This window comes from Massilimicrobiota sp. An80, from assembly GCF_002159255.1.
In the GTDB taxonomy this organism is placed as follows: Bacteria; Bacillota_I; Bacilli_A; order Erysipelotrichales; family Coprobacillaceae; genus Allocoprobacillus; species Allocoprobacillus merdigallinarum.
In genome coordinates this window covers 57,672-115,342 of sequence record NZ_NFHI01000001.1, presented here as the reverse complement: position 1 = coordinate 115,342, position 57,671 = coordinate 57,672, and the positions used below count along the sequence as shown (strand labels likewise).

General features: G+C 31.9%; 56 protein-coding genes, 1 pseudogene and 1 other annotated feature (2 of these 58 cut by a window edge). Of the genes and pseudogenes, 9 read left to right on the top strand and 48 right to left on the bottom strand.

The window, feature by feature from the left end:
• The 16 genes and pseudogenes from B5G32_RS00610 to gmk all read right to left on the bottom strand — a co-directional run.
• Positions 1 to 141: the beginning of a hypothetical protein gene (locus B5G32_RS00610; protein WP_087245922.1), read on the bottom strand. Its footprint begins 630 nt before the window's first position; 141 of the gene's 771 nt are visible here — the first part of the coding sequence; the start codon lies at positions 139 to 141; the stop codon falls past the left edge of the window.
• Positions 129 to 875, bottom strand: coding sequence for an RsmE family RNA methyltransferase (locus B5G32_RS00605; protein WP_087245920.1), 747 nt, complete (start codon positions 873 to 875; stop codon positions 129 to 131). Before B5G32_RS00605 ends, B5G32_RS00610 begins: the two co-directional genes overlap by 13 nt.
• A gap of 91 nt (positions 876 to 966) precedes the next feature.
• On the bottom strand, positions 967 to 3,537 hold the full coding sequence (locus tag B5G32_RS00600; RefSeq protein WP_087935488.1) for an ATP-dependent Clp protease ATP-binding subunit: 2,571 nt from the start codon (positions 3,535 to 3,537) through the stop codon (positions 967 to 969).
• A 141-nt stretch (positions 3,538 to 3,678) separates the two neighbouring features.
• Positions 3,679 to 3,954: pseudogene (gene tnpA, locus B5G32_RS00595) on the bottom strand (IS200/IS605 family transposase); the annotation flags it as partial.
• Between the two features lie 154 nt (positions 3,955 to 4,108).
• Complete coding sequence (locus tag B5G32_RS00590) at positions 4,109 to 5,005, bottom strand: DegV family protein (protein ID WP_087935487.1); 897 nt, start codon at positions 5,003 to 5,005, stop codon at positions 4,109 to 4,111.
• Positions 5,006 to 5,023: 18 nt separating this feature from the next.
• Complete coding sequence (locus tag B5G32_RS00585; RefSeq protein ID WP_087935486.1) at positions 5,024 to 5,617, bottom strand: thiamine diphosphokinase; 594 nt, start codon at positions 5,615 to 5,617, stop codon at positions 5,024 to 5,026.
• Positions 5,614 to 6,258, bottom strand: coding sequence for a ribulose-phosphate 3-epimerase (gene rpe, locus B5G32_RS00580; protein WP_087245214.1), 645 nt, complete (start codon positions 6,256 to 6,258; stop codon positions 5,614 to 5,616). The genes B5G32_RS00585 and rpe overlap by 4 nt, the downstream gene beginning before the upstream one ends.
• The gene (rsgA, locus tag B5G32_RS00575; RefSeq protein WP_087935485.1) at positions 6,251 to 7,126 is read right to left on the bottom strand and encodes a ribosome small subunit-dependent GTPase A; all 876 of its coding nucleotides are present in this window, start codon (positions 7,124 to 7,126) and stop codon (positions 6,251 to 6,253) included. The genes rpe and rsgA overlap by 8 nt, the downstream gene beginning before the upstream one ends.
• Before the next feature lie 14 nt (positions 7,127 to 7,140).
• Positions 7,141 to 8,949 (bottom strand): Stk1 family PASTA domain-containing Ser/Thr kinase, encoded by a 1,809-nt coding sequence (pknB, locus tag B5G32_RS00570; protein WP_087935484.1) that lies wholly within the window; start codon positions 8,947 to 8,949, stop codon positions 7,141 to 7,143.
• Positions 8,946 to 9,686 (bottom strand): Stp1/IreP family PP2C-type Ser/Thr phosphatase, encoded by a 741-nt coding sequence (locus B5G32_RS00565; protein ID WP_087245208.1) that lies wholly within the window; start codon positions 9,684 to 9,686, stop codon positions 8,946 to 8,948. Before B5G32_RS00565 ends, pknB begins: the two co-directional genes overlap by 4 nt.
• Positions 9,664 to 10,713 (bottom strand): dual-specificity RNA methyltransferase RlmN, encoded by a 1,050-nt coding sequence (rlmN, locus tag B5G32_RS00560; RefSeq protein WP_087304146.1) that lies wholly within the window; start codon positions 10,711 to 10,713, stop codon positions 9,664 to 9,666. The genes B5G32_RS00565 and rlmN overlap by 23 nt, the downstream gene beginning before the upstream one ends.
• A 4-nt stretch (positions 10,714 to 10,717) precedes the next feature.
• Positions 10,718 to 11,965, bottom strand: coding sequence for a 16S rRNA (cytosine(967)-C(5))-methyltransferase RsmB (gene rsmB, locus B5G32_RS00555; protein WP_087935483.1), 1,248 nt, complete (start codon positions 11,963 to 11,965; stop codon positions 10,718 to 10,720).
• A 2-nt stretch (positions 11,966 to 11,967) separates the two neighbouring features.
• Positions 11,968 to 14,154: a replication restart helicase PriA gene (gene priA / locus B5G32_RS00550; RefSeq protein WP_087935482.1), complete on the bottom strand. Its 2,187-nt coding sequence runs from the start codon at positions 14,152 to 14,154 to the stop codon at positions 11,968 to 11,970.
• 99 nt (positions 14,155 to 14,253) lie between these two features.
• A complete protein-coding gene (locus B5G32_RS00545) occupies positions 14,254 to 14,685 on the bottom strand; it encodes a cytidine deaminase family protein (protein WP_087935481.1) in 432 nt (143 codons plus the stop codon).
• A 3-nt stretch (positions 14,686 to 14,688) separates the two neighbouring features.
• On the bottom strand, positions 14,689 to 14,892 hold the full coding sequence (locus B5G32_RS00540; RefSeq protein ID WP_087935480.1) for a hypothetical protein: 204 nt from the start codon (positions 14,890 to 14,892) through the stop codon (positions 14,689 to 14,691).
• Positions 14,893 to 14,985: 93 nt separating this feature from the next.
• On the bottom strand, positions 14,986 to 15,546 hold the full coding sequence (gene gmk, locus B5G32_RS00535) for a guanylate kinase (RefSeq protein WP_087245196.1): 561 nt from the start codon (positions 15,544 to 15,546) through the stop codon (positions 14,986 to 14,988).
• Between the two features lie 93 nt (positions 15,547 to 15,639).
• Between gmk and B5G32_RS00530 the strand changes: the two genes are divergently transcribed.
• Complete coding sequence (locus B5G32_RS00530) at positions 15,640 to 17,280, top strand: Rqc2 family fibronectin-binding protein (RefSeq protein WP_087935479.1); 1,641 nt, start codon at positions 15,640 to 15,642, stop codon at positions 17,278 to 17,280.
• On the opposite strand, the gene B5G32_RS00525 is transcribed toward B5G32_RS00530, so the two are convergent.
• Positions 17,252 to 17,542: a hypothetical protein gene (locus B5G32_RS00525; RefSeq protein WP_087245192.1), complete on the bottom strand. Its 291-nt coding sequence runs from the start codon at positions 17,540 to 17,542 to the stop codon at positions 17,252 to 17,254. The genes B5G32_RS00530 and B5G32_RS00525 overlap by 29 nt on opposite strands.
• A 72-nt stretch (positions 17,543 to 17,614) precedes the next feature.
• Between B5G32_RS00525 and pgeF the strand changes: the two genes are divergently transcribed.
• Positions 17,615 to 18,370 (top strand): peptidoglycan editing factor PgeF, encoded by a 756-nt coding sequence (gene pgeF / locus B5G32_RS00520; protein WP_087245189.1) that lies wholly within the window; start codon positions 17,615 to 17,617, stop codon positions 18,368 to 18,370.
• Here the strand turns inward: pgeF and B5G32_RS00515 are convergent.
• Together B5G32_RS00515 and B5G32_RS00510 are read right to left on the bottom strand one after the other, a co-directional pair.
• On the bottom strand, positions 18,360 to 19,850 hold the full coding sequence (locus B5G32_RS00515; RefSeq protein WP_087935478.1) for an NAD(P)H-hydrate dehydratase: 1,491 nt from the start codon (positions 19,848 to 19,850) through the stop codon (positions 18,360 to 18,362). The two genes, pgeF and B5G32_RS00515, sit on opposite strands and share 11 nt — an antisense overlap.
• A gap of 75 nt (positions 19,851 to 19,925) precedes the next feature.
• Positions 19,926 to 21,350 (bottom strand): C40 family peptidase, encoded by a 1,425-nt coding sequence (locus B5G32_RS00510; protein WP_087935477.1) that lies wholly within the window; start codon positions 21,348 to 21,350, stop codon positions 19,926 to 19,928.
• A 246-nt stretch (positions 21,351 to 21,596) separates the two neighbouring features.
• On the opposite strand from B5G32_RS00510, the gene B5G32_RS00505 reads away from it, so the two are divergent.
• Positions 21,597 to 22,103 (top strand): putative ABC transporter permease, encoded by a 507-nt coding sequence (locus tag B5G32_RS00505; protein WP_239386163.1) that lies wholly within the window; start codon positions 21,597 to 21,599, stop codon positions 22,101 to 22,103.
• Between the two features lie 24 nt (positions 22,104 to 22,127).
• Here the strand turns inward: B5G32_RS00505 and B5G32_RS00500 are convergent, their stop codons facing one another.
• From B5G32_RS00500 to B5G32_RS00450, 12 genes are all read right to left on the bottom strand, one after another.
• Positions 22,128 to 22,826, bottom strand: coding sequence for an ABC transporter ATP-binding protein (locus B5G32_RS00500; RefSeq protein WP_087296651.1), 699 nt, complete (start codon positions 22,824 to 22,826; stop codon positions 22,128 to 22,130).
• Positions 22,827 to 22,836: 10 nt separating this feature from the next.
• On the bottom strand, positions 22,837 to 23,601 hold the full coding sequence (locus B5G32_RS00495; protein ID WP_087935476.1) for an ABC transporter ATP-binding protein: 765 nt from the start codon (positions 23,599 to 23,601) through the stop codon (positions 22,837 to 22,839).
• Positions 23,601 to 24,545: a branched-chain amino acid ABC transporter permease gene (locus B5G32_RS00490; protein ID WP_087296653.1), complete on the bottom strand. Its 945-nt coding sequence runs from the start codon at positions 24,543 to 24,545 to the stop codon at positions 23,601 to 23,603. The genes B5G32_RS00495 and B5G32_RS00490 overlap by 1 nt, the downstream gene beginning before the upstream one ends.
• A 9-nt stretch (positions 24,546 to 24,554) precedes the next feature.
• The gene (locus tag B5G32_RS00485) at positions 24,555 to 25,430 is read right to left on the bottom strand and encodes a branched-chain amino acid ABC transporter permease (protein ID WP_087245177.1); all 876 of its coding nucleotides are present in this window, start codon (positions 25,428 to 25,430) and stop codon (positions 24,555 to 24,557) included.
• Positions 25,431 to 25,485: 55 nt separating this feature from the next.
• Complete coding sequence (locus tag B5G32_RS00480; RefSeq protein WP_087296655.1) at positions 25,486 to 26,637, bottom strand: ABC transporter substrate-binding protein; 1,152 nt, start codon at positions 26,635 to 26,637, stop codon at positions 25,486 to 25,488.
• Between the two features lie 167 nt (positions 26,638 to 26,804).
• Complete coding sequence (locus B5G32_RS00475) at positions 26,805 to 29,858, bottom strand: FtsX-like permease family protein (RefSeq protein ID WP_087935475.1); 3,054 nt, start codon at positions 29,856 to 29,858, stop codon at positions 26,805 to 26,807.
• Positions 29,852 to 30,556: an ABC transporter ATP-binding protein gene (locus B5G32_RS00470; RefSeq protein WP_087304137.1), complete on the bottom strand. Its 705-nt coding sequence runs from the start codon at positions 30,554 to 30,556 to the stop codon at positions 29,852 to 29,854. The genes B5G32_RS00475 and B5G32_RS00470 overlap by 7 nt, the downstream gene beginning before the upstream one ends.
• A 115-nt stretch (positions 30,557 to 30,671) precedes the next feature.
• Positions 30,672 to 31,847 (bottom strand): TrkH family potassium uptake protein, encoded by a 1,176-nt coding sequence (locus B5G32_RS00465; RefSeq protein WP_239386162.1) that lies wholly within the window; start codon positions 31,845 to 31,847, stop codon positions 30,672 to 30,674.
• Positions 31,837 to 32,112 carry a hypothetical protein gene (locus B5G32_RS14075; protein ID WP_239386161.1) on the bottom strand — a complete coding sequence of 92 codons (276 nt, stop codon included), beginning with the start codon at positions 32,110 to 32,112 and terminating at the stop codon, positions 31,837 to 31,839. The genes B5G32_RS00465 and B5G32_RS14075 overlap by 11 nt, the downstream gene beginning before the upstream one ends.
• Positions 32,112 to 33,479 carry a Trk system potassium transporter TrkA gene (gene trkA / locus B5G32_RS00460; protein ID WP_087935474.1) on the bottom strand — a complete coding sequence of 456 codons (1,368 nt, stop codon included), beginning with the start codon at positions 33,477 to 33,479 and terminating at the stop codon, positions 32,112 to 32,114. The genes B5G32_RS14075 and trkA overlap by 1 nt, the downstream gene beginning before the upstream one ends.
• An 11-nt stretch (positions 33,480 to 33,490) precedes the next feature.
• Complete coding sequence (locus B5G32_RS00455; protein WP_087935473.1) at positions 33,491 to 35,050, bottom strand: NAD(P)/FAD-dependent oxidoreductase; 1,560 nt, start codon at positions 35,048 to 35,050, stop codon at positions 33,491 to 33,493.
• Positions 35,034 to 36,188, bottom strand: coding sequence for an aminoacetone oxidase family FAD-binding enzyme (locus B5G32_RS00450; RefSeq protein ID WP_087935472.1), 1,155 nt, complete (start codon positions 36,186 to 36,188; stop codon positions 35,034 to 35,036). Before B5G32_RS00450 ends, B5G32_RS00455 begins: the two co-directional genes overlap by 17 nt.
• A 118-nt stretch (positions 36,189 to 36,306) precedes the next feature.
• Here B5G32_RS00450 and B5G32_RS00445 point away from each other — a divergent pair, with 118 nt between their 5' ends.
• Positions 36,307 to 37,047: a YebC/PmpR family DNA-binding transcriptional regulator gene (locus B5G32_RS00445; RefSeq protein ID WP_087935471.1), complete on the top strand. Its 741-nt coding sequence runs from the start codon at positions 36,307 to 36,309 to the stop codon at positions 37,045 to 37,047.
• Positions 37,048 to 37,074: 27 nt separating this feature from the next.
• Entirely contained in the window at positions 37,075 to 37,743 is a 669-nt protein-coding gene (locus B5G32_RS00440; RefSeq protein WP_087935470.1) for an MBL fold metallo-hydrolase, read from the top strand.
• A 29-nt stretch (positions 37,744 to 37,772) separates the two neighbouring features.
• On the opposite strand, the gene B5G32_RS00435 is transcribed toward B5G32_RS00440, so the two are convergent.
• Complete coding sequence (locus tag B5G32_RS00435; protein ID WP_087245166.1) at positions 37,773 to 38,141, bottom strand: VOC family protein; 369 nt, start codon at positions 38,139 to 38,141, stop codon at positions 37,773 to 37,775.
• Positions 38,142 to 38,150: 9 nt separating this feature from the next.
• Positions 38,151 to 38,345, bottom strand: coding sequence for a DUF6440 family protein (locus B5G32_RS00430; protein ID WP_087304130.1), 195 nt, complete (start codon positions 38,343 to 38,345; stop codon positions 38,151 to 38,153).
• 190 nt (positions 38,346 to 38,535) lie between these two features.
• Here B5G32_RS00430 and B5G32_RS00425 point away from each other — a divergent pair, with 190 nt between their 5' ends.
• On the top strand, positions 38,536 to 38,796 hold the full coding sequence (locus B5G32_RS00425) for a GroES family chaperonin (protein WP_087245164.1): 261 nt from the start codon (positions 38,536 to 38,538) through the stop codon (positions 38,794 to 38,796).
• 12 nt (positions 38,797 to 38,808) lie between these two features.
• Positions 38,809 to 40,425: a chaperonin GroEL gene (groL, locus tag B5G32_RS00420; RefSeq protein WP_087935469.1), complete on the top strand. Its 1,617-nt coding sequence runs from the start codon at positions 38,809 to 38,811 to the stop codon at positions 40,423 to 40,425.
• A gap of 118 nt (positions 40,426 to 40,543) precedes the next feature.
• Here groL and B5G32_RS00415 read toward each other — a convergent pair whose 3' ends face one another.
• The 4 genes from B5G32_RS00415 to B5G32_RS00400 all read right to left on the bottom strand — a co-directional run bounded on the left by B5G32_RS00415 (position 40,544) and on the right by B5G32_RS00400 (position 43,826).
• Positions 40,544 to 41,719: an NAD(P)-dependent malic enzyme gene (locus B5G32_RS00415; RefSeq protein ID WP_087298017.1), complete on the bottom strand. Its 1,176-nt coding sequence runs from the start codon at positions 41,717 to 41,719 to the stop codon at positions 40,544 to 40,546.
• Positions 41,720 to 41,790: 71 nt separating this feature from the next.
• Positions 41,791 to 42,726 carry a type I phosphomannose isomerase catalytic subunit gene (locus B5G32_RS00410; RefSeq protein ID WP_087935468.1) on the bottom strand — a complete coding sequence of 312 codons (936 nt, stop codon included), beginning with the start codon at positions 42,724 to 42,726 and terminating at the stop codon, positions 41,791 to 41,793.
• Positions 42,692 to 43,186: a 2-thiouracil desulfurase family protein gene (locus tag B5G32_RS00405; RefSeq protein WP_087935467.1), complete on the bottom strand. Its 495-nt coding sequence runs from the start codon at positions 43,184 to 43,186 to the stop codon at positions 42,692 to 42,694. Before B5G32_RS00405 ends, B5G32_RS00410 begins: the two co-directional genes overlap by 35 nt.
• Positions 43,170 to 43,826 carry an HAD family hydrolase gene (locus B5G32_RS00400; protein ID WP_087304729.1) on the bottom strand — a complete coding sequence of 219 codons (657 nt, stop codon included), beginning with the start codon at positions 43,824 to 43,826 and terminating at the stop codon, positions 43,170 to 43,172. The genes B5G32_RS00405 and B5G32_RS00400 overlap by 17 nt, the downstream gene beginning before the upstream one ends.
• A gap of 82 nt (positions 43,827 to 43,908) precedes the next feature.
• Between B5G32_RS00400 and B5G32_RS00395 the strand changes: the two genes are divergently transcribed.
• Complete coding sequence (locus B5G32_RS00395; RefSeq protein ID WP_087935466.1) at positions 43,909 to 44,106, top strand: hypothetical protein; 198 nt, start codon at positions 43,909 to 43,911, stop codon at positions 44,104 to 44,106.
• Positions 44,107 to 44,120: 14 nt separating this feature from the next.
• Here the strand turns inward: B5G32_RS00395 and B5G32_RS00390 are convergent, their stop codons facing one another.
• From B5G32_RS00390 to nifJ, 11 genes are all read right to left on the bottom strand, one after another.
• Positions 44,121 to 45,347, bottom strand: a complete 1,227-nt coding sequence (locus tag B5G32_RS00390) for a D-alanyl-D-alanine carboxypeptidase family protein (RefSeq protein WP_087935465.1) — start codon at positions 45,345 to 45,347, stop codon at positions 44,121 to 44,123.
• Positions 45,344 to 46,225: a DMT family transporter gene (locus B5G32_RS00385; RefSeq protein WP_087304731.1), complete on the bottom strand. Its 882-nt coding sequence runs from the start codon at positions 46,223 to 46,225 to the stop codon at positions 45,344 to 45,346. The genes B5G32_RS00390 and B5G32_RS00385 overlap by 4 nt, the downstream gene beginning before the upstream one ends.
• Positions 46,226 to 46,273: 48 nt before the next feature.
• On the bottom strand, positions 46,274 to 49,006 hold the full coding sequence (gene ileS, locus B5G32_RS00380; protein WP_087935464.1) for an isoleucine--tRNA ligase: 2,733 nt from the start codon (positions 49,004 to 49,006) through the stop codon (positions 46,274 to 46,276).
• A gap of 36 nt (positions 49,007 to 49,042) precedes the next feature.
• Positions 49,043 to 49,248, bottom strand: a binding site (T-box leader).
• Complete coding sequence (locus B5G32_RS00375; protein WP_087304733.1) at positions 49,220 to 49,672, bottom strand: DivIVA domain-containing protein; 453 nt, start codon at positions 49,670 to 49,672, stop codon at positions 49,220 to 49,222. It overlaps the preceding feature by 29 nt.
• Before the next feature lie 10 nt (positions 49,673 to 49,682).
• Positions 49,683 to 50,432, bottom strand: coding sequence for a YlmH family RNA-binding protein (locus tag B5G32_RS00370; RefSeq protein WP_087935501.1), 750 nt, complete (start codon positions 50,430 to 50,432; stop codon positions 49,683 to 49,685).
• Between the two features lie 47 nt (positions 50,433 to 50,479).
• Positions 50,480 to 50,917 (bottom strand): cell division protein SepF, encoded by a 438-nt coding sequence (locus tag B5G32_RS00365; RefSeq protein WP_087245107.1) that lies wholly within the window; start codon positions 50,915 to 50,917, stop codon positions 50,480 to 50,482.
• 94 nt (positions 50,918 to 51,011) lie between these two features.
• A complete protein-coding gene (locus tag B5G32_RS00360) occupies positions 51,012 to 51,254 on the bottom strand; it encodes a YlmC/YmxH family sporulation protein (RefSeq protein WP_087245108.1) in 243 nt (80 codons plus the stop codon).
• Between the two features lie 25 nt (positions 51,255 to 51,279).
• The gene (locus B5G32_RS00355; protein WP_087935463.1) at positions 51,280 to 52,062 is read right to left on the bottom strand and encodes a sigma-70 family RNA polymerase sigma factor; all 783 of its coding nucleotides are present in this window, start codon (positions 52,060 to 52,062) and stop codon (positions 51,280 to 51,282) included.
• A 43-nt stretch (positions 52,063 to 52,105) separates the two neighbouring features.
• Complete coding sequence (sigK, locus tag B5G32_RS00350) at positions 52,106 to 52,798, bottom strand: RNA polymerase sporulation sigma factor SigK (protein WP_087245110.1); 693 nt, start codon at positions 52,796 to 52,798, stop codon at positions 52,106 to 52,108.
• Positions 52,795 to 53,190 (bottom strand): hypothetical protein, encoded by a 396-nt coding sequence (locus tag B5G32_RS14070; RefSeq protein WP_224759443.1) that lies wholly within the window; start codon positions 53,188 to 53,190, stop codon positions 52,795 to 52,797. Before B5G32_RS14070 ends, sigK begins: the two co-directional genes overlap by 4 nt.
• Positions 53,191 to 53,606: 416 nt before the next feature.
• Positions 53,607 to 57,125, bottom strand: coding sequence for a pyruvate:ferredoxin (flavodoxin) oxidoreductase (nifJ, locus tag B5G32_RS00340; protein WP_087245112.1), 3,519 nt, complete (start codon positions 57,123 to 57,125; stop codon positions 53,607 to 53,609).
• A 178-nt stretch (positions 57,126 to 57,303) separates the two neighbouring features.
• Here nifJ and B5G32_RS00335 point away from each other — a divergent pair, with 178 nt between their 5' ends.
• Positions 57,304 to 57,671: the 5' end (the start) of a 6-phosphofructokinase gene (locus B5G32_RS00335; protein ID WP_087245113.1), read on the top strand. 874 nt of this gene lie beyond the right edge of the window; 368 of the gene's 1,242 nt are visible here — the first part of the coding sequence; it begins with the start codon at positions 57,304 to 57,306; its stop codon lies off the right edge, out of view.

Sequence of the window (57,671 nt, the reverse complement as noted above, 5' to 3'; positions counted from 1 at the left end):
CAAATCAAAATCAGTCTTGATCTTTGAAGATAAGCCCATCTTTTCAAAAAAAGAACGATGACTTTCTATTTCTTGATATAATTGTGTTTTAGCAAGAGGAATTTCCACCCCTATTTTATTTAAACTTTCTATAAATCCCATGATGACATCAACTCCCTACTAAATCCAATAACACTTAACATATATAACGGGGCTGTTTCGCTACGTAAAATTCTTTTTCCTAACGAGCAGGCCTGAACACCAAGCTCTTTCATCTTTTGAATTTCACTTTCATCAAAACCACCTTCAGGTCCTACAATAATTGTTATAGTGTGATAATCTTTTTGAAGCGTTTTTGCTAAAAGTGATTTTTCACCATTTCTGCTTTCTTCTTCATAGGCAACTAAATTGACATCGCCTAAATATTTCTCTAACTGTGATATTTTTATAAGTGAAGTCAACTCAGGTATTGTCTGACGACAAGATTGTTCACTTGCCTCTTTTAAAATACGAGTATAACGTTCTCTTTTCTTTTCAAAAGATTTTTCATCCGTTTTAATAATACTTCTTTGTGATAGAAAAGGAACAATTCTATGAACACCTAATTCCGTAGCCTTTTGAAGAACCCATTCAAATTTATCATTTTTAGGTAAGCCATAGATTAAAGTCACTTCAACATCCAGTTCATTATTTTCTATGAGCTCTTCTTTTTGTTGAAGTATTCCTTTTTCAATATCTATAATTTCATATATATAAACATGATGATCTGGTAAAATACAAATCACTTGATCACCTTGATGATATCGCATGACACGTTGCATATGTTTATGATTATAAGGGTCAATATGTATGAATGATCCCTCTATATTTTGAGCATCTATAAAATATCTTTGCATAACTTCCTCCTTTGGCTATTCTATCACATTTTGTTGAATATAAAAAGAAAAAAAGATTAGTAAAGTCAATCCTCTACTAACCTTCTCACTCTTATGACTTTCTAATCATAAATTGTTGATTTTGATAATCAATCGTAATGTTATCATCTTTTTGAATAGAACCTTTAATCATTTCTTTGGCAACTAAAGTTTCAATATGTCCCTGAATGAAACGTTTAAGTGGTCTCGCTCCAAAAGTAGGATCAAAACCTTCTCTTGCAATTTCTTCTTTAGCCCCGTCACTCACTTGAACTGATATATTTTGTTGTTCTAGACGTTTAGAAAGCTGAGCAATAAATTTATCAATAATCTTATAAACAACTTGATTATCTAATGAATTGAACATGACAATTTCATCAATACGATTCAAGAATTCTGGTTTAAAATGAGCTTTTAATTCCATTTCAACTTCATGTCTTGTTTCTTCATTATTACCTTGTAATAAATATTGTGAGCCAATATTAGATGTCATAATAATGATTGTATTTTTGAAGCTAACAACATTGCCTTTAGAATCAGTAATACGACCATCATCTAAGACTTGAAGCAAAACATTAAAGACTTCAGGATGGGCTTTTTCAATTTCATCCAATAAAACAATGCTATAAGGCGCACGTCTAACAGCTTCCGTTAATTGGCCACCTTCTTCATATCCAACATAACCTGGAGGAGCTCCTAACAAACGAGAAACACTGAATTTTTCCATATATTCACTCATGTCAATACGGACAATATTCTTTTCACTATCGAATAATTGTTCTGCTAAACTCTTTGCAACTTCTGTTTTTCCTACTCCAGTTGGCCCAAGGAACATAAATGAACCAATTGGACGGTTTTCATCATTGATTCCAGCACGTGATCTTAAAATAGCATCACAGATTTTTTCAATCGCTTCATCCTGTCCAATAACTCTTTTTCTTAAAATATCATCAAGATGTAATAATTTTTCTCTTTCAGATTCCATCAATTTATGAATAGGAATACCTGTCCATCTAGCAATAACTTCACTGACTGTATCAACTGTTACTTTTTCCTGTAATAAAGCATCATCAGACTCTTGTGATTGATAATCAGCAATTTCTTTATTAATACGAGGTAATGTTTCATACTTGATTTTTGAAGCTTCTTCTAAATTACCTTCAGTTTCATATTTATCTTTAAGGGCTTCATATCTCACTTTTTGATCTTTTAATTCTTTAATATGATCTAAAGCTTTCTTTTCTTCTTTCCATTTATCTGTTAAACCTGTTACTTGTTCATCTAATGAAGCAATACGACTTTTAATTTCATCTAGACGTTTTTCATTATCTGCATTTTTATCTTCTTTTTCAATAGAAATACGTTCCATTTCCAAACGATTCTTTTCTCTTGTGATAACATCTAATTCTTCTGGTAAAGAATCAATTTCCATACGTACAGATGCACATGCTTCATCAATCAAATCAATAGCCTTATCTGGCAAGAAACGATCAGTAATATAACGTTCACTCATATTCACAGCTGCCACAATGGCACTATCTGTAATCTGAACACCATGATGAGATTCAAAGCTATCTTTTAAACCACGTAAAATTGCAATTGTATCGTCACTATCTGGTTCATCAACTTGAACTTTTTGGAAACGTCTTTCTAAAGCAGCATCTTTTTCAATGTACATACGATACTCATCTAGCGTTGTTGCTCCAATACAGTGAAGTTCACCACGTGCTAACATTGGTTTTAATAAGTTAGCTGCATCCATAGCACCATCTGTTTTTCCAGCTCCAACAAGCTGATGAATCTCATCAATGAATAAAATGATATTTCCTTCAGATTTTTTAATTTCATTTAATACAGCTTTTAATCTTTCTTCAAATTCACCACGATATTTAGCACCTGCTACCAAAGCTCCTAAATCAAGTTCATAAAGAGTCTTATTTTGTAAGCTGACAGGCACGTCATTTTTAAAAATACGCCATGCCAATCCTTCAACAATAGCAGTCTTTCCAACACCTGGTTCACCTATCAAAATAGGATTATTTTTTGTTTTACGTGATAAGATTTGAATAACACGTCTAATTTCTTCATCACGACCAATAACAGGATCTAATTTTCCATCCTTAACATCTTGAATAAGATCTCTACCATATTTTGTTAAAACTTCATATTGATTTTCTGGTTGTGGATTATTAACCATATTTCCACCTCGCATTTCCTGAATAATCTTTTCTAATTCTTTTTTATTTAAATGATATTGTCGAATCAAATCTTGAATAAATGTTGATTGCACTTCAAACATTGCCATAATCAAATGTTCAACACTTGTATATTCATCTTTATAATCACTCATCACTTTTTGAGCCTTTATTAACAATTGATTCAAATCATATGATATTCTTAATTGACTTTCATCAACACCATTGACTCTTGGTTTTTGTTGTTGTTTATTTCTTAAAAATGTTTCTAACTGTTGAATATTGACATTTGCTTTTGATAGCACACGATATAAAATACCACTTGTATCTTCCAATAATGCTAATAAAAAATCTTCAACATCAACAACCTGACAAGACATTCCTAAAGTCTGTTGCATGGCTTTTTGCATAGCTTCCTGCATAGCTGTTGTCCATTTTTCTATATTCATCTTCATCACTCCTTTAGCACTCATTATATCCAAGTGCTAATTATAGTATACCATGTTTTTTAGCACTGTCAACCCCGAAGTGCTAAAATGTTTATTAAAATTCAAATACTGTTTTTATAATGAATAACCTGACTTATTCAAATCAAATATCATCAGTGTAGACTTTGACTTCAACTGTCCCATAAATTCCGATATAGAATATTTTGGTGGAATTTCAAGCAACATATGTATATGGTCAGGACATGCTTGCCCCTCTATAAGTTCTACATCCTTGAATCTGTTAATCAACAGTATCAATATCTCTATGATATCTCTTCTTAATTTATTATATATGATGAGCCTTCTATATTTTGGTACGATAACTATATGATATTTGCATCTATATGATGTATGTGATAAACTATTTATGTCTTTCATAGACTAACCTCCTTTGATTCTTTTGTTTCTTAGCTGCCAGGCTAAATTCATTGTATCATTGGAGGCTTTTTACTTTCAACGCTCTAAGCTTAATTCTTTTACCACGCATATAACACGTGGTATTTTTAATAACAAAAAATCTTTAGGATTTCTCCTAAAGATCATATTTTTTTAAAATACCCACACCAATTGGATATGGTCCCGTATGCACACCAATTGTAGCGCCAATTTGTTGAATTAAAATAGGTTCATGGAAGTCTGGATAAGCTTGTAACATCACCTCTTGCAAGCTTTCTTTAAACTTTTCTCCTTCTTGTTGATCATAGCCATACCCAACACAAAAACGATAATCATTTGGTGAAAGCTGGTTATCTTTAAAATATTTTACAGTATGGTCAAGAACTTTCTTTTTAGATTTTTCACGTCCGCGTGTAACACCCATTGCAAATATTTCACCATCATGAAGTACAATTAAAGGTCTAATTCCTAATGTTTTCGCTGCAACTCCAGCAACTTTACCAATTCGTCCACCATGAATGAGATATTCAAAATTTCCAACTGTAAAGAAAATACGTCCTGACGATTTGATATTTTCAATTTTTTGAATCACTTCGTCATATTGATAGCCAGCTTCTTTCATTTGGGCAGCCTCAATAACCAGTAAACCTTGTAAAACAGTATTCACAGTAGCATCAATAATCTTAATTTGACGTTCAGGATATTTTTCCTCTAACATCATTTTCGCATTCATGGCACTGTTATAGGAACCAGAAAATTTAGTCGTAATACATATACATATAATATCTTCCTGATTTTCCAGGATAGGTGTAAAAGTTTTTATATAATCTTCAATAGAAGGCATAGAAGTTTTAGGAAAAACATCTTTATGATCAACCATAAATTGATAAAATTCATGCACTTCTAAATCTTCTTTTTCTTTTTGATAGTGTTCATTATCAGTTGTTATATAAAATGGAACAACATGAATATGAAACTGATTAATCAATGACTGATCTAAATCACATGAACCATCTGAAACTATCTGATACATTCTTATTCCTCTTTTCCATTATGATATTGATTGAATACAGAGTACAGGTCGTGAATTTTCCACAATCGCATATTCTTCATTCATTTGATTGGATACACACAGAGGATCATTTCTTTTTAAGATGTAATGATCCAATGGATAATGACAATCTTTTAATGTCACGACGCTCTCATCAAAAGCAAATATAGAAAAATAATGATATTGATCTTTAGCAAGATAATGTTGACCTGGTTTTAAAACAAATATCTTGTTCCATTCATCATAGATCGTGATAGAGATATCCTGATATTTTTCTAACAAACATAGTACTGCCATAAAATGATCAATACGGCGATGTGTCACACCATATAAATCAATGGCACCATAACCCTTTTGAATAGCATATTGTATTGCCAATGCTGTATCAGTGTCATCTTTAATACTCGAATAACGCTGAATATTGATATCTTGAAGAATCTGCTCATTTTCAATAGAATCCATATCTCCAATAGCTATCACAGGTGTAATTCCCTGCTGGTATAAATGATAAACACCCTGATCGACACCAATATATTCAATTGTTGAATCTTTCACAGATCCAACATTGATTCCACTATAAATGCCTATTTTCATTTTAAGGAATCAATAGCTTCCTTTCTATTTTCAGCATTAAAAACATAACTTCCAGCAACCAGCACATCCACACCTGCTTCTCGACATAATTGACCTGTCGTAGCATTAATGCCACCATCCACTTCAATCAAATAATGACGATTCTGTTTTAACTGACAAAGTTCCTGTATCTTAGAAAGCGCCTGCTCTTGAAACGTTTGTCCGCCAAATCCAGGTTCAACACTCATAACTAATACTAAATCAAGATCATCTAAATATTGTTGAATTGATGAAATAGGTGTGTTTGGCTTTACACTTAGTCCTACATGTACGCCTTGATCATGAACATACTGTATAAATGTTTTCACTTCCTGTTCGTGATGAAAAGCCTCAATATGCGCTGTTATTAATGAAGCATGTGATTTTATAAATGCATCTACATATTGCATTGGTTTTTCAATCATTAAATGAACATCAAGATATAAGTCACTCACTTTTGCAATATCATTTAAAATACTATAACCAAATGAAATATTAGGAACAAAATGTCCATCCATTACATCATAATGAATCCAGTCTGCCCCACATTCACGAATAGAATCCAAATCTTTCTTGAGCTCAGCAAAATTAGCTGATAAAACTGACGGTGCAACTTTAACCATATTTTTTCTCCTTCAATAGTTTGCTTTCTTTTAAAAACATTAAATAATGTTCATATCTTTGAGATGATATTTCCCCTTGTTCAACAGCATTTTTCACTGCACAATGTGGTTCACTTTCATGTAAACATCCTCTAAACTTGCATTGTTTAGATAATTCATGAAAGTCATGATAACTTATAGCCAGATCCACTGGTTCAATATTTAATTCCAACGATGAAAAACCTGGTGTATCTGCAACATAACCACCATACATCTCAATAAGTTCAACATGTCTGGTTGTATGTTTTCCACGTCCTAAAGCTTTTGAAATTTCATTTGTATCAATCTGCAAATGAATATCCAAAGCATTTAATAAGCTTGATTTTCCAACACCACTTTGTCCAGTAACAACTGTTACTTTATCTTTAAAAATATTCTTAACAGCCTCTATCCCCTGTTCTTGTTTAGAACTCACATATAGAACCTGATATCCTGCATCTTCATAAGGTTTCATTTGATGATATATCAAACTTGAATCCACAAGATCCATTTTTGATATACAAATAATCGGTTGAATCTGAAGATGTTCAATTAAAATCAAAAAACGATCTAACAGTAATAAATTCATATCTGGTTCTTTAGCAGAAAAAACAAGTAAAGCCTGATCAACGTTACAGATTGGAGGTCGAATAAGACTGTTCTTTCTTGGTAACAGGGATAAAATATATCCTTCATTTTGATTTTCAATAGAGAATTCACAATAATCTCCAACCAATGGTTTTAAAGAATCTTTTCTAAATTTCCCACGGGCACGACATTGATAAACTTGTCCCTGTGACTTAACATAATAGAATCCTGCCAAAGCTTTAATAATTTGTCCTTTTTGCATTGCTTTTCTCTACCTCATTGTTGTCCTGTTATCTGATTTGTTCCTGTTACTTGTGAAGAAGACGGAGTGTCAGTACTTGGTGTCGTTGTATTATTATTTTCGTTTTCTGCAGGAGTTTCAGGAATTTCTGGTTTTTTATCATAATAATACAAAACAATTTTTTCACCTTTTTTATAAACTGTTGTAAAAGCAGCAAGTGACTGTTCTTCTACAACATTGATTTTCATAGTTTTAATCTCTTCGACTGATGTTGGTGGTTCTAATACACTTAGCTCTACAGTAAATCCTGCTTCTGTCAAAATGCTTTTAGCTTTTTGAATATCTTGACCATAAACATTTGGAACTTCAGCACTGTATCCTTGTGAAACTGTCAATGTTATTGTTTTATTGTCACTATTTGGATCAATTTTCTCTCCTGCATCCAAAGATTGTTCTAAAATAGTTCCTTTTGAAGCTTCATCAATTCTATCTTCTTTATTGACTTTAAAGCCTAATTCCTCAAGTTGATCTGCAATAGTATCATAATCTTTACCGACATAATCTTCAATGACGATATATTGTCCAGAAGAAACAACCAAATGAACCTCATCACCTTTTTTAACATTTGCTTTTGCAAGAGGATCACTTTCAACCACTTTTCCTTCTTCAACATCATCACTCAATTCATAAGTGACATGACCTTTAACTTGCAAGCCTCTATCTTCTAACAAAGTGATAGCTTCAGCTTCTGTCAAATTCACTACATCAGGCATTTCAAATGATTGTGAAGGTCGTAAAAGCAGAAAATAGACTGCAATTAAAATTGCTAATGCTGCGACAACACTACCACCAATAATCATCAGCATCTTTTTATGTGAACGTTTTGTTTCTTCTTCTGTTTCTTCTTCAATTGGTAAATGTGTCTGCGACTGTGTAAAAAAGTCTTTATCTTCAGCAACAATTGTTGCTAATTCATCATCTTCCTCATAATCAAATGTTATTTTTTCATCATTGATATGGGCTGCTTCCAAACAATGATTCAAATCTTCCAACATTTCAGAAGCACTTGCATAACGATCTTTGATATTTTTAGCAGTTGCCTTAATAATAATATTTTCAACCGATTGAGGGATAGATGGATTAAAAGCACAAACAGAAGGGATTTCATCACGCATATGTTTTAAAGCAATATTAACTGGAGATTCCCCATTAAATGGAACTTCACCGCGAAGCAACTCATAAAAGACAATTCCTAAAGCATAAATATCACTTTGTGCAGTTGCTTTCTCTCCACGGGCAATTTCAGGTGCCAAATAATGTAAAGAACCCATAATTGTATCTGTTTGTGTCACCTGTGATAATGATTGAATAGATGCAATTCCAAAATCACCAATTTTGACAACCCCACTATCAGTAACCATAATATTTTGAGGTTTTAAATCACGATGTATAATACCAATAGAATGTGCTTTAGCAGTAGCACTAACAACCTGCTTCATAACATCAACAGCTTCTACATAATGTAAAGCACCACGTTTATGAATCAATTCTTTTAAAGTTTGACCTGGTACATATTCCATGACAATATAATAGTCATCTTTTTCATCACCAACATCATAAATTTCAACAATATTTTTATGTGACAAAGCCGCAGCTGCACTGGCTTCACGATGAAAACGTGTCACATAAACCGGATCCCCAGTTAATGATGAACGCATAATTTTAACAGCCACTGTTCTTTTTAAAATTAAATCTTCAGCCTCATAAACATCAGCCATTCCACCTTGTCCAATTAATCTTTTCAATTGATAACGTCCAGCAATCGTTTTATTGATTGAACTCATAAATTAACAACTCCTTTTGTCAAAATAAGTGCAAAACTGATATTGTCTTGCCCACCATATGTATTGGCAGCATCCATCAACTGACTAGCCCTCGTTTCAATATCTTCCTGAGCATGCAAAATATTCATCATCTGTTCATCACTCAGTGAATTATATAACCCATCTGAACAGACCAATAAAAATCCATCATTGATTTGTTTTTCAAGAAAAGAAGGATTCAATGAATCACTGACTCCTACAGCCTGTAATAAGATATTCTTTTGAGGATGAAATCTTGCTTCAGCTTGTGAAATTGTCCCCGAATCAACAAGAACATTCACCAAAGTATCATCTCTTGTTAATTGAATAAATTCATCAGTAACCCAATAAACTCTCGAATCACCAACATGTGAAATATAAATATTGTCATGAATACATAAAACAAGAACTATTGTTGTTCCCATACCTTCAAATTCTTGAGATTCATGGCTTTTTGATTCAACAATCATATGAGCATGTTGAATAGCTGATAAAATCCAATCATGAATTTGACTTGTATCAGTTAAAGACTCTTGTTGCTGATAATTTTCAATAATATCATCGCAAGCCATTTGTGAAGCAATTTCACCTGCGTTATGTCCACCCATTCCATCACATAAAACAACCAAACATTCATGATCACTTTTTTGATAGCAACGGACATAATCCTGATTCACTTTTCTCATGCGTCCAATATCACTTTTCATGATGACTTGCATGTTGTTCACCTACCTTCATGGCACGCAGTTGCCCACATGCCCCATCTATATCACGTCCATGTTCTTTACGTAAAGTTACATTCATTTTTAGACGCAATAACTCACTTTTAAATGCCTCAACAGTTCCTTTATCTGACTGTTGATATCCATGTTCATCAACAGCATTATAAGGAATTAAATTGACATAGGCATTAAGCCCTCTGATGTAATGAGCTAACTGTCTGGCATGTTTTAATTCATCATTAACTCCCTTTAAAAGAATATATTCAAAAGTCACACGACGATTCGTCTGTTGAATATAATTTTCAATAGATTGTCGTAACTGTTCCATTGGATAACGCTTATTGATGGGCATTAATTGATCCCTAATTTCATTATTTGGTGCATGTAAAGAAATAGCTAAATTGGTTTGAATTCCTTCACTGGCATAACGTTCAATCTGATGACATAAACCACAAGTAGAAATTGTGATATGTCTAGCACCAATAGCCAAACCTTTAGGATGATTAATAATACGAACAAAATCCATGACAGCATCATAGTTATCAAAAGGTTCTCCCGTTCCCATGACAACGACATGACTGATTCTTTCCTGTGTATCTTGCATAACTGTCAGTACTTGATTGACCATTTCTCCAGCAGTCAGGTTTCTTTGTTTTTTTAATAGACCACTAGCACAAAAACGGCATCCCATATTGCATCCCAACTGACTTGTGACACATAAACTTCTTCCATAATCATGAACCATTAATACCGTTTCAATAAAACCTCCATCTTCCAGTTGCAGAAGATATTTAATTGTTCCATCTTGAGAAACCTGTTTTGTTTCAATTTTCATTGGTCCAATCTGATAGATTTGAGATAATTTTTCTCTTAAATCTAATGATAAGTTATTCATCTGTTCAAACGATTGTACATTTTGACGATATAGCCACTCAAAGACTTGTGTTGCTCTAAATTTCTTTTCTCCAAGTTCTTTAAATTCTTCAATCATCTGTTCTTGTGTATAATCATAAATTGATTTCATATTTTCATTCCTTTTCTAATAGACACATATAAAAACCATCACTATGATACTGATATGGTAAAATTGTTAATTCTTTTCTTTTCTTCATATCAGGATACTTTGTCATGAATTTTTCTATTTGTTTTTCATTTTCTTTTTTATTGAGTGTACATGTACTATATACAATATTACCACCTTTTTTCAATAAAAAATATGCATTTTCTAATAATTTTTCTTGTATAGCTATCATTTCATCCATTGCCGAACTCTCATGATACTTAATTTCAGGTTTTCTGGCAAGAACTCCCAATCCACTACACGGTGCATCACATAGAATTTTATCAAAAGACTCAGCTGGATACACATCTTTAAGCAAAGTAGAGTCACCTACATGTGTATGCACATTTTTAACTTTAAGGCGTTGTATTTGCTGTTGAACCAAATCTATTTTATGCGCATATAAATCATAAGCTTCAATTGATCCCTGATTATTCATAAGCATCGCTAAATGCGTTGTCTTGCTGCCAGGTGCACAACACATATCTAAAACATAATCACTTGCTTGAGGATTCAATAACCTGGCTACAAGTTGACTAGATTCATCCTGGATTGTCACATACCCCTTTATGAAAGCTTCATCAGAAGCAATATGATGTCCTGAATAATAAAGACCATCAGGTGACAGTTTTGCTTCTTGCCACTTTGAATCTTTCAACAAAGCCTCTTTTGAAGTAAGCAATGTATTCACTCTCGCACAATGATGAGGCACTTCTAAAAAAGCATGACAAATACATTTTGTTTCTTCATAGCCATATTGTTTATCAAACATTTTTACCAGCCATAATGGATGACTTGTTTCAATGGATATTCTTTCTAATGGTGGCAAATCATCCAACTGATAAGATGATTGAAAAGTCTTTTGTAAAATAGCATGGATAAAACGTGCAGTTTTCATTCCTTTTTTCTTTTTGGCTAATTCTACAGCTTCATTAATAATAGCATAATCTGGAATAGAATCCATCATTTCATGCTGATAAAGACTCATCAGTAAAAGCATCTTTTCATATATTTTAACACGCATATGAAGATGTGGCTTTAATATATATTCCAATAACAACATATTTTGAACTGTTCCATAAACAACTCTTGTAATAAAATCTTTTTGTTGTCGTGTTAAATCATAACGATTAAAATAGGCATTAATAGTTAGATTTAAATAACTTTTATCTTGTTTAAATTTTAATAATATTTCTAATGCTATCTGTCTTTCCATAATTATATTTGTGAGTATGGATTAAAATCACAAACGATCCTTACCTTTCCTTTCTGTTGTTTATTATAATAATCATTCATAACGCATAAAGCCTCATAAATATCTTGTGAATGTAAAAATTTAACAAGTATACGTTCTCGATAAATATCCTGCATTTTATAGATTGCACTTCTAGCCGGACCTAAAATAACGGTTTGTTGACTATGTGCCAATAAATAATTTTTAACATCTATCGCAACACTATGTATAAGTTCCTCATGAGGCGATTGAATCAAAATGCTGACCATATGGCAATATGGCGGATATTTGGCTTTTTGACGATATTGCATTTCCTGGTGAAAGAAAGCAATATAATCATGTTTGGCAGCACAAGTAATGGCATAATGTTCTGGATTATATGTTTGAATAATAACATGTCCTTGTTTTTGTCCTCTTCCACTTCGCCCAGATACCTGACACAAAAGCTGAAAAGTTCTCTCACTGGCACGAAAATCTGGAATATTCAAACTCAAATCAGCATTTAAAACACCAACAAATGTGACATCTTCAAAATCCAATCCTTTCGCAATCATTTGTGTGCCTAATAAAATATTTCCTTCCTTATTTCTAAATCTTTCAAGTAATTTCAAATGCCCATTTTTTTGACGGGTTGTATCCACATCATACCGAATCACTTTAGCTCCACAAAAAATCTTCTCTATTTCCTCTTCAATTTTCTGCGTTCCATAACCTACACTCTTTAAATGCGTTGAACCACAGTGAGGACAAACATGGGGATAATCTATCATATATTCACAATAATGACATTTTAATTTATGCTCACTGCGATGATCAGTTAAAGTGACATCACAGTGCGGGCATTTTAATACTTCTCCACAATCCTGACATTGTACATAAGAAGCATAACCTCTTTTATTTAATAACAAAATAACCTGTTCACCTTTATCAATTGTCTGTTGAATACTTTGTTTCATTTTTCTGGAAAATAATGAATAATTACGCTGACGTGTTTCTTGAATCATATCCACTATTTCTACTTGTGGTAATGGTTTTTGATTAATACGCTCAGGTAATTCATATAAATCATAAACCCCTTTTAAAGCTCTGGCATAGCTTTCCAAAGATGGAGTTGCACTTCCCAAAACAACACTGGCATGATGCGTTTTCGCACGCATTTTAGCAATTTGTGAGGTTAAATAACGCGGCTTTGCTTCTTGTTTATAGCTGGCATCATGCTCTTCATCTAGAATAATTATGCCTATATTTTCTAATGGCGCAAAGACTGCAGATCTGGCACCCACAACTATTTTAACTTCCTGACGTTTGATGCGACGATACTCATCATATTTTTCACCTTGTGATAAACGGGAATGCAAAATCGCAACCTGATTGCCAAAACGTTGTCTAAAAACTTCTACCATCATAGGCGTTAATGAAATTTCTGGAACCAGCATCATAACAGACTTATTTTGTTGAATATAATGAGCAGCTAAAGCTAAATAAACTTCTGTTTTCCCAGATCCTGTAACACCGTGTAATAAAGCAACTCTCCCTTGATGAGCCAAAATCCCATCCACAACTTTTTGTTGTTGTGTTGTTAATTGAATATGTTTTGATTGATGTTCAATTAAAAATGGCTGACGATAAACTTCTTTTTCAACAATTTCAATACATCCCTGTTTTTTTAAATTATCAAGCAAAGCTCGACTGTATGGAATATCCTTAACAGGAATATCTGGATGTTCTTGTAAAAAAGCCATACATTCCTGTTGTTTGATTGTTTTGGCATAAGTTCCTTCAACAAGGTGAACAACCTGTTGTGTTTTGATACCTACTGTTTGGTGAGTACTCGGTTTTAATTGCGTTGGCAACATCGCCTGCAAACATGATATACGTGGGGATAATGTCATACGTGATAACTGATTAGCCAATGTCTGTAACTCTTCATTTAGTAACGGTTCTTCATCAATAACATCTAAAATATATTGATAGCGAAAACCAGCACGTTGTTCTAATTCTGACTTTGAAAAATGTGTTTCTTCAACATTTTCAACATAACCAATAATTTTTTGATAACCGAAACGAATCCATACACGTACACCTACAAGCAATGATTTTTCACTCAAATAATCAAATGTTGTATCCAGTGCATGTACAGGATGTTCAACTAACACTTTGACAATATACATATCCTCACCTGCCTATTGCACTATTCTATCATAAATTTACTTTTTTTAAAATAATTCCAAGTTCTTTTTCATTTATAAAGGACAGTCTTCATGACTGTCCTATTGATTTCCATTTTGATATCTCTCTTCTCCCCACCATAAAGGCAAAAGTTCCTTTAAAGTCACAGTTTCTCTCGTATCAAAATCGACCATAATTTCCATATCCTGATTTTTTTCATTCAATTGCATAAAAAACTCACGACAAGCTCCACAAGGCATCCCACTCCCTCCTCCATATGGAGGACGATCACGAAAAGCAATCATTCTTTTCACAATAGTCTGTTGACTTTGCATATACATATTCAATGCTGCAACTCTTTCAGCACATAAATCTAACACTCCACTACAGCTTTCTATACAAAATCCAGTATATATTTCACCATTTTCACTTTCCAAAGCACAAACGACATGATGTGCATAAATAAATGGTGAAACTTCATGAGGTTGATATTGTTCCTTAGCTTTCAAATACATCTTTTCCCAGATATCCATAATTTATAGTTCCTCCATCTCTTTTAAATCATCATCACAGACATACGCTTCCACATAACCACATTTTTTACAAATATATTGTTCAACCTTTAGCTTACGATCATCAACAACAATATCCTGATAAGCATTACGTCTGAAAACCCCTTTAGCTGGAACATAAAGAATATCCTGACTTTGACACTTAGGACAACACTGATTCTTTTTCATAAGATACCTCCTATACATTCTTAAATATATCATGTCATAAAAATGAAAACCCTGTCAATTCTTTTCTCAAATAAAAAAACACCATAAGGTGCTTTATAAATTTTCTTTAATAATTTTAGCAATTTTTTCTTTTGCAGCAACAACATCATCATTTTCAACAACATACTTATATTCGTCTTTTGTTGCAATTTCTTTTCTTGCTTTTGCAAGTCTTTCTTGAACGATACTTTCTTCTTCAGTACGACGTCCACGAATACGACGTTCCAATTCTTCAAGTGATGGGGGTACTAAGAAAATGGTTAAAGCATGAGGACATTTTGCCATCACCTGCAAAGCACCCTGAACTTCAATTTCCAATACAACGTTTTTCCCTTCACTTAATAATTGATCAACATAAAATTGAGGTGTCCCATAATAGTTTCCAACAAACTGAGCATATTCAAGCAATTCACCTTTTTCAATTTTCTCTTTGAATTCTTCTTCACTCACAAAGAAATAATCAATTCCCTCTTTTTCAGTTGGACGAGGTTTTCTTGTTGTCATAGATATAGAATAAGCTAAATTTAAACTCTCATCTTTAAAAAGTTCCTGACGAACTGTTCCTTTCCCAACACCACTTGGACCACTTAGAATGATTAAAAGCCCCTTTTTCAATCTCTCCACCACCTTTTGAAACAATGTTACATGAATGAAACATTAATGTCAATTCTTTTTGAAATATGTTATACTATTTATCGGTGATGAAATATGGCTTATGACGGAATTATGCTATCTCGTGTTGTAGAACAACTACAAAATCAATTAACACGAGGAAAAATTAATAAAATCTATCAAATTTCTCAATATGAACTTTTATTTCATATTCGTTCACAAAGAGAAAATTTCAAATTATTGATTTCAATACATCCTGTATATGCAAGAATTCAATTAACCCAATTATCTTATCCAACTCCAGCCAGCCCTAATGCTTTAACAATGCTTTTGAGAAAGCATCTGGAAGGAGCTTATATTGAAAAGATTTCTCAGATTCAACTCGATCGTATTGTAGATATTGAACTGATTGGTGTAAATGAACTCAAAGATACTGTCAAATATCATCTCTATCTAGAAATCATGGGTAAACATTCTAATGCAATCTTGACATATGACAACAATAAAATCATTGATTGTTTAAAACGTGTTTCTCCCGCTATGAGTGCTCGTATTTTACAGCCAGGAGCAACTTATAATCAACCCCCTTTAATTGAAAAGAAAAATCCTTTTACAAGTGAATGGATGGAAACAGATAATCTGACAAAAACTTATCAAGGGTTTTCTCCTGAACTCTCAAAAGAAGTTCTTTATCGTATCCATCATGGAGAAACTTTTCAAGACATTATTCAATTATTACGACACTCACAAAATATCTATATCCACAAATATCAAGATAAGGAATATTTTCATATTATTCCTTTAACGCATCTACAGTGTAACGGAGAAATATATCCTCTATTTGATGGTTTAGATAAACACTATGATTTAATTGATGAAAAAGATCGTATCAAGCAACAGACATCTGATTTAGCAAAATTTATTCAAAATGAATATCAAAGAAACATCAATAAACTTAATAAATTAAAACAAACTCTTTTTGAATCACAAAACAGTGATGATTTACGCATTAAAGGTGATCTTTTATTTGCTAATCTCCATTTGATTTCTAAAGGACAAAAAGAAGTTACTGTTGAAAATTATTATGATGGTAGTATGATGACTATCGCTTTAGATGAAAGATATGATGGTAAAACAAATGCAAATAAGTATTATGCAAAATACCAAAAAGCCAAAAAAGCTTTAACGCATCTTCAAGAACAGATAAATATTGTCGAAAATGAAATTCTTTATTTTGATAGTCTTATCACACTGATGGAAAATGCTTCTTATTATGATGCATTAGAAATGAAAGAAGAATTAGAAAATTTAGGTTATTTGAAAAAGAAAAAAACCAAACAGGTGCATCGACCAAAAAAATTGCATATTGAACAATATCTTACTAAAGACAATATACAAATCTATGTAGGTAAGAATAACCTGCAAAACGATTATCTTACCTTTAAGATGGCTTCTAAAAATGATATGTGGTTTCATGTCAAGGACATGCCTGGAAGCCATGTCATTGTGCATAGTCAGAATCTAGATGAATATACCATTCGTTTAGCAAGTCAAATAGCTGCTTATTTTTCCAAAGGTAAACACAGTTCTTCAGTTCCTGTCAATTATACCTTGGTTAAAACGCTAAAAAAGCCACAGGGTGCTAAACCGGGACAAGTGATACTTTCACATTACTCAACGATTTACATTGATCCTGATGAAACTATTTTTAACGACATGAGAAAGGTGAATTCATAGAGTTCATATTTGGAGCATTGACAAATGTTTGCTCATAAACAGGATAAAATACTGGATAATACATGCAATGGTTGACACGACGACATTCAATTGGACAAATCACAGGCTGAGCAACAGGTGTAATTTGATTTGTCACACAAACTCTTCTAGGAGCTACTAAAGGTTGTGGACGTGGACAACCATTGACACTTCCAAAATTCATTTGTTGTCCTTGACATGAACATGAATTCATATTTTGACAACCACAAGATTGTTGAAACATAATTAATCCCTCCTTCACTTTAATGTATGTTATATTTTTAAAAGAGGTAGGGCAAATGAAAGGAGTTTTATAATGAAATTCATCAAATGGGATTGTTTTCATGAAATTGAAGCTTATACAACATGCAGTTATTGTAACGGAGAGCTCATGAATATGAGTTTCAATGGTATTGATGATCAACAGGTTTTAAAGAATCGAGAAAAATTAGCTCAAACTTTGCATACTGATTTAAATCATATGGTTGCAACACATCAACGACATACCACAAACTTTCTAAAAGTTCAACTTCAAGATGGAGGTAGAGGTATGTGGAGTCAAGAGGATGCATTTGACAATTATGATGCTTTGTATACACGTGATCGCCATTTATGGCTTTGGTCTTTTCATGCTGATTGCTGTCCTGTTTTATTATATTGCAGAGATCAGAAAATTGTTGCCGCTATTCATAGTGGATGGAAAGGAACCGTAAATGAAATAGTTGGAAAAGTCACAAAACATTTAATAACTCATGAAAATTGTAATCCTCAAATGATTTATGCCTATATTGGACCATCCATTGAACAAAGAAATTTTGAAGCAAAAGATGATATTATTGATTTGGTTAAACAAATGTCTTTTGATACACATGATTTTTATATTCAAAAAGAGGATGGAGCTTATTTATTGAATAGTAAAGGTTTAATTCAACAACAATTGCTTAATCTTCAAGTGCCTCAAAAAAATATAACCATTTCTCCATACTGTACAATTGAAAATGAGGACCTCTTTTTCTCCTATCGAAGAAATAAAAGTCCTCATCGCAACATTACATTAATTTCTATGAAGTAACCTCCGGGTTACTTTTTATCATATTATTCATAGCTTTTGGAATAAATTCAATTAACTTTGAAGGAATCACAGTATAGTCTTCTTTAGCCAAAAGATCACCAGTATATCCATGTATGAAAACACCCAACATTGCAGCCTGTAAGGCAGGATAACCTTGTCCTACAAAACTTGTAATTATTCCAGCTAAAACATCGCCCATTCCTCCAGTTGCCATAGCTTTATTTCCTGCACGAATACGATATGATTCCTGTCCATTTGTCACTATGGTATAAGGTCCTTTTAATACCAAAACAACATGGTGCTCTTTTGCAAAATCTTGAGCAACCAATAACATATCATCCTGACTGTCGAATGGACATAAACGCTGAAATTCACCTAAATGTGGAGTCAAAATAATATCTCGATTTTGCTGTTTTAATAAATCAGTATGTGCTGATAAAATCGTTAAAGCATCCCCATCTATAACGAGAGGTTGTTTTGTTTTTTCTAAAACATCAATAACATAACGATAACTATCTAAGCTTTGACCTAGTCCACATCCAATTAATATAGCATCATATCGAAGGAAATCTTCTTTCTGTAAAATAGGAGGCCTTAAAACTGCAGTTGCTTCAGGGCAGAACTGAGTTAATGCATGTATAACTTCCTGATCACTCATAACTGTCGTAATTCCACTACCACTATAAACACAACCTTTTGCACTTAACAGAGCTGCTCCTTTATATTCCATGCATCCTGTAATAAGGCAAGTATGTCCATATGTGCCTTTATATCCATCAAAAATTCTTTCTTTTAAAAGTGGAAACATCATTTTATCATCTGCCATCTGATACAATCCAGCTTCTTCACTCACATCATCAACATCTAGTTTTTCAACAATAACTTTTCCCGTAAAAAAATAACTATCAGGATTAAGAAATCCATTTTTCATAGCACTCAAAGTAATTGTTGAAGTTGCATAAATGACGCTTTGATATGGTTTTCCTGAATCACATTGAAGACCTGTAGGAATATCTACAGCAATGACTTCCTGATCATAAAGTTGATTAATACTTTCAATAACACTTTGATAAATACCTCGTGGTGAGCTATTCAACCCAAAACCAAATATTGCATCAACAATTGTATCACAAGCCGTCATATAACCAATCAACTCTTCTAAATTATCCTGTTGAAATAAATAAACAGGAAGAGACAAATCATAACATTTCTGCAAATAATAAGCATTGGCTTTTGAAAGATGATTCGTGTTTTCAAATATAAAAACTTGTACATTCTTTTTCTGTTGATAAAGTTTAATAGCCAGAGAAAGCCCATCTGCCCCATTATTACCTGGCCCACAAACAATATTAAATGATTCACCATGGATATGTTTCAACAAACAATCACTTGCTTTATCAACCAATTGTTCAATTGTATAACCGTGTTTCAATAAACATTCATCATATCTTTTCATTAAAGTATGGCTTCCAATATACATATTCATCACCTGACCTTAGCCCTATTATAACAAAATAAAAACTGTAATGAAATCATTCATTACAGTTTTTCATCATTAATATCTTACACCACAAGTAAATCCACTTAAACTTGTATAACTAACAACAGATCCTGTTGTCGGTGAATGAATAACTCTTCCTCCACCAACGTAGATTCCTACATGGCCTGGTCGCCATACAATGTCACCTGGTTTCACTCGAGATAAAGAAATTGTTCTTCCTCCACTTTTTTGTGCTCCAGATGTACGTGGGATACTCTTGCCGTTCTTACGATATACCCATTGAGTAAATCCTGAACAGTCAAATGAACTTGGTCCAGTTGCACCCCATCGATATGGACAACCCAATCGTGATTGAGCAGTAGCTACCATTCCTTGATTAGGAGCAATGTCATCTGGATTTACAACAGTAACTTTCAAAGTTTTAGAACTTGAATTACCAGCTTTATCCGTAACACTATATTCAACAGTATATTTTCCTGCTTTATTTGTATTAACTGGATTGCTGATTTCGACTTTAGAAGTCACATTTCCATCTTTGTTGTCAGTTGCACTTTCTAGATAACTTTTTGCATTAAAGCTCTTACCTTTAGTAATTTGTACCGAAGACTTAGATAAACTAATCTTAGGTGCACTTAAGTCACCAACTTTAACTTTTAATGTTTCTTCAGATGCATTACCAGAAGAATCTTTAGCAGTAATTTTTAAAGTTGTTTCTCCATCTTTCTTAGTATCAACAGTTCCATCTACTTCAATAGATTTCACTTTCTTATCAAAGTTATCAGTCACTTTGATATAATCTAAATAATCAAATTGAGAACCATAGTCTACTGTAACTGTAGATCCCTTCTTGTAACTAATCGTAGGTGCAGTCGTATCTGATACATAGAATTCATATGTTTGTTGAGTTTGATTTCCAGCGTTATCTGAAACACTCAATTCAATCATTTGAGATCCTAATTTTGAAGTATCGAGTTTCTTGTCTGTTTCAATAAATGGTGTAACATCTCCATCAACATTATCAGATGCATTGACATATTGAGCGATATCTTGACTACCATTTGCTTCAACATCAATAACATAACCTTGACTATCTCCTACCGGATTCAATTCAGGAGCAGTTTTATCAACAACTTCTACTTGAACAACCTTTGTACTTAAATTTGAGAACATATCGGTTGCAGTTACTTCGACGTTATATATACCTAATTGATATGCATCATATGATGTATCATCAATTTTTACATCCATAGCGTCTAGGGAATCACGATTATCAGAAATAGCAAACATCGTCTTATCTAGCTTTGTCCCATAAAGAACTTCAATCTTATTAGCTTCGATTGTAGGTTTTTCTTTATCGACAGCAGCATAACCAACCAAACCAAATGTTGAAATACATAACATCGGAATGAACATAGCTTTACGTTTTAAAACATGCTCTTGCATCATTTCCAATAAATTCGTCTTAATATTACTATCCATTCGTTGCCTCCTTTCAATAATATACCCATTTAGAATTATAAAACAACGTTCACAAAAAGTCCACAATTTTCTTAAGAAATTCTTAAGAAATTAAAATTTTGTTGATTATATCAATATTTTTTGAATTAACTTTTTTTGACATTTTTTTATTTTTTATCATTTTTCTATACAAAGTATTCACTTTTTAATCAATTTTAGACATATTATTATGTTCATTTCATAGAATGAGTTGAAAAGGAGAATGCTATGATTATTGTCTATTTTTCAATTTATTGTTTTTTAGGATATTGGCTTGAATCTATTTATGTTTCGTTATTTCGTAAAAAATGGATCTCATCGGGTTTATTGAATGGTCCATTTATTCCCTTATATGGTTTTGGTGCTTGTATCCTTATATTATGCCAACCCTATCTTCATTATTTTCATCCATTTTTCGTATGTCTTATCGGTGGAATTTGTATGACTTTATTAGAATTATTAAGTAGTTATTATATTGAACGATTTTTTCACACTCAATGTTGGGATTATTCTCATCATGCTCTCAATTATCAAGGGAGAATATGTTTGGTATATTTTATTTTATGGTGTTTATTAAGTGGTTTATTCATTTATATAATTCATCCATTTATTTGCTCACTATCATTACGTCATGATGCCTGTTATCTGATAAGCCTGATTTACATTTCGTTTATTTTAAAAGCATATGGTGATCGTTTGTTAGCAACAAAACAAAATGGTCTCAATATTCATTAAAAAAAGAAGATTTTTCAATCTTCTTTAACCAAGATAAGCTTCTCTTACCTTTGGATTATTTGCAACTTCATTGGCTTTCCCTGATACAATAACATTTCCAGTTTCAAGAACATAAGCACGATCAGCAATTGAAAGTGCTTTATTTGCGTTTTGTTCAACTAATAACACCGTTACTCCATCTTTATTAATACTTTTAATAATGTCAAAAATTTCATTAACCAAAATAGGTGATAACCCCATTGATGGTTCATCTAACAATAATAGCGTTGGTTTTGACATTAATGCGCGCCCCATTGCTAACATCTGCTGTTCTCCACCTGACAGTGTTCCAGCCAATTGATTTCTACGTTCCTTTAAACGTGGAAATCTTTGATAAACCTTTTCTAAATCTTGTCCTATTTTATTATCCGTACGTAAATATGCACCCATTTCCAAATTATCTTGAACCGTTAATTGAGCGAAAATACGTCTACCCTCAGGAACTTGAGCTAAATTTTTGGCAATAATTTTATGTGCAGGAAGTTTTGTAATCTCATCCCCCATAAAAGATATCGTACCACTTTTAGGTTTTACCAATCCACTAATAGCATGCATGATAGATGTCTTTCCAGCCCCATTAGCTCCAATCAAAGCCACAATCTCACCTTGATTCACTTCAAAACTTACATTTTTAATCGCATGAATCACACCATAATAAACATTTAAATGATCAACTTTTAACATGGTCATCCCCCTATTCTTCATGTCCTAAATATGCTGCAACCACATCAGGATTATTTTTAATTTCATCTGGAGTCCCAAATGCTAAGACTGTACCAAAATTTAAAACTGCAATTTTTTCACAAATCCCCATAACAAGTTTCATATCATGTTCAATCAATAAAATCGCAATAGAAAATTTTTCTCTTACAATCTTTATCGTTTCCATTAATTCTTCTGTTTCAATAGGATTCATACCAGCTGCAGGTTCATCTAACAAAAGAAGTTTAGGTGATGTTGCAAGTGCTCTTGCTATTTCTAGTTTACGTTGTTTTCCATATGGTAAATTTCCAGCTTTGACATCAGCATATTTTTCTAGATCAAAAACACGAAGTAAGCTCATAGCCATTTCCTGCATAGCCTCTTCACCTTTAAAATAACTTGGAAGATGAAGAATAGATGATAATAATGAATAATTTTGAGAATGATGCAATCCAACCTTAACATTATCAATAACACTCATTTTTTTGAACAAACGAATATTTTGAAATGTTCTTGCAATCCCTAATTGTGTAATTTGCGTAGGTGTCATCTTTAAAAGTGACTTCCCATCAAAAAGTATTTGTCCACTCGTTGGTTTATAAACACCTGTCAACAAATTAAATACAGTTGTTTTTCCAGCTCCATTTGGTCCAATCAAGCCATATAAATGGTCTTTATCCATTTCAAAATTAAACTCATCAACAGCTTTTAAACCTCCAAATTGGATTCCTAATCCCTCTGCTTTTAACAAACTCATCAGTCATCCACCTCCACTGTCTTATTCTTAAAAAATTTAGCTTTAATACGAGGCACTAAATTTTTTTCTTTGATAATCATTGCAGCAATTAAAACAATTGCATAAAGTAACATACGATAATCCGCAAATGCTCTTAAATACTCTGGCAATATCGTCATGATAATAGCTGCTATAATAGAACCTTTTAAATTTCCTAATCCACCTAATACAACCATAACCAGAATTTCTACTGATTTATTATAATCAAATGTAGAAGGAACCAGCATTCCCATATATTGAGCATATAATCCACCTGCAATCCCAGCAAAGAAAGCAGAAATGGCAAAAGCTAGGATCTTATAATACGATGTAGGAATACCAGATAATTCACTGGCTGTTTCATCTTCACAAATAGAAATAATAGCACGCCCATGACGTGATTTAACAATACAGTAAATGACATAGATTGTAATCACAGCACTTAAAAAATAGACAGAAAAATCAATATTCATTGCTTGAAATCCCATCAATCCTTTGGCACCATTTGTAATACTTAAATTAAGCATAATAACACGTATGATTTCATTAAATGCTAAAGTAATGATACAAAGATAATCACCTTTTAATCTTAATGTTGGTATACCAATAACAACGCCAATCAGGCAGGCAGCAATAGCACCAATCAATAAGCTTAATAAAAATGGGAAATGAAGATATAAACTACATAAAGCAGATGTATAAGCTCCTACGGACATAAATCCAGCATGTCCTAAAGTTAACTGTCCTAAATAACCACTCGCTAAATTCAAGCTTGTTGCTAAAATAACATTGATACAAGCCATAATGAGAATTCCTGACCAATAATAGTCAACAATTCCAGCACTCATTAAAAACATAATGATTCCATAAATAATCAGCGCCATGATAAAGGATATAATCAAATCTTTTATTTGTTTCTTTTTCATCCCTATCACCTACACTTTCTCTCTCATATTCTGACCAAACAATCCTGCTGGTTTAACTAATAAAATAAAGATTAAAATACCAAAAACAACTGCATCTGAAAAAGCAGATGAAATATATGAAATTGTAAATGCTTCAGCAACACCAATAATCAATCCACCTACCATTGCTCCTGGAATGCTTCCAATTCCACCAAGAACAGCTGCTATAAAAGCTTTGATACCTAACATGGCACCTAAATAGGGATTAATCAAAGAATAACTCATACCATAAATAATACCAGCAATAGCTCCTAAACCAGAACCAATGGCGAATGTTAGAGAAATGGTTGTATTCACATTGATTCCCATTAATTCTGCAGCTCCTCGATCTTCACTGACAGCACGCATTGCTTTTCCCAATTTTGTTTTGTTTATAAACAAAAGCAATAATCCAGTACAAATAAAAGTTAAGATAAGCGAAAGCAAAGCGACATACGTGATATGAGCGCCAAAAAAAGATACTGTACCACTAGGCATATATTGAGGAAAAGTTCTGGCAGCAGAGCCAAATAAAATCAAAAATAAGTTCTGTAACAGATAACTGACACCAATAGCAGTAATTAAAACAGCTAAACTCCCACTATTTCTAAGGGGCTTATAAGCCACTTTTTCTGTCACAACACCTAATAAAGCACATCCAGCAATGGCTACTAAAACACTAACAATAATGGGTGCTTGCACCATAGTTGTCATCACATAAGCCAGATATGCGCCAACCATAATAATTTCACCATGAGCAAAATTGATCATTTTAGCAATCCCATATACCATTGTATAACCAATGGCAACAAGTGCATACATTCCACCTGTACTTAATCCATTGATGATTTGCGTTAAAAATTCCATTTGTAAACCTCCTGACTTAAAAAAATAAAGGAGAAAAATCTCCTTTATTTTTCTTCTAATCTAAATAACTATATTCACCATTTTTAATAGTTTTTACAACCAATTCTTTTGTTGGATTATGTTGATCATCAAATTCAAAATGACCTGTAATACCATCATAATTTGTCTTTTCTAACTGTTCACAAATTTTAGCATAATCAGTTGTTCCAGCAGCTTCAACTGCTTTCAATAATACCCAAGTTGCATCATAAGCCATTGTTCCAAACATGTTTGTATCACTGTTATATTTTTCTTTATATTTAGCTACATAATTTTGTACATCTTCTACTCGGTCATCGAATGTATTTGTATAATAAGCTCCATTGAAAATAGATTTATCAACATCTTTAACTGATAAAACGCCATCCCAACCATCAGTTCCTAAGAATGTACCATTGTAACCAGCATTTTTAAATTGACCAACCATAGTTGCAATTATTTCATAATAATCTGGAATATAAACAGCATCTGCTCCTGATTGTTTTACTTTTGTAATATAGCTTCCAAAATCTTTTGTATCCTTTGGATATTTTTCTTGTAACACAATTTGTGTGCCATCTTTATTTGCCTGAGCAACAAATGAATCTGTACATCCCTGACTATAATCACTACCACTATTTGTTAAAATAGCAACTTTCTTAACATTAATACGACCATCACCAATAGCTGTTGCAATTGTCTGACCACCCATTGAGTCATTAGAACATGTTCTAAAGTAATTGCTTCTTGTACTTCCATCATTATTTAAAGTAATACTATCCCCAGAAGTACTTGGTGAAACAATAGGTGTTCCATCAGCTTTAGAAGCCTCTCCTAAAGCTAAACCTTCAGCCGTAATAACAGGACCAACAATTCCAACAACCTTTTCACCTACTAATTTTTTATAAGCATTCACAGCATCTGTTTCCTTACCTTGAGAATCTTCAGCTAGTAATTCTACTTTATATTTTGCATCATCAGAATTATTATAATCTTCTATGGCAAGTTCAATAGTATTTTTAACTGGAATTCCATAAGTTGATGTTTCTCCAGTTAATGGACCAACAAATCCAATTTTAATTGTATCCCCTTCTTTTAATTCTGTAGCTGAAGAACCACCAGTTCCTCCACCACAAGCAACCAACATACTTGACACAGCCATTAAAGACATAACTTTTTTTATATTCATATATCTCTCCCCTTTTTTTAAATATATTCATTATTATACTTAACATTTTATACAAGTCAACAAAAAATAACTTTATTTTTTCAAATATTCTAAAAATCATAAAAATATTTATTTATTTAATAAAAAATATATTGTTTTATAAAACAAGGAGTGGATGTTTCCACTCCCTATTCAATACTCTTTAAAGATTCCACCATATCAACCTTATTTAAAACATGTCGCATTGTGAAATTAATAAAATAAGTAAAACCTAAAGTCATAATAATAGCATATATATAACTAATGATATTTAATTGTCTAACAAACATTGTCATATCCAATTCCACCGTCAAAATAATAAACTTGTGAAGGAAATAACCAAAAATCATTCCCAGTAAAGAACCAATCACTGATAAAAGAACATTTTCTCTAAAGATATAGTCATAAACTTCTTTACGTCTAAAACCTAAAACTTTAATCGTTGCAATCTCACTTTTACGTTCTTGAATATTAATATTTGTCAAGTTATAAAGGACAATGAAATTTAAAGCTCCTGCACAGACAATCAAAATAACAACAACCAGATTTACACTTTGAACCTGTTTATCAAATTCTTCACCAATTGATGATACATTGCATAAATTTCCATAACCTTTGTCCTGCATATAAGCTTCCAGTGTTTTTTGACTCGAAGCACGATCATCCTGTAAAATCAAGAACGCATTATTCACTTCCAGATCCTGTAATGTCAATGATTCATATAAAGTCTGGGACATATAAATATAATTCATAAAATAGTTTTCTGTGATACCTGAAACCTTTACACTATACTTTGTTTCATTGAGTTCAATATCAATTGTATCATTATCTTCCACACCAAGCAATTCAGCTGCTTTTGCGGTTAAAATAACACCTTCATCATCAAGAACCAAATCTTTATATGTCTGATAATTTCTAAACTGAACAAAGTTTTTCATATTATCCATTGATTGATAAACAATTAATGAACCATATAAATCTTCTTTATCTTTTAAGATATTAATACTCTTATTTAAAACATATTCCACATTTGCAACTTCGCTACGATTCAATAAATCTTTTTGATAATTCTGTGCTGTTTTGGTTGAAACACTATCTTCTAAACGAACAAGATAATCATATGTAAAAACATCTTGATATTGTTTATCAACAACCTGTGATACAGAAGATTTAACACCAAAGCCGGTAATAATTAAAGCTGTACATCCAGCAATCCCAATCACAGACATAAAGAAGCGTTTCTTATACCTAAAAATATTACGCATTGTTACTTTCTGATTGAAAGACAAACGACGCCATAACCAATGAATTCTTTCCAAAAGAATACGTTTTCCAACTTTTGGTGTTTTAGGTCGCATTAAGACCGCTGGCATCAAATTCAATTCACTCATACAAACAAAGAGTGTGACTGCCAAAATAACAAATACCGATATAAAAACTGTTTCCAGCAAAACCCATGTACTGGCATAAATCAAAATAGGTGCATCCACTTGAAATAACATTAAATTATATAAATAATAAATAATACGTGGGAAAAATTGTGTTCCTGAAACAATTCCTAAAATACAAGCAAAAAAGGTTGCAAAAATAACATATATGATATATTGCTTCATGACATCCCATTTAGAATAACCTAAAGCACGTAATGTTCCACTTTGACTTCTTTGTTCTTCCACCATTCTCGTCATTGTTGTTAATGAAACCAAAGCTGATACAAGGAAGAACATTAATGGGAAAATATCTGCAATAGAAGAAATAGAATCCTTATTAGAATCAAAATTCACAAGTCCTGAATTTTCATGACGTGTTAAAGTATAAAGCCTTCCTTTAGGAATCTGATCCACTTGATCTCTGGCTTCATCTAACTGCGATTTTGCCTGATCTAATTTGTCTTGAGCTTTTTCTAATTCATTATTTGTTTTCAGTTCTTCTAAAGTCAATTGATTTTCTTGTTGTTGAATTTCAAGCTTAGCCTTTTCAATCGCAATAGAAGCTTCATTCAATTGCGTCAATCCATCTAATGAGGAAGATGCATTTTTAAGAATATCTCCCATTTTTTCTAAACTAGCTATTGATTTTTGCACTTCTGGAGAAATATTTTCAGTATTTTCATTTTGATAATTCTCAAGTTCTTTTTGTAAACTTTCTAAATTTCCTTTTAACTCCTCACTCGTACTTTCAATTGTTTCTAACATGTCTTGAATTTGTGAAGATGCTGTTGCTTGAGCTTTTAAATATTCAGCTTCTTTTGTAGCCAATGTGATTTTCGCATTCGTTAATTGAATTTTAGCCTCTAATATCTTTTCATCAAACAAATCTTTAGAATCACTATATGTCTGATAACCTTCATCATATTCTTTTTGGGCTTCATCTAATTTTGTTTTGGCATCACTTGTCAAGTCTTCATACAAGCGACTCATTTTTAATGATAAAGTACTTTTTATTTTTGTATTCACATCTTCAATATAATCATCATATGCCTCACTGAAAACATTATATTCTTTAGCTCCCTTTACACAGACAGAAATCTGATTATATAAAATATCTTCATCACGTAATTCATAAAGATTTTCTGGCATAGCTAAAAAATCATTGTTTTCATTTAAAATTTCAATATATCCAGCATTCGTTCCATCACCCAAAGTATTCGTTCCACGATCCGTAATAGCAATATAACGAACATCATTCACAACACCAACGATTTTAAAAGTCTTTTCACCTTGATCATTATGAATAGAAATCTCGTCACCAATCTGATAATCTTCTGCCAGCATTTCTTCATCAATGACACATTCATTGTCTTTTTGAGGATAACGCCCATCAACCAGATAAGGTTGATTAAGCATATCTTGATCATATTGTTCACTGGCGTAAACAGTAACTCCTGCCAGTGAATCATTATGATGAATCAAAGCATCAAATTGATAACCATATTGAATATCTTCAATACCCGATATATTTTGAATTTCACTAATATCATCTTTGGAAAAACCTAATGATGCCATATATGTTAAATCAGCATAATGGTGTTTGTCCAAGTAATGATCCATTGATTGAGTCATTGTTCCCGGTGTATTTCTTAACCCTGCAAAAAAAGCCGCACCTAAAAATACAATCGCAAAAATGGAAAAAAATCTTGCTTTAGATGTTAAAATTGTTTTTCTGAGATTTTTCCAATAAGCTTTTTTCTTTCTTTTTACCATTCAATTTCCTCGATTGGTTGTGGGTTTTCATTGATTTCAACCCCATTGACCTTTCCATTTTTTAAATGAATCACACGATCTGCCATCGGTGCTAAAGCAGAGTTATGAGTAATCACAATGACTGTCATCTGATAAGTATCACACATTTCCCTTAATAAAGATAAAATTGCCTTCCCCGTCTGATAATCCAATGCTCCAGTTGGTTCATCACATAACAACAGTTTTGGATTTTTAGCAATCGCTCTAGCGATAGCCACACGTTGTTGTTCTCCTCCAGATAATTGCGCTGGAAAATTCATCATACGATCTGATAGCCCAACTCTTTCTAACACATTTCGTGCATCTAACGGATTTTTACAAATCTGAGAAGCCAATTCAACATTTTCTAATGCTGTTAAATTTTGAACTAAATTGTAAAATTGAAAGACAAATCCAATATCATTACGTCTGTATTCTGTCAATTTTTTTTCATCATATAAGGCAATGTTTTCACCATCGACGATAATCGAACCACTGGTTGGTGAATCCATACCCCCAAGTAAATTTAAAATTGTCGTTTTCCCGGCTCCCGAAGCACCAACAATAACGACAAACTCCCCTTTTTCAACAGTAAAATCAACACCATCACTGGCATTAATTGTAATATCCCCCATTGTATAGCTCTTAACTATATTTTTAAATTCAATTAATGCACTCATTTTTATAACCACCTTTTTTATTAGTGTATCACATTTTATGACAAAAAAAAATATGGTGTGAAGAATAACAAAAAATTCCATAATAAAAAAGAGTCGCTTTTTTTACAAACAACTCTTACTTTTTCCATAAAGAACGTGAAAAGAACATTAACAATGGGAAAATCTCCAAACGACCTGCCAGCATATCCAATGATAAAACAATTTTTGACAAATCTGTTAAACTAGAAAAATTTCCTGTTGGTCCAACAACACCAAGACCAGGCCCAACATTATTAAAACATGTCGCAACAGCACTAAATGCTGATGTAAAATCAATATTTTGTAAAGAAACAAATAAAAGTGATAAACCAAATAATAAGAAATAGAGCACCCAATAAACATGAATATTATTTAAAGTAGATAACGATAAATGTTTCCCTTCAAATACAACTGAAACAACACTATGTGGATGGAGCATATGCTTCATTTCAGCAATAGCACTTTTAACTCCAATAATAATACGTGAAACTTTCATTCCACCACCTGTTGAACCTGCACAGGCTCCAACAAACATCAACAAGACTAAAATTGTCTGCGAAAATAAAGGCCATTGTCCATAATCAGCAGTGACATAACCTGTCGTCGTGATAATAGATCCAACTTGAAAGATAGCATAACGAAAAGCTTCAAAAATAGAATGATATAAAGGTAAAATATTAAACGATATCGCAATGGCTGAAGCAAAGATAATAATAAGATACCAGCGTAATTCTTCACTTTTAAAAGCTGCTTTGAATTTTTTAATCACAACAAAATATATCAAATTAAAATTAATACCAAATAAAATCATAAAAAAGGTAATAATTCCATCACAATAAGCACTATTATAATAAGCTATTGAAGCATTTTTAATTGCAAATCCACCTGTTCCAGCAGTTCCAAAACTATTTAATAAACTATCAAAGAAAGGCATTCCACCCAACATCAACAGTATGACTTCAAGAATTGTTAAAACTGTATAAAGCTGATATAAAATCTGTGATGATACTGTTATTTTAGAAACTAGCTTCCCTACAATAGGACCTGGCATTTCTGCTTTTAAAATATGTAAAGTAGAGCCATTGGCATCTGGTAAAAATGCCACGACAAAAACCAGAATCCCCATACCACCAATCCAGTGTGAAAAGCTACGCCAGAATAGACTGGCATGAGATAAAGCCTCAACATCTGTTAAAATAGATGAACCCGTTGTTGTAAAACCTGAAACTATTTCAAAAAAGGCATCTACATAAGAAGGAATTTCACCCGTCAAGCAAAAAGGAATAGCTCCAAAAATGGATAAAAAAAATCCATGCTGCAGCAACGACTACAAAACCTTCTTTAGCATAAATGATTTTATTTTGAGGTTTATGTAAGCTCATAAGCTTTCCTATAAAGCATAATAAAATTGCAATCATAAGATATGCCAAACTTTCCTTTTCATGATAAATCATACCAATCAAGCATGGTAAAAGCATCAATAGCCCCTCAATCATGAGCATTTTACCAAGCGTATAAAAAATCATACGTCTATTCATCAGTAAGTTTCCTCAAAAATATCATTAATATCTTTAAGAGAGGTATGATAAGCAATGACTATAATACGATCGCCAACATTTAAAACATCTTGACCATTAGGAATAATTGTCTGATTTTGACGAATAATACCACCAATCAATAAATCTTTCTTTGTTTTCACTTGAGCTAATGGAATATTGCAATATTTTGTTTTTTCATCAACAATAAATTCAACTGCCTCCACTTCTTCATTGACAATCTTATATAATGTCTGAATACTAGAAGAACGATCATGATTTTCTTTGACACGTAAATAACGAATAATTTGAGAAGTTACTAAAACTTTTGGATCAACAATACTATCTATACCTAATTGATCAATAACACCATTCAGATTCATACGATTCACTTTTGCGATAGATTTCTTTACACCCAATTGTTTTGCTACTAGGGCTAAAACAATATTTTCTTCATCCAATCCCGTTAAACTGACTAAGGCATCACTTCTATTGACGCCTTCTTCCATTAAAATATTTTCATCACTACCATCTCCTTCAATAATGACAGAATATGGCAGTTGTTCAGACAATTGAATACAACGCTCATGATTTCTTTCAAAAATCTTTGTCTTAATTCCATGTACAGCTAATTGTCTTGCTAAATAATAAGTAATTTTACTTCCACCAATAATCATAACATGTTTGATTTTTTCTGATACAAAACCAGCATCTAAACAAAACTTTGTTAAATCTTTATGAGAACCAACAACATAAATATGATCTTGACCCTTTAAAATAAAATCTCCATCGGGAATCATAACCTTATCGTTACGTTTTACCGCACAAATTAACACTTGAGATTTTGTAACAGAAGACAATTGACTTAAAGCAATAGAATCTAGTTTCATTCCATTACAAATACGCAATTCAATAATTTCTACTTTTCCCTTCGCAAAAGTATCTATACGCATGGCTGATGCAAACAAAATTGTTCTTCTGATATCATTTGCAGCTTCCAACTCAGGATTAATAATCATAGAAAATCCTAATTTATTTTTTAAGATTTCACTTTGTAAAGAATAGTCAGGATTTCTAACACGCGCAATGATGTGCTTAGCTCCTAATTGCTTAGCTAATAAACAAGATAAAATATTCAATTCATCCGATGTCGTTACTGAAATAACAACATTGGCTTTATCAACACCCGCTTCTTGTAAGACTTGAAAATTGGCCCCATTTCCACTAATTCCTAAAACATCATATTGGTTAACAACATTTTCTACTTTCTGACTATTTTGATCAATAACAACAATATTATATCCTTCATTTGATAAATAATGTGTCAGCATTTGTCCCACTTTTCCTAATCCAATAATAACAATATTCATAATTCCTCCCACTATTTATATGTCTTTAGGATCTGTTCCGCACACATCATCCCATCAATTGCAGATGACATAATACCTCCAGCATAACCAGCACCCTCTCCAATTGGGTAAATTCCTTTCATTGATGATTGAAAGTTTTCATTTCTTAAAATTCTAACTGGTGCACTACTTCTTGATTCCACTCCTGTTAAAATTGTGTCCTCATCAATAAATCCAGGCATCTTTTGATTCATTAATAACAAACCTTCTTTTAAAGAATGATTAATGAAATCAGGAAATATCTGATTTAAATCACAAAGCTGATATCCTGGCTGATAAGTTGGCTTAATCTTACCTAATGGATTGACTTCATTATTTATATAATCCATAGCTTTTTGTACCGGAGCATGAAAATGCCCACCACCTAATATAAATGCTTTCTTTTCTAATTGTCTTTGAAATTCAATTCCTGCCAATGGATGTGAACTACCAAAATCATCTGTAGAAACAGTGACTAAAATAGCACTATTCGCATTTTGACCATCACGTGCATAATAACTCATCCCATTAACACATAGCGTTCCATCTTCATGTTGTGATGGAACAACATAACCACCAGGACACATACAAAATGTATAAACACCTCGTTTTCCACTTTGTACAGCAAGTTTATATGTTGCTGCCTTTAAATATGGTGAAGAAGCACTTTTCTTATATTGAATTTGATTGATTTTTTGTTGTGATTGTTCAATACGTACGCCTACTGCAAAAGCTTTTTGTTCAAGAGTCATACCTTTTTGATAAAGTAATTCATAAGTATCACGTGCACTATGACCAATAGCCAATACAAGTAAATCAGTATTCATCACTTCAGTCTGACCATGATGTAAAACAGTAACATGATAACTATCTGATTCCTGTTTAAAATCAATCATTTGTGTTTCAAATAAAAATGTGACTCCTTTTTCAATTAAAAATTGACGCATATTTTGAATAACTTGACGTAAATAATCTGTACCAATATGAGGTTTATGAAGATATAAAATATCCTCTGGCGCACCAAATTGAACAAAAGTTTCCAATACATAACGAATACGTTCATTTTTTATACCAGTTGTTAATTTCCCATCAGAAAAAGTTCCAGCTCCACCTTCACCAAATGCAATATTACTTTCACAATGCAAGCAACCATTTTCTAACAAATCAGCCACCGCTTTTTCTCTTTTTTCAATTTCCTGACCACGCTCAATGACAGTCACTTTCTGACCACTCATAGCCAAAACATAGGCACAAAATAAACCAGCAGGCCCACTTCCTACAATCATGACACTTTGATCATTTGATGGTAAATAATGATATTGATATGGTTGAACACGTTGAAGCTGTGGAAATTTTCTTAAATACTGCTCTTCATCATGAACCTGAAAATCAAAACTACATATAAAATGAACATTTTGTCTTCTTGCATCAATAGATTGTTTGACCAAAGTTACATTTCGAATTTCTTTTTCTCGAACATTCAAATATTGTGATATGACTTTTGCATAACGTTTTTCTCCTAATTTGACTTTGACATTATGAATTCTTAACATATACATTCCTTTCTATAGCCTGCGCTACACGATAAGCACTTGCCAATGCAAAATGCAAATTATATCCTCCACACATTCCTGCTACATTTAATATTTCCCCTATAGCAAACATACTAGGATATCTTTTTAATTCTAAATCATAAGTGACATCTTCTAATGATAATCCTCCTTTCATCACCTGTGCATACTGCGCTTCTCTGATACCTTGAATATCTAAACGATAATGTTTTAATAAAAAAGCCAGTTTTTGAATAGGAAGATCTTGATATTTTTGAAAATATGATGCAATTTTATGATTTAACATACCTTCTAAAAATAATGAAGATTGCTGAGATAAATATTGACATAACTGATTGTGACTTAATTCGTCAAAAAAATCAATATATAATTGATATTGATGATGTTTTTTATAAAAAGATGACAATTGCATAACAGCAATACCACTCACACCATAGTCAGTAAATAATAATTCACCTTTTTCCTGATGAATACACTTGTCATTTTCCATCAACGAAAAAGTCCCCTTCACTCTTACACCTTTTAAAACTTTTAAAACAGGTGATGTATAAAACTGAACTAAAGAAGGTAATGGTTCAATCACTTTTAATTGAAGCTGCTTTAAAATATGATAACGTGATTCATTCATGCCTGAAAGTTTCCCTGCTTCACTCCCCATGGCCAAAATAACAATATCAGCATGAAATGTTTGTTTTGATGTTACAATTCTATATTGATTTTGACATTCAATGCGGTGAACTTCCTGTTCATAAAAAAATAAAACACCCGCTTCTTGAGCACGTTGCATCAATACATTTTTTACTGATAAAGCCTGCTCGCTTTTAGGATACAAGAGATGACCCTGATATAGACAATATAGTCCTATTTCTTTCATTTGACTGACCATATCAAAATCTTGAATAATCGACTGAACAATATCTAAATTATCACTATCATAATATTGTTGATCCATATTTTGATTGGAAAGATTACATCTTCCATTTCCAGTTGCTAAAAGTTTCTTTAAGGGAGATTGATTTTGTTCTAAAACAATAACATCATCTTGAGGATATTTTTGTTTTAATAAAACAGATAAATAGACACCTGAAGCTCCAGCTCCAACAATCACTATTTTTCTCATAATTTCTCCTTTCTTCATTCAATTCTATATGAAATATAGTGATTATACCATTTTTTATTGAAAAATCACTAAAAAATGTTTATAATACTAAAGGAATTTTCAAAGGAGGAATTTTATCATGGGAAGAGCACATGAAGTGCGTAAAGTTGCAATGGCAAAAACTGCAGCTAAAAAAGCGAAATTATATTCTCGCTATGGAAAAGAAATTTATTTAACAGCAAAAGCTGGTGGACCTGAATTAGATGGAAATTTAGCATTAAGACGTTTAGTAGATAAAGCAAAAAAAGAACAAGTTCCTGCTGATGTTATTAAACGTGCTATTGATAAAGTCAAAAGTGGTGTAACAGAAAACTATGAACCTATTCAATTTGAAGGTTTTGGACCAGGAAACTCAACATTAATTGTAAAATGTTTAACTGATAATATTAATCGTACAATTTCTCAAGTCCGTCCTGCATTTACGAAAGCAAAATCTAAATTAGGAGCTGAAGGTTCTGTCGCTTATTTATATAATGTAGAAAGCACTGTTGTTTTAAGTGGTATGAGCGAAGACGAAGTTTTAGAAGCTTTAGTGATGGGTGATGTTGATGCTAAAGACATTACAACATTAGAAGATGGACGTATTAAAATAACAGGTGAACCAACAGATTTAAATAAAATCAAAACAGCTATTGAAGCTGTTAAAGAAGATATTGAATTTGATGTGGATGATATTACAACAACACCTCAAGAATATGTTGAACTTGAAGGTGATGATATGATGTTATTTGATAGATTAATGGGATTATTAAATGATTGTGATGATGTTGATGAAGTTTATCACAATGTTTCAAATTATGATGATGGAGAAGAAGAATAACATGTTTCGCATGTTATCTTTTTTTATATGAAAGTTACACATTTATATCATAGTGGTTGTTTAGTCGAGTTAGACAATCATTTGCTTTTATTTGATTATTATCAAGGTGAACTTCACCTTAATCAAGAGAGACCTCTTTATGTTTTTGTTTCTCATCGTCATTATGATCATTATAATCCCAATATTTTTAAAATTCATCATCCTCAAATCACTTATATTTTATCCAATACACTGCGTCATAAATATGATGCATATTATGTAGATATACATCAAACTTATCAAATAGATGATTTATCTATTTCCACACTGCTTTCTACTGATGAAGGATGTGCTTTTCTTGTCCATGTGGAAAATCAGACAATATATCATGCTGGTGATCTTCATTGGTGGCATTGGGAAGGTGAACCAGAACAAGACAATATATATCAAAAACAGACTTACCTCCAAGAAATCTGTTCTATCAAAGAACCAGTTGATCTTGCTTGTGTTGTTGTGGATATTCGTCAAGAAAAAGACTATTTATTAGGCTTAAATGCTTTTTTAAGACATGTTCCAACAAAATACATTTTACCAATTCACTATTTTGGACACTATGAAACAACAAAACTCCTATTACAAGAGCATTTAGACAATCCCTATCATGCTCAAATCCTGCCTGTTACCCATCAAAATCAGACATTTGAAATTCTCGTATAAAAAGAACCTTTCGCACAAAGGTTCTTTGCTTATTTTTGTGGTACAATTTCCAGCCAGTAATCATCAGGATCATGAATAAAATAAAGTCCCATTGCTTCATTTTCAAAACATATGCATCCCATGTCTTGATGCAATTGATGATATGCTTCATAATCATCAACAACAAAACAAATATGACTTTCATTTTCACCTAATTCATAAGCCTGTGGATGATCTTTTAACCATGTCAATTCTAATTGAAAAGAGGCTTCACTATCAGTCAGATAAACAAGTTTAAAACTTCCATCCGATGCTTCCTTTTCTCTGACAACAGTAAGTCCTAATGCTTTTTGATAAAATGCGATACTTTTTTCTAAGTTTGTAACATTAATATTACAATGATTAAATACAGCTTTCATATCGTCCTCCTATTCTTCATCTGGAAATACCGTTGTAATAATAGGTCTTCCTTCTCTATCAACTAATACTGTCAGTCCTGCACCAACGGAATTACTATGAAAAAGATAATTCACACCTGTTTCTTTATCAACCCATATTTCAGAAGTTTGAAGTATTTTTTCTGAACTATAAGTTTTTATAAATCTCTCATATTTTTTTGCCATAATCTTCTCCTTTTTTTAAATTATAACAAAAGAGAAGTCTAAATAAAAATATTTTTTCATATATTTTAAGGATTTTAGCACTTTTAAAATCATAGTGCTAAAAGTTCATATTCAGTTCATATATCATGCTATAATAATAGTTGTTAGCAAACAAGATATATGAGTGCTAAAACATAAGGAGGAATACAAAATGTTAAAACCATTACATGATTATGTGATATTAAAAAAAGAAAAAGCTGAAACTCAAACAGCAAGTGGAATCATTTTAACAAGTCCAAAAGAACAAGCAAGCAATCAAGCGACTGTTGTCTCTGTTGGGCCTAAATGTGATGAACACTTAAAAGAAGGTATGACTGTTATCTTTAAAGAATATTCAGGAACAAAATTTAAAGATAATGATGACGAATATATGATTTTAGAAGAAGAAGATATTTTAGCTATTATTGAATAGGAGGAATAAATAATGAGTAAAGAAATTCGTTTTTCTAAAGATGTCAGAGATGCAATGTTAAATGGAGTTAATACTCTTGCAGATGCAGTAAAAGTCACTATTGGTCCTAAAGGACGTAATGTTGTTTTAGATAAAGGGTTTGGATCACCTTTAATTACAAATGATGGTGTTTCAATTGCTAAAGAAATCGAACTAGAAGATGCATTTGAAAACATGGGTGCAAAACTTGTATATGAAGTAGCCAATAAAACAAATGATGTTGCTGGTGATGGAACAACTACAGCAACAATCTTAGCTCAAAGCATGATTCAAAATGGTTTAAAAGCTGTTGAAAAAGGTGCAAACCCTGTTTTAATGCGTGAAGGTATTGATTATGCAAGTAAGGAAGTTGCAAAATATATTTTAGATAAATCTCATAAAGTGGAAACAAGCAATGATATTGAAAGTGTTGCGACAATCTCTTCTGGAGATAAAGAAATTGGTCAATATATTGCTCAAGCCATGGAAAAAGTTGGTAGAGATGGTGTCATCAGTGTTGATGAATCTAACAGCTTTGATACAGAATTAGAAGTTGCTGAAGGTATGCAATATGATAAAGGTTATGTTTCTCCATATATGGTTTCTGATAGAGAAAAAATGACTGTTGATTTAGATAACCCATTAATCATGGTTACTGATCAAAAAATTAATACAGTTCAAGAAATCTTACCAATTCTTGAACAAGTTATGCAATCTAATAAACCTTTATTATTAATTGCTGATGATTTTGAACAAGAAGTGATTTCAACATTAGTTGTTAATAAATTAAGAGGAACATTTAATGTTGTGGCTACAAAAGCCCCTGGTTTTGGTGATAATCAAAAAGAAATCTTACAAGATATTGCCATTTTAACAAATGCTAAATTCTACAGTAAAGATTTAAATATGAATTTAAAAGACATGCAAATGACTGATTTAGGATCTGCTAAAAAGATTCATATTACAAAAGATCATACAACAATGATTGGTGGTAGTGGTGATAAGACTGCTATTGATCAACGTGTTAAAGAAATCACTGAACAAATGAATAATTCTAAGAGTGATTATGATAAAAAGAATTATGCTGAAAGATTAGGTAAATTAAGTAATGGTGTTGCTATTATCAAAGTTGGTGGAGCTACTGAATCTGAATTGAAAGAAAAGAAATTAAGAATTGAAGATGCTTTAAATGCCACAAAAGCTGCTGTTAGTGAAGGAATCGTTATGGGTGGTGGTGTTACATTAGTTAACGCTTATGTAGCTTTAAAAGACCAGTTAAAAGATTCTAACGTAGATAAACAAAAAGGTATTAAAGTTGTCTTAGATGCATTACTTGCTCCAATGGGACAAATTGCTGAAAATGCTGGTTTCAATAGTGATGAAATTGTAGAACAACAAATGAAAGTTGCTGATGGACAAGGATTTGATGCTAAAGATGGTGAATGGGTATCAATGTTTGATAAAGGTATTATTGACCCAACAAAAGTTACACGTAGTGCTTTATTAAATGCTGCAAGTATTTCTGCTTTATTTATTACAACTGAAGCAGGTGTTGCACAAATTAAAGAAGATAATCCAGCTCCTGCTCCAATGGCACCAGGAATGTATTAATAGAAAAGCAAAAAACATAGAGGTTCAATGTCCTCTATGTTTTTTCTTTTTTTGTTTAAGTTGATATTGTCCCCTTTCGTTTTCATCATATCATAACAAAAAAGGCTGTAAATAGCTTTTATCTTGCAAGTCCTTCTTCAATAGCCTTTTTTGCAACAGCCTGAGCTACAATCTGACTCACACGTGGATCTAACGCATTTGGAATAACATATGTTGGTGATAATTCTTCATCACTCACAAGTGAGGCCAAACCATGAGCCGCTGCCAATTTCATTCCTTCACTAATTTTTCTTGCCCTTACATCCAAAGCCCCTCTAAACAATCCTGGAAATGCCAAAACATTATTAATTTGATTTGGATAATCTGAGCGTCCAGTTCCCATGACGGCAACACCAGCATCAATAGCATCCTGATAAGGAATTTCTGGTTCAGGATTTGCCATCGCAAAAACAATTGGATTTTCTTTCATACTTTTGACCATTTCTGGTGTTAAAACACCTGGTGCAGAAACACCAATAAAGACATCAGCTTCTTTCATAGCTTCTGCCATTGTCATGCGTTTCGCTTGAGAATTTGTGATTTCAGTTAGTTCCTGAGTTAAAAAATCATATTGATCATAATCTTCTCTTGTGACAATACCATTGATATTAAATCCATATATTTCTTTAACACCCAATGCATGAATCATTTTGATAATAGAACTTCCTGCTGCACCAGTTCCACTTACCACAACAGTAATATCTTCAATTTTCTTATGAACAACTTTTAATGCATTCAATAAACCAGCTGTAACAACAATGGCTGTTCCATGTTGATCATCATGAAAGACTGGAATATCTAATTCGTTGATAAGTGTTCTTTCGATTTCTACGCATCGTGGTGCACTAATATCTTCAAGATTAATACCACCAAATGTTGGTGCAATAGCTTTAACTGTACGAATAATTTCTTGAGGATCTTTTGTATCTAAACAGATAGGCACAGCATCAATATTTCCAAACTTTTTAAATAGGACTGCTTTTCCTTCCATAACAGGCATAGCTGCTTCTGGTCCAATATCTCCTAATCCTAAAACTGCAGTTCCATCGCTGACAACAGCAACACTATTTTGTTTCCAAGTATATTTATAGACATCATCTTTATTTTTCGCAATCTCACGACATGGCTGAGCCACCCCTGGTGTATATGCTAATGATAAATCATGACTTTCTTCTAAAGGGACTTTTAACTGTACTTCCAGCTTCCCTTTTGTTTTTTCATGTAATTCTAATGCTTCCTGATATATATCTTTCATTTTTCTCCCTCTTTTCGTATCTATTATGCCACAGTTTTTACAAAATGAAAAGCAGATGTTTCCATCTGCTTTTATAATGTTGTCATCATAACAGTCATTTTACCATCATATGTGACTTCTTCTTGATCACTACATATAATAAAATGATCTCCCTTTTTCACTTCCATACCTTCCAATGTACCTTCACCTTCAAGAATACTTACCAATTGGAATGGTTTATCATTAATAATTGTATTTTCTCCATCCATTCTATAACAATCAACAGTGAAAAATTCACTTTCTACATATCTTGTTTTAGAACCATGATCTAAATGACTATTTGTAAAAAGTTTATTTGTTGCTAAATCAGCAGGTACATTTGTGACATCAATAGATTGTTGAACATGTAATTGTCTTTCATTACCATTTTTATCTTTACGATGATAATCATAAACACGATATGTAATATCAGATGATTGTTGAGCTTCATAGATTAATGAACCACTACAAATCGCATGTAACGTTCCAGATGGAATATAGAAGAAATCTCCTTTATTAATTTCAAAAGAATTTAATAAATGGTCATAATCATCATTTTCAATTGCTTTTACAAATTCTTCTTTTGTTTGAGCATGATGTCCCATAACCATTTTTGTTCCTTCATCAGCTTGTAAAACATACCAACATTCTGTTTTCCCTAATGAGTTTTCATGTTTGGCAGCATATTCATCATTAGGATGAACTTGAACTGATAGGTCATCTTTTGCATCTATAATTTTAACTAATAATGGGAATTGATCACCATTGACATTTCCAAAAAGTTCACGATGATTTTGCCATAACCAAGAAACAGTTTTTCCTTGATATTCTCCATCACTAATTGTACAATCACCATTTTGATGTCCAGAAATAGCCCAACACTCACCTGTGCTATCACTTGGGATATCATAACCATAAACATCTCTTAATTTATGGCCACCCCAAATCATTTCTTTAAAAACTGGTTGAATCTTTAAAATATGTCCCATAATCATCTTCCTTTCCTATATATTTTAAGAATTCTTCAATTTGATTTTCATGAAAAAGCTGAATACCACATTTTTGACACATTCTAGCAAAAACACCTTGTCCTTCGATTAATTGATGTTGAAATGATCCATCATAGATACCATCACAACCACAACTTGGACTTCTAAACTTCAACAATGCCACTTGAACATCATTTTTAATAAAGATGTCTAACGCTTTTTGAGCACCCAAAATATATTCAGTAGTCACATCCTGATGATTGATTGATTCAACTTTCAAGGGTTCCAAAGATTGAATTTCAGCAGGATCTCTTGGAATAGGTAATCCTCCTAAGACCTCTGGACAAACTGGTATAATGGAATGTCTTTTATCCATTTCTATCAAAATATCAAGAGGATGGCTCTTTCCACTATATGTACAATTGACACCTAGCAAACATTGACTAACCCCTATTTTCATTTTGAATAAGCTCCATAATTTCATAAGGATTGTCAACAATATAATCAGCTCCAGCATTTTCCAATTCCTGTCGCCCTCTAAATCCCCAAGTTACACCAATAGAATCTATATCAGCATAATATCCTGTATCAATGTCCACCTGACTATCACCTATAAAAAAACAATCTTTTTTATCAAGTCTCATTTCCATCAATGCCATATAAGTTGATTGAGGATCAGGTTTGACAGGATATAAGTCCTGTTGTCCATAGATAGCTACAAAAGTATCAGGAAATAGATGTTCTACAATCTGAATAGCTAAAGCATGTGGTTTATTTGTTACAACAGCTAATTTTATATTTTGCTTTTTTAAATAAGTAATAAGTTCTTCTATTCCATCATAAGGTATTGTATGATCTAAACAATGTTCGCGATATATTTTTTGGAAGTCTTGCAGACAAACATCCAATAAATCTAGATGTTCTGGACCTAAAGCTCTTTCCATCAATTTCTTAACACCATTACCAACAAACATATTATATTGAGAAATATCATGAGTTGGTAAATGATGTAACTTTAAGACTTCATTTGTAGATAATGCTAAATCTGTGATGGAATTAACTAAAGTTCCATCCAAATCAAAAAGACATCCTTTTTTCATATAAACCCCCTTTCACATTATAACAGTATTGAAAAAATAATGAAAGATGTTATAATGATTTTATGTCAAATGGGGTGAATTTATGCAAGATAATCAATCAAGAAAATATACAGACATTTTTACATTTATTGGTTATGTAATTGGATTTTTATGTATTCTTTGGTACTTTATATTTGGAGGAAATCCATTCTTACCAGTAATTGGTGTCATTATTATTTTTATAGGACGTTTTGTTGGATATGGTATTGATCTTATTATTGATTTAAAAGAAAATAAATAAAGTGATAGATTCCCTTATGGTCTATCACTCTTTTTATGTTTTATTTTTTTCATAACTAAAATCAAGCAAGTGATTAATGCTCCTACAATAAAAATAATAACAGCATAATAAGCTATTCTTTCCATCATTGATAGCTCAATATCTTCCGTTAAATGCATATCATATGAATAAAGCAAATAATCATCATTATAGATTGAAACTGTCCCTATCTTTTGACCACTTTTCATAGGTGCTACTAAAAAAGTCGATGTATCTACCTGATAAGATAAATCTTTCGTCGATATATTATTATCTATAATGATAGATAAAGTTTGTGAAGCTTGATATTCATAGCGAAACTGAAAAGATTGTAAAAGCCAATAATCAGCAATCGTTTCATCTTTTTTGTAAAGAACAATTTCATGATAATGACCATGAAGATATTGACAAACTGTAATTGCATCTCTTACATGATTTTGAGTATATTGCCCACTGGCATATGCTGTCACTAAAATAAATTGATGTCCATTAAAAGTCATGGTACTTGCTAAAGTTAATTGCGCTTCATCTGTAAAACCACTTTTTGCACCATCAATTTGTGATATATCCAAACCATAACTCATATAACCTCTTTGTAAAGATGAAGACCACGTATGATTTTTCATTGAACTGGTATATGTTCGTGCATTAAAAACATCTGCAAACGTTTGATTTTGCAAAGCATGATGCAAAATCATTGCCATATCATAAACGGTTGTATAATGCTCATTATGATGTAATCCTGTTACATTCATAAAATGAGAATTCTTTAGATTTAATTGTTCTACCAACTGATTCATAGCCATAACCATCCCATCAGTAGAACCATATGTTAAACGTGCTAAGGCATTACAAGCATCTGCACCAGATGGTAATAATGCACCATAAAGCAAATCCTCATATGTTACCAGTTCTCCAGCGTAAAATCCAGCTATTGTGGCTCCAGCTTCAAACAGTCCATCCAAATCTGCTTGTGTGATACGTACCTTTTCATGTATATCAGGTATTTTATCTAACGCTAAGCTCACTGTTAAAATTTTTGTCATACTTGCCGGATAGATTTTATCCTGACTTTTTTGATCTAAGTAAACCATTTGAGTTTCCTGATCATAAAGATAAGCATATTTTGAGTGTAAAGAAACTTGAAAATTTTCACTTGCATGGACTGGAACGATTCCAAGACATACAATCATTGTAATCATACAAGTTATTATCTTTTTCATTTTATTTCTCCTCTTTTTAAAAAAGATAGCTTGGTTTCTGAAATGACAATAGCAATAAATATTAAAATAAATCCTAATAAGATTTTAAATGTAAGAATTTCACCATAAAAAGCAATTGAAAATGCGACTCCAAATACAGATTCCAAAGATAAAATCAATGAAGCATTACATTCACTTGTATATTTCTGTCCCGTTGTCTGACAAAACATTGTTAATGCAGTAGCAAATACAACAAGATAAAGAATCTGCAAATAAATAGATGGCTGTATTTGCGTTATAATAGATAAATCTTCAGTTAATAAGGCAAAAACAAATGAAACCATGGCACCACCCATAAACTGTAATGATGTGAAAGCTCCTCCATCAATTCCTTTAGAAAATTTTTTGATCAGTAAAATATGACAGGCATATAAAAAACCACCACATAATGTGAGAAAATCACCTATATTCATAGTTAAATGTTCATCTAAAGATACACAGCCAATCCCTAAAACACAAATAAAAGCTGCAATGAAATTATAAATATCAGGACGTTTATGATAAAACAGCCATACCAAAAAAGGAACAATAGCACAATAAACAGCTGTTAAAAAAGCATTTTTACCAGGTGTTGTATAGTTCAATCCCCATGTCTGTACATAATAAGCTGCAAACAAACAGCTCCCCGTTAACAAACCACCTTTGATTTGCTGAAAATTGAGATTTTTTATTTTTTTGATAAATATAAGTGATAATAAAATAGCTGCCAATGAAAATCTTAAAAACAACAATACTGCTGGTGTTAAAAAATCAACAGCACTTTTCATAACAATGAAAGAACTTCCCCAAATCAAAGCAGCTATAAGCAACAATAAACTTCCTTGAATATTTTTTTCCATTTCAATCCCCTTTCAAAAATAAATGGTACGTATCGTACCATTTATTATTTATCCATGGATGACATCATGACAACGAGGACATAATTCGCCTTCCATTTCTGATTCTTCAAAATAATTCCAACATCTTGGACATTGAACACCTTTAAATTTTTCACTATGAATATAAGCTGTGTCATATTCTTCAAGATTTGTAGAATCATTGACTAACTGAACTTTAGCAACAATAAACAGCTGTTTTAAAACATCTGCTAATTTGTCCATATCTTGATATGAATCTTTTAAGCAAATAGTCACTTTTGCTTCCATATTAGATTTAATTTCTTTAGCATTTCTTAATTCTTCTAAAGATTTTAAGACATCTTTTCTTAATAATAAGAAACGATCATAATATTCTTTAATTACTTCTTCATTGTCTACTGGAAGCAATTCAGCTTTTGCTTCTAAGAAAATAGATTCAGCTTTATTTTCATCACAATGGAAATGATCATGTAATTCTTCACTTGTAAAGACAAGAATTGGTGATAATAATTTCATCATTGTTTTTGCATAATAATATAACACTGTTTGAACCTGTCTTCTTCTTAAGCTATCAGCTTTTTCAATATAAAGAATATCTTTTGTAAAGTCCATATAGAAAGCACTTAAAGTGTTTGTAAAGCAATTTAAAATTAATTGATTTGCTTCAGCAAAATCATATTGATTAAAGGCTTCTTCATAACCTTTCATTAACTGATTTAATTCAACAAGCATGTATTGATCAACACCTTCAAGTTTTGAGATTTCAATCAAATCACTTGCTTTAAAATCAGAAAGATTTCCTAAAACAAAACGCATTGTGTTTCTAATCTTACGATAATTTTCAGCAACTTGCTTCATAATATCATTAGAAATACGAACATCAGATTGATATGCAACTGAAGTTGCCCATAATCTTAAGATATCTGCACCATATTGATTGACAAGTTTAATTGGATCAACAGTATTTCCTAATGATTTAGACATTTTATTTCCTTTACCATCTAAAACAAAGCCATGTGATAAAACTGTCTTATAAGGCGCTTTATCATAAACTGCAGTTCCAATAATCAATGATGAGTTGAACCATCCACGATACTGATCACTACCTTCAAAGTATAAATCAACTGGATAACGATATCCTCTTTCTCTCATGCATCCTGTATGAGAAGATCCTGAATCAAACCATACATCCATGATATCTTTTTCTTTTTTAAAGATACCATTTGGTGAATGTTCATTTGTATATCCTTCAGGTAACAAGAATTTTTCTTCTTTTTCAAACCAGATATTAGAACCATACTGTCTAAATAAATCAGAAATATGTTTGAAAACTTCTTCTTCCATAATTGGTGTCCCATCTTCACAATAAATAATAGGAATTGGAACTCCCCAGCTTCTTTGACGAGAAATACACCAGTCACCACGATCTTTAATCATGTTGTAGATTCTAATATGACCCCATTCATTTAACCATTCGACATGATCAATTTCATCTAATAATTTTTCTCTAATCTTATCAATTGAACAGAACCATTGGTCAGTTGCTCTAAAGATAATTGGTTTTTTTGTACGCCAGTCATGAGGATAACTATGTGTAATGAATTCAAGCTTTAATAACACTCCTAATTCATCAAGTTTTAAAGTGACTGTTTTATTAGCATCATCAACATATTGACCAGCTAACCATTCACCACAGTCTTCCATCATGCAACCGTGTTCATCAACATTACAATAAATATCTAAACCATATTTTTGACCAACAATAAAGTCATCCATACCAAATCCAGGAGCAGTATGAACACATCCTGTACCAGCTTCAGCAGTAACGTGATCTCCTAAGATAACTAATGATTCACGATCATATAATGGATGCTGACAAGTAATCATTTCTAATTCTTGTCCCTTAAATGTTTTTAAAATCTGTTTTTCTTTTAATTCAAATTTTTCCCATAAAGAATCAACAAGTTCTTCTAAAACAATTAATTTTCCTTTCTCACTTTGAACAAGTGCATACGTATAATCCGCATTTAAACAAATCGCAAGGTTTGCTGGAATTGTCCAAGGTGTTGTTGTCCAAATCACAAAACTTGTATCTGTATCTAAAATACCTTTTCCATCTTTAACCTGGAATTTCACAAAAATAGTTGGACTTTTCACATCATGATATTCAACTTCAGCTTCTGCTAAAGCTGATTCACTTGATGGTGACCAATAGACTGGTTTTAATCCTTTATAAATTAAACCATCCATCGCCATCTTTGCGAAAACATCAATTTGATTGGCTTCAAATTCTGGTAATAATGTTAAATATGGGTGGTCATAATCAGCAAATGTTCCAACACGGATACATTGTTCTTTTTGAATTTCAACTTGTTTTAATGCATATTCATAACATTTTTTTCTAAATTCTGCTGTACTTAATTCTTTACGATTGACACCTAATTTTTGAATAGCATTTTCAATTGGTAAACCATGAGTATCCCATCCAGGAATATATGGTGTATACAATCCCTGCATGTTTTTATAACGACAAATCACATCTTTAATAATTTTGTTTAACATATGTCCAGTATGCATATTTCCATTTGCATATGGTGGACCATCATGGAAAACAAAATCATCATGTCCTTGATTTTGTTCAATGACTTTTTCATACATATGCGTTTCTTGCCATCTTTGAACGTAACCTGGCTCCTTTTTAGGAAGATTTCCACGCATTTCAAAATCTGTTTTAGGCATTAATAATGTGTCTTTGTAATTCATTGTATTCCTTCCTTTCTCAAATAAAAAAACGTCCTGTTAAAGGACGTGATGACGCGGTACCACCTTTATTCATATCTTAAAGATATGCTCTCTATATCTTAACGCGATGAACGTCTTATCCTACTTGATTTCAGATAAGCTACTCTTAGGCTGATTCATTATAAGTTCCCCTTATTTGCTTTTCACCAACTGCAAACTCTCTGTAAGTTTTCCTTATAAACTGTCCTTGTCATTGTATTTGTTTTCTTGTTCTTCTTTAATTAAACTGAAAATTTCAGATTTGTCAATAGTTTCTAGCATTTCTTCGCTCATTTTTACAACATTTGCTCTAAAATCAATAGCTTCCTGTTTAAACGTATCCATATCTTTTGACAAACCACGCACATATTCCATTGATTCTTTAAGAATCATATTGGCATTTCTTTTGGCTTTTTCAATCAATTCACTTGCTTCTTTTAAAGCCAAACGCGCAATTTCTTCGTTAGTTTTCTCATGTACAGATATTTGTTTTGTAAGTAAAGTGTTTTGTTCTTTTAATTCAGTCATTTCTTCTTCCATTGACTGAATCTTTTCCTTTTGTTTTTCAATTTCCTGTTTTAATTCACCAATACGATCATTGACTTCAGCAATGTTATAACCACGAAATTGCTTATCAAATTGTTCCAATCCTTCCACCTCACTTATAAAAGTATCCACTTACAACATAATTTCCCTGTCTTGTTTGCTTATTTTCATCCACAATTTTAACACGTCCATGATGTTTGAAAGATACCATATCACTATTATGACACAAATAACTCACTTCTTCAACAATTTTATAATTGACTTTGACATGTCCATTACGAATAGCTTCACTAGCTAAAGCACGTGGTACTTTAAACATCGTTGATACCACTTTATCCAAACGCATACTCGATAAAATAAAAGAACGAGATGTATAGTCATGTACAATTTCAATATCTTCATGACATTCTTGAAGCTTTATTTTTGATTTTTTTATTTGTTTTAATGTTTGGATAATATAAGGATAAGTTTGTTTTGTACAAGCAAAAAAACAACGCTCTCCATCAAAAATATCACCAATACACTCCCTTTTTATACCCAAATTCATTAAAGCTCCTAAAATATCCTTGTGCTGAATGCGTCCAAATTGCTGGCGATATATGACTTCAACCAATTGAATTTCAAAGTCAGACTTTTCAATTTCATAAAAATCTGGACAAATAATCATACGCTGATTTTCAGCATTTGTAAAACCACCATAACTTAAGACTTTCAGCTCTTTACCGATAACACTTCTTACTATCTCCTGTTCATGAGGATTATAGAAAGGTGTTAATACCATTCTTTGATGATGCAGTGCCTGAAATTGATAGTCTAAAATTTTCTTAACAAAAACTTCGTCGCCTTTAAAATGTTCTAACATCATTCAAAAAGAAAGTATTAGCAAGTTTTTCACTTACTAATACTTGTTTATTCATCAGTTTCAGAATCATCCATTGTAATATTGCCAGAAACGCCAATATTCTTAGGAGTACATAAGAAAATTTTAGGTCCGATTTGTTGAATATCTCCTTCAATCGCAAAAATAACACCACTTAAAAAATCAATAACACGTTTAGACTGTTCTTTCTGTAAACGATGCAAATTCACAACTGCAGCTCTTTTTTGTTTTAAATACGTTGCAATTTCCTGAGTTTCACTATATGCACGTGGTTCAAATAAAATCAAATGACTATCTTTATTTGCACTTAATGCTTTCATAGCATCAGTTGTTTTTGTAGATTTTGCTTTTTCAAATAAACTTGTTGATTTTACACTTTCTTCTTCAGTATCTATTTCTTCATTTTCATAAACGTCATCATCATCTTCTTCAAAAAACCATTTTTTTACTTTTTCTCCGTATCCCATGAGGTAACCTCCTTACAATCTTTATATAATTATACCATATAATGTGTATGAAAAAAAGAGGAAAATACGGGAAATATCACCTTCTTCATACCATTTATTGACATTCAACATGTACCAAAATAACATCTTCACCAATGGTAATAATATGTTGAATAGGTATAACCAAAGCTGGTGGTCCTTTAAAAAAACATATGAATTTAAATGCTGAAAAACGTTCAACAATTAAAGCCTGTATACATTGACAACAAGGATCAATTTCCAAATCAACAACATAACCAATCTTACAACCTGATGAGGCATCAATGACATCTTTACTTTGTAAAGTTAAAAAGCGCATTTTATCACCACTTTAATATATGCTTTTATCCTATCATATATTTCTTTAAATGTGATAAAGCCTGTTTTTCAATACGAGAAACTTGTGCTTGAGAAATCATTAAATCTTTAGCAATTTCGCTCTGTGTTAAACCTTGAAAATAACGTTCATGAATGATTTGCATTTCTTTTTGATCTAAATGATGCATGGCTTTTTGTAAATCTATTGTCTTTTGAATATCTTCCATATGACTATGGTTATCTGGTATCTGACTTTCTAAATCAATGGGTCCATTGCCATCATTTTGGACTTCCTGTGATAATGATGTCACACTGTGAGTAGAAGATAATGCTTCAACTAACGTATATTCATCAACATTTAAACGTTGAGATAATTCTTTTATAGATGCTTCTCGATTATATTTTTTCATATATTCTTCATTAACCAAAAGCGCTTTATAAGCAACATCTCGTAACGATCTTGGAATTCGCATAAGAGAATTTTCTCTTAAATAACGTTTCATCTCACCTTGTATAAGCGGAACAGCATATGTTGAAAAACGAACTTCTAAATTCGTATTAAAATGATCTATGGCCTTCATTAAACCAATTACTCCAACTTGAAATAAATCATCTAAATTATTCACTCTTTGTTGGTATTTTTGAACAAGTGATAAAACAAGTTTTAAATTAGAGAGAACCAATTTTTCTTTTATACAGGAATCATGATTTTGATGATATGTTTTCAATAATTCTATTGTTTGTTGATGAGATAATTTTTCATAATTTTCAATATTTGTTCCATTCAGTTCTACTTTATATTTTGACATGGATTCAACTCCTCATATCAGAGTTTCACCATTTTATTTGACATTATTCATCATCTTTCAATTTATTTCTTAATTTTCTAATAATTTTCTTTTCAAGTCTAGATATATATGATTGTGAAATACCTAATATTTCTGCCACATCCTTTTGTGTTAATTCCTCATGACCAATCAAACCATAACGCATCATAAGAATCTGTTGTTCTCTTGGATTTAAATAATGTAAAGCATGATAAAATTTTTCTTTTTGATCATTATGTTCTATTTCATCTTGTACAATGTCTTTATCCGTACCAATGATATCAGATAATAATAATTCATTACCATCATAGTCAACATTCAATGGTTCATCTAAAGAGATTTCTTGTCTGAGTTTATTATTTTTTCTTAAGAACATTAAAATTTCATTTTCAATACAACGTGATGCATAAGTTGCTAATTTAATGTTTTTATCCATATTAAAAGTATTCACTGCTTTAACTAAACCAATCGTTCCAATACTAATTAAATCTTCTATGCTACCATTTTGCATAGAATCATATTTTTTAGCCACATAGACAACGAGCCTTAAATTATGTTCAATTAATAAATCCTTTGCTTTTTCATCACCATTTTGTAATTTCAATAAAGCTTCTTTTTCTTCTTTACCTTTTAATGGTGCTTTTAAAACATCATGTCTACCAATATAGAAAAGTGATTTTCTTTTTAATACCCATTCCTTCAATAATAATAAGATCATAATAATCCTCCCATTAACTGTTGATTTAAAATGCAATCATACTGATTCGATGATATAATTCCAGCATAAACATCGTGTAATGTTTGATGATGAATTGTAATATCAGGCAATAAAATTAAATCAATTTTTTCCTGCTGACTCGCAGTTTCAATCCAAATATTATCAATAACAGTATAGTCACCGGCAAATCTTTGATTGATAAAAATAACTGGATAACCATGATATGTGACCTGATTACCATTATCAATAAAACCATAACATTGGTGTCCTTGAAAACAGACTTTAACCATTTGCTGATGAATACGATGACGGCATAAATCTATATAGAAATAGCTAATCAAAATAACTAAAACTGCAATAATCATGATATATCGTATATGATAGCCTTCCATCAATAAAACACCTTGAAAAATAATAGACGATGGTAATAACCATTGAACAAATGATAATATCGAAAAGTATATAAAAAGATATATAGGATAATATATATAGACAGACCGTTTAAAATAAAAAAATGTCAATATAAAATCATATAAAAGAATAAACCCAGTAAATAAATCAATAAATAAAAAAACAAATGAAATATTGTAAGTCAAAACATATAAACATAATCTTTTCTTTGTTATGCGTATATTTAATAAAAAAGATAATATTTCAAAACTCAGTAATATTAATAAAGCATTCATAAAATACGTAATTTCTATATAGACATTCATTTTTTCCACCCTCTTTCATTATAGAGAAATGGAATTAAAAATGATGTCAAAAAAAGATTGAAAGTACTCTCACTTTCAATCTTTCATTTTGACTATTCACTTGCCATAACATCCAAACGATGACGACGTTTCATAGCGTCTTTTTCACATTTATCCATTAATCCTTCAGCATGTTCTGGATTGACTTTAGATAATTGTGCAAATCTGTTTTCACTTAATAAGAAATCTTTGAATTTTGTGAAATCAGGTTCTTTAGAATCTAACTGTAATGGATTCTTTCCTTGTTCTTCTAAACGAGGATCATATCTTAATAAGTTGAAGTATCCACATTCAACAGCATGTTTTTGTTGTTGTTGATGATTTGCAAGACCACCTTTAATACCATGTTCCATACATGGAGAATAAGCAATAATTAATGATGGTCCATCATAAGCTTCAGCTTCTTTGAATGCTTTAATTGTTTGCATTGGATTAGCTCCCATAGCCACTTGTGCTACATAAACATGTCCATATGCCATAGCAATCTGTGCTAAATCTTTCTTGGCTACTGTTTTACCACCAGCAGTGAATTTAGCGATAGAACCAGCTTGTGAAGATTTTGAAGATTGTCCACCAGTATTTGAATAAACTTCTGTATCAAGAACTAAGATATTAACATTTTGATTATTAGCGATAACATGATCTAATCCACCATAACCGATGTCATAAGCCCATCCATCTCCACCAATAATCCATTGAGATTTAGTGACAAGTTCACCTTTCATATCTAATAATTCTTTGATACCTTCACATTTTGAAGCTTCTACTAAAGATACTAATTGATCATAAAGTTTTCTTTCTTCAACTCTTTGACCTTTGACATTTGCATATTGTTCTAATACAGTTTGAAGTTCAGGTTCACATTCAGCTTTATTTGCTTCAATGATTTCTAAGATACGTTTAGCCATATAATTTTCAGCTAATTTCATACCAAATCCATATTCAGCATTATCTTCAAATAATGAGTTAGCCCATGCAGGTCCTTGTCCATTTTCATCAATTGTACAAGGTGTTGATGGTGTAGAACCACTATAAATTGAACTACATCCAGTTGCATTTGCAATTCTCATATCTGCTCCAAATAATTGAGAAGCCAAACGATAATAAGGTGTTTCACCACATCCACCACAAGCACCAGATACTTCAAAGTATGGACGCATAAATCCAACACCTTTAACTGTTGTTGTTGGATAACGATCAGCTTTATATGTCACTTTTGAATAAATATGATCAGCTAAAGAAGCATGTGGTAATTCTTCTTTTACTGGCACCATAGATAAAGCTTTCTTTCCAGCTTTACCTGGACATTCAGTCACACATAATCCACAACCAACACAGTTATCTGGAGAAACTTGAATACGATAAACCAATCCATCTACATTTCTACCAATTGGTTTTAAAACATCATTTGAAATATCTTCTGGCATAGCTTTCATTTCATCTTCATCAATTAAGAAAGCACGAATTGTTGCATGAGGACATACCATAACACAGTTATTACATTGGATACAGTTTTCTTTTTCCCAACGTGGTACATCAATAGCAATCGCACGTTTTTCTTTAATCGCAATACCAGATTTCATTGAACCATCTAATTTATCCATAAATGCAGAAACAGGTAAATCATAACCATCTAAGGCATTGATTGGTGCAACGAAATTATCAAAGTAATCATCACCAGTTCTTGCTCTTGTAGCAGTCACTGTTAAATCAGACCAGCTTGCATCAACAGGAACTTCAACAATAGCATCTTTTCCTGCATCAATAGCTTTGTAGTTCATTTCTACAACAGCATCACCTTTTTTACCATATGTTTTCTTAGCCATTGCTTTCATATATTCAACAGCTTTATCAACTGGTAAAATTTGTGGGTTTAAAGCAAAGAATGCAGATTGAAGAATTGTATTTGTATGTCTTCCCATACCAATTTCACTAGCAATCTTTGTTGCATTAATGATATAGAATTTAGCATTTTTATCAGCTAATTGTTTCTTTAATTTATTTGGTAAATAATCAACAATTTCTTTTTCATCAAATTCTGTATTTAATAAGAATGTTCCACCATTCTTTAAGTTTTTCAACATATCATATTTTAATACATAGTTATCTAATGAACATGAAATGAAATCAGCATTATTGACATAATAAGTTGCACGAATTGGTGTATGACCAAATCTTAAGTTAGAGCGTGTAGCTCCACCAGCTTTTTTACTATCATAAGCAAAGTAAGCCTGTGAATATAAATCGGTATGATCTCCAATAATTTTAATTGAAGATTTATTAGCAGATACTGTACCATCTGATCCTAAACCATAGAATAAGCATGAAGTATAATCAGCATTAACATGGAAATCAGGGTCTTCTTTTAATGATAAATGAGTCACATCATCATTAATACCAATAGTGAAAGATGTAAATGGATCTTCATCTAATAAATGATCATATACAGCTTTGATTTGACCAGGTGTTGTATCTTTAGATCCCATACCATAACGTCCACCAATAACTTTGATGTTTGTATCTTTTAATACAGAGCATACATCTAAGTATAATGGTTCTCCAGTTGCTCCCATTTCTTTTGTACGATCTAAAACAGCAACTTTTTCAACAGTATTTGGTAAAACTTTTAATAGATATTTTGGTGAGAATGGACGATATAAATGAACTTTAATCAATCCAACACGTTCACCACGTTTATTCATTTCATCAATTGTTTCTTTAATTGTTTCAGTTACAGAACCCATTGCAATGATCACACGTGATGCATCGCTTGCTCCATAATATGTAAATGGCGCATATTCACGTCCAGTAATTTCTGAAATCTTTTTCATGTAATCAGCAACAATTTCAACAACAGCTTCATAATGTTTATTTTGTGCTTCTCTACCTTGGAAATAGATATCATCATTTTCAGCACCACCACGTTCAATTGGATTTGTATGTGGATTTAATGCGTTTTCTTTAAATTTTTTTAATGCCTCTTTATCTAACAAGCTTTCTAAAACATCATAATCCATAACTTCTACTTTTTGAATTTCATGAGAAGTTCTAAATCCATCAAAGAAGTGAATAACAGGAACGCTTGCCTTAATTGCAGTTAAATGAGCAATTCCTCCTAAATCCATAACTTCTTGAACACTATGAGAACAAATCATAGGCGCACCAACTTGACGACATGCATATATATCCTGATGATCACCAAAAATATTTAATGAACGTGTTGCTAAAGCTCTCGCAGCAACATGGAATACACCAGGCAATAATTCACCTTGAATTTTATACAAGTTTGGTATCATCAATAATAGACCTTGAGATGCCGTAAATGTAGTTGCTAACGCACCACCTTGCAATGCTCCATGTACAGCTCCAGCAGCTCCAGCTTCTGACTGCATTTCGATAACATTAACTGCTGATCCAAAAATATTTTTCTTTCCTTGAGCAGCCCATGTTTCCGCATTTTCAGCCATTGGAGAAGATGGTGTAATTGGATAAATACTTGCAACTTCACTAAATGCATAAGCGACATGTGCAGCAGCAGTATTTCCATCCATTGATAAATACTTTTTAGACATAATTTTCTTTCCTCCTATATCATATAGTATACTCTTATCAATAAGAAATTTCCACATGAAAAATTTATTTTCATCATAAAGAATCGAAAATTTTAATATTTTTGATTTCTCAAAAAATACACTTTTTTTATAATATAAAAAATGATAGAATAATGTCGAAAAATGAAAGGAGTTACTCATGAAAAAAAGAAACTGTTTTATTGGTCAATCGGGAGGCCCAACCGTTGCGATTAATGCATCTTTGGCAGGAATTATTCATGAATGTATCAAAAGCCAAAAATTCGACCATGTTTATGGGATGGTCAATGGAATTATGGGATTGTTGGAAAGCCGCTATATGGATTTGGGAGAGTTATTTAATGATTCACAAGCTTTAGAACAATTAAAACATTCTCCTGCTATGTATCTTGGTTCGTGTCGTTATAAACTACCCAATTATCAGGATGATCCTCAAACTTATGAAATATTATTCCATACTTTTGAACAATTACATATCACAGATTTTTATTATATTGGTGGTAATGATTCTATGGATACAGTTGCAAA

Excerpts from the sequence above, each read along its gene's own strand:
- B5G32_RS00605 (WP_087245920.1), bottom strand. The coding sequence starts at position 875 with ATGCAAAGATATTTTATAGATGCTCAAAATATAGAGGGATCATTCATA.
- B5G32_RS00600 (WP_087935488.1), bottom strand. The coding sequence starts at position 3,537 with ATGAATATAGAAAAATGGACAACAGCTATGCAGGAAGCTATGCAAAAA.
- B5G32_RS00590 (WP_087935487.1), bottom strand. The coding sequence starts at position 5,005 with ATGTATCAGATAGTTTCAGATGGTTCATGTGATTTAGATCAGTCATTG.
- B5G32_RS00585 (WP_087935486.1), bottom strand. The coding sequence starts at position 5,617 with ATGAAAATAGGCATTTATAGTGGAATCAATGTTGGATCTGTGAAAGAT.
- rpe (WP_087245214.1), bottom strand. The coding sequence starts at position 6,258 with ATGGTTAAAGTTGCACCGTCAGTTTTATCAGCTAATTTTGCTGAGCTC.
- rsgA (WP_087935485.1), bottom strand. The coding sequence starts at position 7,126 with ATGCAAAAAGGACAAATTATTAAAGCTTTGGCAGGATTCTATTATGTT.
- pknB (WP_087935484.1), bottom strand. The coding sequence starts at position 8,949 with ATGAGTTCAATCAATAAAACGATTGCTGGACGTTATCAATTGAAAAGA.
- B5G32_RS00565 (WP_087245208.1), bottom strand. The coding sequence starts at position 9,686 with ATGCAAGTCATCATGAAAAGTGATATTGGACGCATGAGAAAAGTGAAT.
- rlmN (WP_087304146.1), bottom strand. The coding sequence starts at position 10,713 with ATGAAATCAATTTATGATTATACACAAGAACAGATGATTGAAGAATTT.
- rsmB (WP_087935483.1), bottom strand. The coding sequence starts at position 11,965 with ATGGAAAGACAGATAGCATTAGAAATATTATTAAAATTTAAACAAGAT.
- priA (WP_087935482.1), bottom strand. The coding sequence starts at position 14,154 with ATGTATATTGTCAAAGTGTTAGTTGAACATCCTGTACATGCACTGGAT.
- B5G32_RS00545 (WP_087935481.1), bottom strand. The coding sequence starts at position 14,685 with ATGGATATCTGGGAAAAGATGTATTTGAAAGCTAAGGAACAATATCAA.
- B5G32_RS00540 (WP_087935480.1), bottom strand. The coding sequence starts at position 14,892 with ATGAAAAAGAATCAGTGTTGTCCTAAGTGTCAAAGTCAGGATATTCTT.
- B5G32_RS00530 (WP_087935479.1), top strand. The coding sequence starts at position 15,640 with ATGGCTTATGACGGAATTATGCTATCTCGTGTTGTAGAACAACTACAA.
- B5G32_RS00525 (WP_087245192.1), bottom strand. The coding sequence starts at position 17,542 with ATGTTTCAACAATCTTGTGGTTGTCAAAATATGAATTCATGTTCATGT.
- pgeF (WP_087245189.1), top strand. The coding sequence starts at position 17,615 with ATGAAATTCATCAAATGGGATTGTTTTCATGAAATTGAAGCTTATACA.
- B5G32_RS00515 (WP_087935478.1), bottom strand. The coding sequence starts at position 19,850 with ATGTATATTGGAAGCCATACTTTAATGAAAAGATATGATGAATGTTTA.
- B5G32_RS00510 (WP_087935477.1), bottom strand. The coding sequence starts at position 21,350 with ATGGATAGTAATATTAAGACGAATTTATTGGAAATGATGCAAGAGCAT.
- B5G32_RS00505 (WP_239386163.1), top strand. The coding sequence starts at position 21,597 with ATGATTATTGTCTATTTTTCAATTTATTGTTTTTTAGGATATTGGCTT.
- B5G32_RS00500 (WP_087296651.1), bottom strand. The coding sequence starts at position 22,826 with ATGTTAAAAGTTGATCATTTAAATGTTTATTATGGTGTGATTCATGCG.
- B5G32_RS00495 (WP_087935476.1), bottom strand. The coding sequence starts at position 23,601 with ATGAGTTTGTTAAAAGCAGAGGGATTAGGAATCCAATTTGGAGGTTTA.
- B5G32_RS00490 (WP_087296653.1), bottom strand. The coding sequence starts at position 24,545 with ATGAAAAAGAAACAAATAAAAGATTTGATTATATCCTTTATCATGGCG.
- B5G32_RS00485 (WP_087245177.1), bottom strand. The coding sequence starts at position 25,430 with ATGGAATTTTTAACGCAAATCATCAATGGATTAAGTACAGGTGGAATG.
- B5G32_RS00480 (WP_087296655.1), bottom strand. The coding sequence starts at position 26,637 with ATGAATATAAAAAAAGTTATGTCTTTAATGGCTGTGTCAAGTATGTTG.
- B5G32_RS00475 (WP_087935475.1), bottom strand. The coding sequence starts at position 29,858 with ATGGTAAAAAGAAAGAAAAAAGCTTATTGGAAAAATCTCAGAAAAACA.
- B5G32_RS00470 (WP_087304137.1), bottom strand. The coding sequence starts at position 30,556 with ATGAGTGCATTAATTGAATTTAAAAATATAGTTAAGAGCTATACAATG.
- B5G32_RS14075 (WP_239386161.1), bottom strand. The coding sequence starts at position 32,112 with ATGAATAGACGTATGATTTTTTATACGCTTGGTAAAATGCTCATGATT.
- trkA (WP_087935474.1), bottom strand. The coding sequence starts at position 33,479 with ATGAATATTGTTATTATTGGATTAGGAAAAGTGGGACAAATGCTGACA.
- B5G32_RS00455 (WP_087935473.1), bottom strand. The coding sequence starts at position 35,050 with ATGTTAAGAATTCATAATGTCAAAGTCAAATTAGGAGAAAAACGTTAT.
- B5G32_RS00450 (WP_087935472.1), bottom strand. The coding sequence starts at position 36,188 with ATGAGAAAAATAGTGATTGTTGGAGCTGGAGCTTCAGGTGTCTATTTA.
- B5G32_RS00445 (WP_087935471.1), top strand. The coding sequence starts at position 36,307 with ATGGGAAGAGCACATGAAGTGCGTAAAGTTGCAATGGCAAAAACTGCA.
- B5G32_RS00440 (WP_087935470.1), top strand. The coding sequence starts at position 37,075 with ATGAAAGTTACACATTTATATCATAGTGGTTGTTTAGTCGAGTTAGAC.
- B5G32_RS00435 (WP_087245166.1), bottom strand. The coding sequence starts at position 38,141 with ATGAAAGCTGTATTTAATCATTGTAATATTAATGTTACAAACTTAGAA.
- B5G32_RS00430 (WP_087304130.1), bottom strand. The coding sequence starts at position 38,345 with ATGGCAAAAAAATATGAGAGATTTATAAAAACTTATAGTTCAGAAAAA.
- B5G32_RS00425 (WP_087245164.1), top strand. The coding sequence starts at position 38,536 with ATGTTAAAACCATTACATGATTATGTGATATTAAAAAAAGAAAAAGCT.
- groL (WP_087935469.1), top strand. The coding sequence starts at position 38,809 with ATGAGTAAAGAAATTCGTTTTTCTAAAGATGTCAGAGATGCAATGTTA.
- B5G32_RS00415 (WP_087298017.1), bottom strand. The coding sequence starts at position 41,719 with ATGAAAGATATATATCAGGAAGCATTAGAATTACATGAAAAAACAAAA.
- B5G32_RS00410 (WP_087935468.1), bottom strand. The coding sequence starts at position 42,726 with ATGGGACATATTTTAAAGATTCAACCAGTTTTTAAAGAAATGATTTGG.
- B5G32_RS00405 (WP_087935467.1), bottom strand. The coding sequence starts at position 43,186 with ATGAAAATAGGGGTTAGTCAATGTTTGCTAGGTGTCAATTGTACATAT.
- B5G32_RS00400 (WP_087304729.1), bottom strand. The coding sequence starts at position 43,826 with ATGAAAAAAGGATGTCTTTTTGATTTGGATGGAACTTTAGTTAATTCC.
- B5G32_RS00395 (WP_087935466.1), top strand. The coding sequence starts at position 43,909 with ATGCAAGATAATCAATCAAGAAAATATACAGACATTTTTACATTTATT.
- B5G32_RS00390 (WP_087935465.1), bottom strand. The coding sequence starts at position 45,347 with ATGAAAAAGATAATAACTTGTATGATTACAATGATTGTATGTCTTGGA.
- B5G32_RS00385 (WP_087304731.1), bottom strand. The coding sequence starts at position 46,225 with ATGGAAAAAAATATTCAAGGAAGTTTATTGTTGCTTATAGCTGCTTTG.
- ileS (WP_087935464.1), bottom strand. The coding sequence starts at position 49,006 with ATGAATTACAAAGACACATTATTAATGCCTAAAACAGATTTTGAAATG.
- B5G32_RS00370 (WP_087935501.1), bottom strand. The coding sequence starts at position 50,432 with ATGTTAGAACATTTTAAAGGCGACGAAGTTTTTGTTAAGAAAATTTTA.
- B5G32_RS00365 (WP_087245107.1), bottom strand. The coding sequence starts at position 50,917 with ATGGGATACGGAGAAAAAGTAAAAAAATGGTTTTTTGAAGAAGATGAT.
- B5G32_RS00360 (WP_087245108.1), bottom strand. The coding sequence starts at position 51,254 with ATGCGCTTTTTAACTTTACAAAGTAAAGATGTCATTGATGCCTCATCA.
- B5G32_RS00355 (WP_087935463.1), bottom strand. The coding sequence starts at position 52,062 with ATGTCAAAATATAAAGTAGAACTGAATGGAACAAATATTGAAAATTAT.
- sigK (WP_087245110.1), bottom strand. The coding sequence starts at position 52,798 with ATGATCTTATTATTATTGAAGGAATGGGTATTAAAAAGAAAATCACTT.
- B5G32_RS14070 (WP_224759443.1), bottom strand. The coding sequence starts at position 53,190 with ATGGAAGGCTATCATATACGATATATCATGATTATTGCAGTTTTAGTT.
- nifJ (WP_087245112.1), bottom strand. The coding sequence starts at position 57,125 with ATGTCTAAAAAGTATTTATCAATGGATGGAAATACTGCTGCTGCACAT.